Below are 57,671 nucleotides of genomic sequence, written 5' to 3'. Positions count from 1 at the left end.
ATCGTGCGCCGCGCACCGTTGAGGAGGAGGTCCTGGCGGGCGCGTTCGCCGCGGTGCTGGGTTTGGACCGGGTGGGGATCGATGACGACTTCTTCGCGGTGGGCGGGGACAGCATCCAGTCGATCCAGGTCGTCTCGCGGGCCCGTGCGGAGGGGCTGGAGGTCAGTGCGCGGGAGGTGTTCGAGTCCCGGACGGTGGCGCGGCTGGCGGAGGCGGCTGTGGCCAACCGGCTCTCGGGTGCTGTGAGTGTGCTGGAGGAGTTGGAGGGCGGGGGTGTCGGGTGGATGCCTCTGCTGCCGGTCGCGCGGTTGCTGCGCGGGTGGGGGCCGGGCTTCGACCGGTTCCTGCAGGCGATGGTCCTGGACCTGCCCGAAGGCATCAGTGCCGAGCAGCTCACGGCCACCCTCTCGGCGGTGGTCGACCGGCATGACCTGCTGCGGGCGCGGCTGGTCGAGGACGGCGGGGGCGGCCTGGACGTCGCCGCGCCGGGGTCCGTCGATGTCGCCGCGCTTCTCAAGCGAGTGGAATCCGATGGGGTTTGGGAGGGTGAGGCCTGGCATGCGGAGCTGATGGCCGAGCTGGAGACGGCTGCCGCGTCGTTGGAGCCGGGGGCGGGGGTGGTTGCGAAGTTCGTGTGGTTCGACCCGGCCGGGGAAACGCCGGGACGGTTGCTGATCGTGTTGCATCACCTGGTCGTGGACGGGGTGTCCTGGCGCATCCTGATGCCCGACCTCGCGCTGGCCTGGGAGCAGGTCCGCGACGGGCGCACCCCGCAGCTCGCGCCGGTGGCGACCTCGATGCGGCGCTGGGCGCACGCCCTGGCCGAGGAGGCCGCAAGCGATAGGCGCACCGCCGAACTCGCCCTGTGGCAGTCCATCGTGGAGGGCCCCGACCCGGTCCTGGGCATCCGCCGCCTGGACCCGGCCCTGGACACCATCGCCACCCTCACCGAAACCCGCGTCCAACTCCCGCCACAGCTCACCGAGGCGCTGCTCACCACCGTCCCGGCGGCTTTCCACGGCGAGGTCAACGACGGCCTCCTGGCCGGACTCGCCCTGGCGCTGGCCAAGTGGCGCCGCACCCGCGGCACCCACGAGCCCTCCTCCCTGATCCGCCTGGAGGGGCACGGGCGGGAGGAGGCCGCCGCCCCCGGCGCCGACCTCTCCGAAACCGTCGGCTGGTTCACCAGCGTCTTCCCCGTCCGCCTCGACCTCACCGGCACCGACCTGGACGAGGCCATCAGCGGCGGTCCCGCCGCCGCCCGCGTCCTGAAGGCCGTCAAGGAGCAGCTGCGCGCGATCCCGGACAAGGGCATCGGCTACGGCCTGCTGCGCCACCTCAACCCCACCACCGCCGACGTCCTGGCCGCGCACGGCCACGGTCAGGTCGGATTCAACTACCTCGGCCGGTTCTCCGCCCACACCGACATGCCCGCCCACGCACAGAACCTCGGCTTCACCCAAGCCACGGGCATCACCGGACTCGACGCCCTGGACGCCGCGCAGGACCAGGCCATGCCCGCCCCGGCCGAGGTCGACATCAACGCCTCCGTCACCGACACCCCCGAAGGCCCCCGCCTCGGAGCCCTGTTCACCGCCCCCTCCGGCGTGCTCGCGCAGGAGGAGGTCCGTGAGCTGGCCGACCTGTGGCGCACCGCCCTTGAGGGTCTGGCGCGGCACGCCGCCCAGTCCGGCGCCGGTGGTCTGACGCCGTCCGACATTCCCCTGGTCAACGCCACCCAGGCCGACATCGAGGCCTGGGAGGAGCAGTTCCCCGGCCTGTCCGACGTCTGGCCCACCTCCCCCCTCCAATCCGGCCTCCTCTTCCACACGCTGATGGCCGACGGCGCGGAGTCCTCGTTCGACGCCTACCAGGTGCAGTACGCACTCCAGCTCTCCGGGCGCATCGACCCCGCACGAATGCGCGCCGCCGGACAGGCCATGCTCGACCGCCACCCCGCCCTGCGCACGGCCTTCGTCAACGACGCGTCCGGCGACCTAGTCCAGCTCGTCGTCGACGGCGTCGAGCTGCCCTGGCAGGAGGTCGACCTCAGCGGTACGCCCGAGGGCGAACGGGACGCGGCGTTCGAGAAGTTCATGGCGGACGACCTCAAGGCCCACTTCGAGATCACCAAGCCGCCGATGCTGCGGCTCTCCCTGGTCAAGCGCGAGGCCGAGCGGTTCGAGCTGGTCCTGACGGCGCACCACGCGCTGTTCGACGGCTGGTCGCTGCCCCTGCTCATCCAGGACGTGCTCCGCTTCTACGGCACCGGTGGCGACACCTCGGGCCTGCCGCCCGCGCGGACGTACCGTGACTACCTCGCCTGGCTGGCCCAGCAGGACCCCGAGGTGTCCGCCGAAGCCTGGCGCCGCGAGCTGGACGGCGTCGACGAGCCCACCCTCCTGGCCCCCGGCGCGGAGACCGGAAGCCACAGCTCCGGCATCGCCCAGGTCGACGTGCCGCTGACCCCGGCCGAGGCCACCGGGCTGACCCGGCGCGCCGCGGACCTCGGCGTCACCCTGAACACCCTCGTGCAGGGCTCCTGGGGCCTGCTCCTCGGGCAGTTGACGGGGCGTCAGGACGTGGTGCTCTCGTCCACGGTCGCCGGGCGTCCGCCCGCGCTCGCCGGGGTCGACTCGATCGTCGGCATGTTCCTCAACACTCTGCCCGTACGCGTCCAGTGCGCCCCCGGCGACACCCTCGCCGACCTGCTCACCGGCCTCCAGGACCGGCAGGCCGCCCTCCTGGACCACCACCACTACGGCCTCACCGAGATCCACAAGACCACCGGCCTCAAGGCGCTGTTCGACACCCTCGTCGGGTTCGAGTCCTTCCCGCTGGACCGCGGCACGATCAGCGAGGTCAGCGCGGCCGCCGGCATCACCATCACCGGCATCCGCGCGTTCACCGCGAGCCACTACCCGGTGACCGTCTTCGTCTACCCGGACGGGGAGCACCCCCGCCTGAACGTCCAGTACCAGCAGGACGTGTTCGACGAGGACGAGGCGGACACCCTCGCCGCGCGCTTCGGCCGGATCCTCGCCACCGTCGCCGCCGACCCGCACCAGGCCGTCCGCGCCGTCGACGTGCTCGACCCCGCCGAGCGCGAGCGCCTCGTCGTCGGGCTCAACGACACCGCCGAGCCGACGCCCGAGCTGACGATCCCCGGCTTCTTCGAGGAGCAGGCGGCGAAGACCCCGGACGCGGTCGCCGTCGTCTTCGAGGACCGGCAGCTCACGTACGCGGAACTCGACACCCGCGCCAACCGCCTCGCCCGCGAACTGATCAAGCAGGGGGCGGGCCCCGAGACGATCGTCGGCCTCGCCCTGCCGCGCTCCGCGGACCTCGTCGTCGGCATGCTCGGCATCCTCAAGTCCGGCGCCGGATACCTGCCGATCGACCCCAAGTACCCGAGCGCGCGCCTCGGTTCGATCCTCACCGAGGCCGCCCCGCGGTTCGTGCTCACCGACTCGGCGACGACCGGGGTGCTGCCCGCCTCCGACGTCCCGCACGTGCACCTCGACGCGCTGGCGCTCGACGACGCGCCGGGCGGCCCCGTCACCGACGCCGACCGGCACTCGCCGCTCAGCCCCGACGGCATCGCGTACGTGATGTACACATCGGGCTCCACCGGCACGCCCAAGGGCGTCGTCATCACGCATGCCAACGTCGTCAACGGCGTGACGCGGCTCGCGGCGCGGGTCGCCGGGGGCCCCGGCTCCCGGATGCTCGCGGGCACCTCCGTCAACTTCGACGTGTCGGTGTTCGAGACGTTCACGACGCTCTGCTCCGGCGGCACCGTCGAGGTCGTCAGGGACGTCCTCGTCCTCGCCGAGCGCGACAGCTGGTCGGGCAGCGTGATCAGCACCGTGCCGTCCGTCTTCAACGAACTGCTCGAGCAGATCGCCGCCAAGACCAAGGTCGAGACGCTGGTGTTCGCCGGTGAGGCGCTGCCCGCCGCGCTGGTCGGCCGCATCCGCGAGGCCATGCCCGGCGTGAAGGTCGTCAACGCCTACGGCCAGAGCGAGAGCTTCTACGCCACCACCTTCGCCCTCGCCGCCGACGAGCCCTGGACCGGCTCGGCCAGCGCCCCCATCGGCACGCCCCTCGGCAACATGCGCACCTACGTCCTCGGCCCGGGCCTCACCCCCGTACCGGAAGGCGTCGTCGGCGAGCTGTACGTGGCCGGGAACATCGGCCGCGGCTACTACGGCCGCTCCGTCCTCACCGCCGACCGCTTCGTCGCCGACCCCTACGGCCCGGCCGGAGCGCGCATGTACCGCACCGGTGACCTGGCCCGCTGGACCGCCGACGGGCAACTGGAGTACGTCGGCCGCGGTGACGCGCAGGTCAAGGTGCGGGGCTTCCGCATCGAGCCCGGCGAGGTCGAGGCCGCCCTCACCGCCTTCCCCGCCATCGCGCAGGCCGCGGTCGTGGTGCACGACGGCGGCGAGAGCGTCGGCAAGCGGCTCGTGGGCTATGTCGTGCCCACCGAGTCGGACGGCGTCAGGAGCACGGTCGACATGACCGAGCTGCGCGACTTCGTCATGGGCCGCCTGCCCGAATTCATGGTGCCCGCCGCGGTCGTGGTCCTCGACCGCTTCCCGCTGGCCCCGAACGGAAAGCTGGACCGCAGGGCCCTGCCCGAGCCGGAGTTCGCGGGCGCGGCCTACCGCGCGCCGCGCAACGAGAAGGAAGAGACGCTCTGCACGCTCTTCGCCGAGGTCCTCGGCGTGGAGCGGGTCGGCATCGACGACGACTTCTTCGACCTGGGCGGGAACTCCCTGTTGGCCACGCGGCTCACCAGCCGCATTGGCAAGGCACTCGGAGTCAGTGTGCCGATCCGGGCGATCTTCGAATCGCACAGCATCGCCGAACTATCGCGCACGGTGCAGAACGCCACGGCGTCGCGCCGACCCAAGCTGCGCAGGATGAACAGGAGTGGACAGTAAAATGATCCCGTTGTCTTTCGCGCAGCGACGGTTGTGGTTCATCAGCCGCTTCGAGGGCCCCTCGGCGACGTACAACCTTCCCTTCCTGCTCCGCTTCAGCGGAGACCTCGACACCGCCGCCCTGGAGGCGGCCGTACGCGACGTGGTGGAGCGGCACGAGAGCCTGCGCACCCTCATCGTCGAGAACGCCGACGGCGTCCCGGCGCAGGAGGTCCTCGCGCTCGCCGACGCCCGCCTGGAGATGCCGCTCGTCGAGGTGGCCCCCGAGGCTCTGGAGGCCGCCATCGCCAAGGAGGCCGAGTACGTCCTCGACCTCGCCACCGAGATACCCCTGCGCCCGACCCTGCTCAAGTCCGGCGAGCGGGAGCACGTCCTGGTGCTCCTCATCCACCACATCGCCAGCGACGGCGAGTCCATGGGCCCGCTGGCCCGTGACCTCGCCACCGCCTACCGCGCCCGGCTCGCGGGCGCCGCGCCGGACTGGGAGGAACTCCCGGTCCAGTACGTGGACTACACGCTGTGGCAGCGCGAGCTGCTCGGCGACGAGAACGACCCCGAGAGCGTCCTCGCCGCGCAGGTCGAGTACTGGCGCGGCGAGCTGGCCGGTGTCCCGCAGCCGCTGCAACTGCCCGCCGACCGGCCCCGCCCGCCCGTCGCCAGCCACCAGGGCGACGGCGTCAGCCTGCACGTCGACCCCGACCTCGTCGCGAAGGTCGAGCGCCTCGCCCGCGAGCGCGACGTGACCGTGCCGATGGTCATGCAGGCCGCCCTGATGGTCACCCTCCAGCACCTCGGCGCCGGTGAGGACATCGCGCTCGGCTCCACCATCGCGGGCCGCACCGACGACGACCTCACCGAACTCATCGGCTTCTTCGTCAACACCTGGGTGCTGCGCGGCGACCTCTCCGGCGCCCCGACGTTCGAGCGGCTGCTCGCGCAGGTGCAGGACAAGGCGCTCGCGGCGTACGACAACCAGGACGCGCCGTTCGAGCGCCTGGTGGAGATCCTCAATCCCGAGCGCTCCACCGCCTACCACCCGCTCTTCCAGGTCATGTTCACCTGGGAGACCGAGGTCGGCACCGCCCTCGAACTGCCCGGTCTGACCACGCGCCTAGAGATGCTGTCGACCACGACGGCCAAGTTCGACCTGGAGTTCAACTACTTCCACGACCCGGCCGAGCAGTCGATGCTGGTGTACCTGGAGTACGCCACCGAGCTGTTCGACCGGCGCACCGCCGAAGCCATCACCGAGCGCTACGTCCGCGTCGTGCGCCAGCTCGTCGAGAGCCCCGCCGCCCCCGTCACCCGCGTCGACGTCCTCCAGCCCGGCGAACGCGAGCTGGTCCTCGGCCAGTTCAACGACACCGCCGCGGCCGTGCCCGCGCTCACCGTGCCCGGCGCCTTCGAGAAGCAGGCGGCGGCCACCCCGGACGCCGTCGCCGTCGTGCACGAGGACACGGAGCTGACGTACGCGGAGCTGAACGCCCGCGCCAACCGGCTCGCCCGCGACCTCATCGGCCGCGGCGTCGGCCCCGAGAGCGTGGTGGGCCTGTGCCTGCCGCGCTCCGCGGACCTCGTCGTCGGCATGCTCGGCATCCTCAAGGCGGGCGGCGCCTATCTGCCGATCGACCCCAAGTACCCGAGCACCCGCCTCGACTTCATCCTCTCGGACGCCGAGCCGCACCTGATCCTCACCGACGCCGACACCGTCGGCGTGCTGCCCCAGGACCCGGACGGCGCCGCGCCGCGGCTCTTCCTCGGCGACGTCGACCTCGACACCGCCACCGCCGCCGACGCGGAGCTGACCGACGCCGACCGGACCGCGCCGCTCGGCCCGGACCACGTCGCGTACGTGATGTACACCTCCGGCTCCACCGGCACGCCCAAGGGCGTCGCCATCACCCACGGCAACGTCGTCAACGACGTCACCGGGCTCGCGTCCGCCGTGGGCGTCCAGGCCGGTTCGCGGGTGCTCGCGGGCACCTCCATCAACTTCGACGTGTCGGTCTTCGAGACCTTCACGACGCTGACCACCGGCGGCACCCTCGAAGTGGTCCGCGACGTCCTCGTCATCGGCGAGCGCGGCGGCTGGAGCGGCGGCGTCGTCTCCACCGTCCCGTCCGTCTTCGCCGAACTCCTCGACCAGGTCGACGGCAAGATCAACGTCGACGCCGTCGTCTTCGCAGGTGAGGCGCTGCCCGCCGCCCTGGTGCAGCGCGTGCGCGAGGTCATCCCCGGCGTGCGCGTCGTCAACGCCTACGGCCAGAGCGAGACCTTCTACGCCACCACCTTCGCCGTGTCCGACACCGACCAGTGGCACGGCACCAGCAGCGCCCCCATCGGCAGCCCGCTCGGCAACGTCCGCACCTACGTCCTCGGCCCGGGCCTCGAGCCCGCCCCCGTCGGCGTCGCGGGAGAGCTCTACGTCGCGGGCGTCGTCGGCCGCGGCTACCACGGCCGTCCCGACCTCACCGCGGACCGCTTCGTCGCCGACCCCTTCGGCCCGGCCGGGTCCCGCATGTACCGCACCGGCGACCTCGCCCGCTGGAACGCCGACGGCCGCCTGGAGTACGTCGGCCGCGGCGACGCGCAGGTCAAGGTCCGCGGCTTCCGCATCGAGCCCGGCGAGATCGAGGCCGCGCTCACCGCCCACCCGGGCGTCGCCCAGGCCGTCGTGACCGTCCACCAGAGCCGCGGCAGCAAACAGCTCGTCGGCTATGTCGTGCCCGTGGGCTCCGACGACGGCGCGGTGGGCTCCGGCGACGTCGACAGCCTCGGCGAGCTCGACGTCGACCTGACCATGGTCGTCTCCTCGCGCGAGCTGCGTCGCTTCGTCTCCGCGCGCCTGCCCGAGTTCATGGTCCCGTCCGTCTTCCTGATGCTGGACCGCCTGCCGCTTGCCCCGAACGGCAAGCTGGACCGCAAGGCCCTGCCCGAGCCGGAGTTCACCGGGGGCCAGTACCGCGCCCCGCGCACCCCCACCGAGGAGGTCCTCACCGGCGTCTACGCCGAGGTCCTCGGCCTGGACCGGGTCGGCATCGACGACGACTTCTTCGCCGTCGGCGGCGACTCCATCCGCTCCATCCAGGTCGTCTCGCGGGCCCGCGCCCAGGGCGTCGAGGTCAGCCCCCGGCAGATCTTCGAGTGCCGCACCGTGGCCGAGCTGGCCGACGTCGCGGCGGCCGGGGGCCAGGCCACCGTCCTGGAGGAGCTGGAGGGCGGCGGCGTCGGCTGGATGCCGCTGCTCCCCGCCGGGCACTTCCTCAAGGAACTGGGCGGCGGCAGCGACCGCTTCTCCATGTCGATGGTCCTCGACCTGCCCGTCGGCATCGACGAGACGGGCCTCGTCGCCACCCTGGGCGCCGTCGTCGACCACCACGACATCCTGCGCTCGCGCCTGCTCACCGACGGCGACGGCGGCCTCGAGGTCACTGCGCCCGGCACCGTCGACGTCGCCTCGCTCGTCCACCGCGTCCCGTGCGACGGCCAGTGGGACCAGGCGTGGCGCGAGCGCGCGTTCACCGAACTCGACGCCGCCACTGCCCGCCTGGACGCCGCCGCCGGCAGCATGGCGCGGTTCGTGTGGTTCGACGCGGGCGCCGACAGGCCGGGCCGCCTGCACGTCGTCCTGCACCACTTCGCCATCGACGGCGTGTCCTGGCGCGTCCTGCTGCCCGACCTCGCCGCCGCCTGGGAGCAGATCAAGGCGGGCAGGAAGCCCGCGCTCGACCCCGTCTCCACCTCCGTGCGCCGCTGGGCGCACGCCCTCGTGGACGAGGCCGCGACGCCGGAGCGCACCGCCGAGCTGGAGCTGTGGAAGTCCGTCGTCGCCGGGCCCGACCCGGTGCTCGGCAGCCGCCACCTCGACCCGGCCACCGACACCGTCTCCACCGTGGAGCACGTCGTCGTACAGGTGCCCGTGCCCGTCACCGAGCAGCTCCTGACCACGCTGCCCGCGGCCTTCCGCGGCGGCGTCAACGACGGCCTGCTCGCCGCCCTCGCCCTCGCCGTCACCCGCTGGCGGCGCGCCCGCGGCGTGGACGAGCCGACGGTGCTGCTCCGCCTGGAGGGCCACGGCCGCGAGGAGTACGCGGTGCCCGGCGCGGACCTGTCCCGCACCATGGGCTGGTTCACCAGCATGTTCCCGCTGCGCCTCGACATCGGCGGCATCGACGTCGAGGAGGCCTTCGCGGGCGGCGCCGCCGCGGGCGCCGCGGTCAAGGCCGTCAAGGAGCAGGCGCTCGCCATCCCCGACAAGGGCCTCGGCTACGGCCTGCTGCGCTACCTCAACCCGGAGACCGCCGAGATCCTGCGCCGCTACTCCACCGGCCAGATCGCCTTCAACTACCTCGGCCGCTTCTCCACGTCCACGGACATGCCCGACCACCTGCGCGGCCTCGGCTTCAGCCAGGCCGAGGGCACCGCCGACCTCCTCGCCGACCTCGACGCGGACATGCCCGCCCTGTCGGTGTTCGACGTCAACGCCCTGGTCCTGGACTCCGACGAGGGCCCGCAGCTCAACGCCCGCATCGGCTTCCCCGCGGGCGTGCTCCCCGCCGCCGACGTACACGACCTCGCCGACCTGTGGATCCAGGCCCTCGAAGGCCTCGCCCAGCACGTGTCGGCGCCCGGCGCGGGCGGCCTCACGCCGTCCGACGTACCGCTGGTGACGACCACGCAGGCCGACATCGAGCGGTGGGAGCGCCGCTACCCGAGCGTGTCCGACGTGTGGCCGCTCACCGCCGCCCAGTCGGGTCTGCTGTTCCACACGATGCTCTCGGACGCCTCCTTCGACGCGTACCAGATGCAGCTCGTCTTCCACCTGTCCGGCAAGGTCGAGCCCGCCCGCATGCGCGCGGCCGGACAGGCCCTGCTCGACCGGTACGCGAGCCTGCGCACCGCGTTCGTCACGGACACCGAGGGCAACCAGGTGCAGCTCGTCCTCGACGAGGTCCCGCTGCCGTGGCTGGAGTTCGACTACAGCTCCCTCGGCGACGCCGAGCGCGACGCCGCCCTGAAGAAGCTCCTCGCCGACGACCACGCCAAGCACTTCGACCCGGTGAACCCGCCGATGCTGCGGATGACCCTGGTCACCCTCGGCGACGACCGCGCGGAGCTGGTGTTCACCGCCAACCACGTGCTGTTCGACGGCTGGTCCGTGCCGCTGCTCCTGCAGGACCTGCTGCGCCTGTACGGCTCCGACGGCGACGCCTCCGAGCTGGCACGCGTCCGCGGCTACCGGGACTTCCTGGTCTGGCTGAACCAGCAGGACCGCGCCGAGGACACCCGCGTGTGGGCCGAGGAGCTGGCCGGGGTCGACGAGCCCACCCTGCTCGCCCCCAGTGCCCGCCCCGGCGCCGAGCCGGGCGGCATCGGCCAGGTCGACGTGCCGCTGGCCGCCGAGTCGGCCCGTGATCTCGCCCGCCGCGCCGCCGAGCTCGGCATCACCATGAACACCGTCGTGCAGGGCGCCTGGGGCCTGCTCCTCGCGGAGCTGACCGGCCGCAGGGACGTCGTGTTCGGCGCCACCGTGTCCGGCCGTCCGCCGGTCGTGCCGGGCGTGGACTACATGGTCGGCCTGTTCATCAACACCCTTCCGGTGCGGGTGGACTGCGCGCCGCGCGAGTCCCTCGCCGATGTCCTCACCGCCCTGCAGAACCGGCAGGGCTCGCTCCTCGACCACCAGCACTTCGGTCTCAGCGACATCCAGAACGCGGTCGGCCTGACCTCCCTGTTCGACACGATCGTCGTCTTCGACTCCTACCCCGTCGACTCCGTCGGCATCACCGACGCCTACTCGGCGGCGGGCCTGGAGGTCACCGGCATCAGCCCGCTCAGCGGCACCCACTACCCGCTGATCGTCTCCGCCGACGCCGAGCCGCACCTGCGCCTCGGCCTGCAGTACCAGCACCACCTCTTCGAGCGCGCGGACGTCGAGGCCATCGCGGCCCGCTTCCACCGCATCCTGCTCCAGCTCGTCGAGGACCCGCGGATCCCCGCGGGGCACGTCGACGTCCTGGAGGCACAGGAGCGTGAGCACGTCCTGTACGGCCTGAACGCCACGGCCGCCGAGACGCCCGCCCTCACCATCCCCGGCCTGTTCGAGCGGCAGGTCGCGGCGACCCCGGACGCGGTCGCGCTCGTGCACGGCGACACCTCGCTGACGTACGCCGAGCTGAACGCCCGCGCCGACCGCCTCGCGCGGGAGCTGATCGCCCGCGAGGTCGGCCCGGAGACGGTCGTGGGCCTGGCGCTGCCGCGCTCGGCCGACCTGATCACGGCGCTGCTCGCGGTCCTGAAGGCGGGCGGCGCCTATCTGCCGATCGACCCGAAGTACCCGAGCTCCCGCCTGGACCACATCCTGTCCGACGCGGCGCCGAAGCTGCTCCTCACCGACGCCGACACCGTGGGCGTGCTGCCCGGGACGGACATCCCGCGCCTGTTCCTCGGCGACGTGGACCTCGCGGCCACCACCGCCGGGGCCCCGCTGACGGACGCCGACCGCAGGGCCCCGCTCAAGCCGGACAACGTGGCGTACGTGATGTACACGTCCGGCTCGACCGGCACCCCGAAGGGCGTGGCGATCACCCACCACAACGTGGTGAACGGCGTGACCCGCCTCGCCGCCTCGGTGGGCATCGACGCCGGTACCCGCGTCCTCGCGGGCACCTCGGTCAACTTCGACGTGTCGGTCTTCGAGGCCGTCACGACCCTGTCCCGGGGCGGCACCCTGGAGGTCGCACGGGACGTCCTGGTCATCGGCGAGCGCAACGGCTGGACGGGCGGCGTGATCTCCACGGTCCCGTCGGTCTTCGCCGAACTCCTCGACCAGGTCACCGGCGAACTCGCCGTGGAATCCGTGGTGTTCGCGGGCGAGGCGCTGCCCGCCGCGCTCGTGGAGCGGGTGCGCGAGGCCGTCCCGGGCGTCCGGGTGGTCAACGCCTACGGCCAGACGGAGTCGTTCTACGCGACGACGTGGGCGCTGCCCGCGGGCGACGCGTGGGACGGCACCGGCAGCGCCCCGATCGGCGCTCCGCTCGGCAACATGCGCGCCTACGTGCTCGGTGCGGGTCTCGCGCCCGTGCCCGTCGGTGTCGTGGGTGAGCTGTACATCGCGGGCAATGTGGCGCGCGGCTACTTCGGCCGCGCGGACCTGACCGCGGACCGGTTCGTGGCCGACCCCTACGGTCCGGCCGGATCGCGGATGTACCGCACGGGCGACCTGGCCCGCTGGAACGCGGACGGGCAGTTGGAGTACGTCGGCCGCGGTGACGCGCAGGTCAAGGTGCGGGGCTTCCGTATCGAGCCCGGCGAGGTCGAGGCCGCCCTGACCGCCCACCCGCAGGTCGCCCAGGGCGTGGTCGTGGCCCGCGGCACCGGCACCACCGACAAGCGCCTCGTGGCGTACGTCGTCCCTGCCGGGACCGTCGAGGACATCGACATCACCGCGCTGCGCGAGTTCGTGGGCGGGAAGCTGCCCGAGTTCATGGTGCCGTCGGCGTTCGTGGTCCTTGAGCGGCTTCCGCTGGCGCCGAACGGGAAGCTGGACCGCAAGGTGCTGCCCGAGCCGGAGTTCACCGGCGCCGAGTACCGGGCCCCGCGCACTCCGCAGGAAGAGGCCCTGTGCGGCCTGTTCGCGGAGGTCCTCGGCCTGGAGCGGGTCGGCATCGACGACAACTTCTTCACCGTCGGCGGCCACTCGCTGCTCGCCACCCGCCTCGCCAGCCGCATCCGCACCACGCTCGACGTCGAGATCCCGATCCGCGTCGTCTTCGCCTCGCCCACCGTCGCGGAGCTCGTCGAGCACCTGACCGGCGGCGGCAGCGTCCGCGCGCAACTGCGCCGGGCCGAGACCCGCCCCGAGTTCGTGCCGCTGTCGTACGCGCAGCGCCGCCTGTGGTTCATCGACCGCTTCGAGGGCCCCTCGGCGACGTACAACACGCCGTTCCCGCTGCGCCTGACCGGCACCCTGGACACCGCCGCGTTCGAGGCCGCCGTCAACGACGTGGTCACACGGCACGAGAGCCTGCGCACGCTGATCATCGACGACAGCGAGGGCGTGCCCTTCCAGAAGGTGCTGCCCGCCGCCGACGTGCACATCGGCGTGCCCGTCGTCGACGTAGCCCCCGACGCGCTCGACGACGCCATGGCCGAGGCCGCCGGATACAGCTTCGACCTGGCCGGTGAGGTCCCGACGCGGGCCACCGTGTTCCGCTGCGGCGAGGACGAGTTCGTCCTGCTGCTGCTCTTCCACCACATCGTCAGCGACGGCGTGTCCATGGGCCCGCTGTCCCGCGATCTCGCCGCGGCCTACACCGCCCGGCTCGCGGGCGCGGCCCCGGCGTGGCCGGAACTGCCGGTGCAGTACGTGGACTACACGCTGTGGCAGCGCGAGCTGCTCGGCGCCGAGGACGACCCGGACAGCGTGCAGTCCGGGCAGGTCGACTACTGGCGCGAGGAGCTCGCGGGCGTGCCCCAGCCGCTCCGCCTGCCCACCGACCGGCCCCGCCCGCCGGCCGCGAGCCACCGCGGCGCCACGGTCGAGTTCGCCCTCGACCGGGACGTCATGGACGCCGTCGAGGAACTGGCCCGGCGGCGCGGCGCGACCGCGTCGATGGTGCTCCAGTCCGCCCTGACCGTGCTGCTGCACGGCCTCGGCGGCGGCGACGACATCACGATCGGCGCGCCGATCGCGGGCCGCACCGACGAACTCCTCGCGGACCTGGTCGGCTTCTTCGTCAACACCTGGGTCCTGCGCGCCGACCTGTCGGGCAACCCCACCTTCGAGGACCTGCTCGACCAGGCCCGTGACAAGTCCCTGGCCGCCTACGACAACCAGGACGTGCCGTTCGAGCGCCTGGTGGAGGTGCTCAACCCGGAGCGGTCCACGGCGTACTCGCCGCTGTTCCAGGTGATGTTCGCCTGGCAGAACTTCAACCGGGACGACTTCGCCCTGCCCGGCCTCGACGTGCGGTTCGAGCGGATCCGCAACGAGAGCGCCAAGTTCGACCTGTTCTTCAACATGGCCGACATCCCCGGCTACGGCGTCGTCGGCCACCTGGAGTACGCCACCGACCTGTTCGACCACGCGAGCGCCCAGGAGATCACCGACCGGTTCATCCGCGTCGTGGGCCTCCTCGCGGCCGACCCGGCGCAGCGCGTCGGCGCCGTCGAGCTGGTCGAGCCCGCCGAGCGCGACCTGGTCCTGCGCGGATTCAACGACACCGCGCAGCCGACGCCGGACCTCACCGTCCCCGGCCTGTTCGAGAAGCAGGCGGACAAGCACCCGCACGCCGTCGCCGTGATCGACGGCGACACGTCGTGGACGTACCGCGAACTGGACGCGCGGGCCAATCTGTTGGCGCGGGAGCTGATCCGGCGTGAGGTGGGCCCGGAGACGATCGTGGGTCTGGCGCTGCCGCGGTCGGCGGACCTGATCGTGGGTCTGCTGGGTGTGCTGAAGGCCGGTGCGGCGTATTTGCCGATCGACCCGAAGTATCCGAGTGCGCGGCTTGACTACATCCTGTCCGACGCGCGGCCGAGGCTGCTGCTGACCGACGCGGACACCGTCGGCGTCCTGCCCGTCAACGACATCCCACGGCTGTTCGTCGGCGACCTCGACCTGGAGCCGAGGAAGCGCAACGTCAAGGTCCGCGACAAGGACCGCACGGCCGCGCTCAAGCCGGACAACGTGGCGTACGTGATGTACACCTCGGGCTCGACCGGCACCCCGAAGGGCGTGGCGATCACCCACCACAACGTGGTCAACGGCATCACCCGCCTCGCCGCGTCCGTGGGCATCGACTCCTCCACGCGGATGCTCGCCGCGACCTCGGTCAACTTCGACGTGTCGGTGTTCGAGACCTTCACGACCCTGTCCCAGGGCGGCACCGTCGAGGTGGCCCGCGACGTGCTCGTCATCGGCGAGCGCGGCGGCTGGACGGGCGGCGTCGTCTCGACCGTCCCGTCGGTCTTCGCCGAGCTCCTCGAACAGGTCGACGGCGAACTCGAGGTCGACTCGGTGGTGTTCGCCGGTGAGGCGCTGCCCGCGGCCCTCGTGGAGCGGGTGCGCGAGGCCATCCCCGGCGTCCGCGTCGTCAACGCCTACGGCCAGACCGAGTCGTTCTACGCGACGACGTTCGCGCTCCCCGCCGACCAGGAGTGGACCGGTGCGGGCAGCGCCCCGATCGGCGCTCCGCTCGGCAACATGCGCGCCTACGTCCTCGGTTCGGGCCTCGCGCCCGTGCCCGTCGGCGTCGTGGGCGAGCTGTACATCGCGGGCAATGTGGCCCGAGGCTACTTCGGCCGCGCCGACCTGACCGCGGACCGCTTCGTCGCCGACCCGTTCGGCCCCGCGGGCGGCCGCATGTACCGCACCGGTGACCTGGCCCGCTGGACCCCCGAAGGCCAGCTGGAGTACGTCGGCCGTGACGACGCGCAGGTCAAGGTGCGCGGCATCCGCATCGAGCCCGGCGAGGTCGAGGCCGCGCTCGCCGCGCACCCCGGCGTCGCCCAGGCCGTCGTGGTCGTCAAGGACGGCCGCGGCAGCAAGCAGCTCGTCGGCTATGTGGTCCCCGCCGGTGAGCAGGTCGAGGACGTCAACGCCGACCTCGACCTGACCGCCGGTGTCTCGGTGGAGGAACTGCGCAAGTTCGCCTCCGGGCGCCTGCCGGAGTTCATGGTGCCCGCGGTGTTCGTGGTCCTCGACCGCCTGCCGCTGGCTCCGAACGGCAAGCTGGACCGCAAGGCCCTGCCCGAACCGGAGTTCACGGCAGGGGAGTACCGCGCGCCCCGCACCACCGAGGAGAAGGTCCTCGCCGGGGTGTACGCCGAGGTCCTGGGCCTTGGCCGGGTCGGTGTCGACGACGACTTCTTCGCCGTCGGCGGCGACTCCATCCGCTCCATCCAGGTGGTGTCCCGCGCCAAGGCGCAGGGCATCGAGATCACCCCGCGGCAGATCTTCGAGTGCCGCACGGTGGCCGACCTCGCCGTCGCGGCCGTCGAGAACCGCCTCGCGGGCGCCGGCGCGGTCCTGGAGGAGCTGGAGGGCGGCGGCGTCGGCTGGATGCCGCTCCTGCCCGTGGCCCGCTACATGACCACCGAACTCGGCGAGAACACCGACCGGTTCTCCATGTCGACGGTCCTCGACCTGCCGAAGGACATCGACGAGGCGGGCCTCTTCGCGACCCTCACGGCCGTCGTCGACGCCCACGACGTGCTGCGCTCGCGCTTCCTCACCGAGGGCGACGGCGGCCTGGAGGTCACCGCGCCCGGCACCGTCGACGTGGCGTCGCTGGTGCACCGGGTCGAGTGCGACGGCGACTGGTCGACGGAGGCCTGGCAGCGGCTCGCCGCCGCCGAACTCGACGCCGCCACGGGCCGGTTGAACCCGGCTGCCGGGGTGATGGCGCAGTTCGTGTGGTTCGACACCGCGGGTGTGGAGTCGGCCGGGCGGCTCATCGTCGTGCTGCACCACCTGGTGGTGGACGGTGTGTCCTGGCGCATCCTGGTGCCGGACTTCGCCGCGGCCTGGGAGCAGGTCAAGGCGGGCAGGGCGCCGGAGCCGGCGCCCGTGGCGACCTCGCTGCGCCGCTGGGCGCACGCCCTGAAGGACGAGGCACACAACGAGACCCGCACCGCCGAACTCCCCCTGTGGGAAGGCATGCTGGACGGCGACGACCCGGTCCTCGGCTCGCGCCCGCTCGACCCGGCGGTGGACGTCACCGCCACGGTGGAGACCGTGTCCGTCAAGCTGCCGGTGGCGGTGACGGAGTCGCTCCTGACGACCGTCCCGGCCGCGTTCCACGGCGGCGTCAACGACGGTCTGCTCGCCGCGCTCGCCCTGGCGGTGTCGCGCTGGCGGGACGAGCGGGGCGTGACGGAGTCCTCGACGCTGATCCGCCTCGAAGGCCACGGCCGCGAGGAGTATGTGGCTCCGGGCGCGGACGTGTCGCGCACGCTGGGCTGGTTCACGAGCATGTTCCCGGTACGTCTGGACGTGGCGGGGCACGACGTGGCGGAGGCGTTCGCGGGCGGCCGGGCCGCGGGGTCGGTGGTCAAGGCGGTCAAGGAGCAGCTGCTGTCCGTACCGGACAAGGGCATCGGCTTCGGTCTGCTGCGCTACCTCAACCCGGTGACGTCGCTGGCTCTGGAGGGGCGGCCGACGGGGCAGATCGCGTTCAACTACCTGGGCCGGTTCTCCGCCGACGACATGCCCGAGGAACTGCGCGGCCTGGGCTGGAGCATCGCCCCCGACACGGACGCGCTCATCGCCGACCTCAACGCGGAGATGCCCGCCCTCGCGACGGTGGACTTCGCCGCGTACGTCACGGACAGCGCCCAGGGACCGGAGCTCACCGCGAGCGTCGGCTTCCCGACCGGTGTGCTGTCCCGCGCCGAGGTGCAGCGCCTGGCGGACCTGTGGTGCGAGGCCCTGGACGGCCTCACCCGCCACGCCGCCACCCCGGACGCGGGCGGCCTCACGCCGTCCGACGTGCCGCTGGTCACCGTGGAGCAGTCCGACATCGAGGTCTGGGAGAAGAAGTACCCGGGCGTCTCGGACATCTGGCCGCTCACGACGATGCAGTCGGGCCTGCTGTTCCACAGCATGCTCGGCGCCGGCGACACCGACGGCCCGGCCGACGCCCGCGACGCGTACCACATCCAGCTCGTGATGCACCTGTCCGGACAGGTCGACCCGGCCAGGATCCGCACGGCCGGGCAGGCCCTGCTCGACCGGTACGCGAACCTGCGGGCCGCGTTCGTCACCGACGCGCGCGGCGAGCAGGTCCAGTTGATCGTGGACGGCGTCGAACTCCCCTGGAGCGAGGCCGACCTGAGCGCGCTGCCCGAGGGCGAGCGCGAGGAGGCGTTCGAGAAGCTGCTCGCCGAGGACCAGGTCACCCACTTCGACCCGGGCACCGCGCCGCTGCTGCGGATGTGCCTGGTCAAGATGGACGACAACCTCTCCGAGCTGGTCTTCAGCGCCCACCACGTGCTGTACGACGGCTGGTCCTTCCCCATGCTCATCCAGGACCTCCTGCGCCTCTACGGCTCCCACGGCGACCCCGCGGACCTGCCCCGCGTACGCAGCTACCGCGAGTTCCTGGCCTGGCTCTCGCAGCAGGACCGGGGCGAGGCGGCCCGGGCCTGGGCGCAGGAGCTGGACGGCGTCGAGGAGCCGACGATGCTGGCTCCGGGTGCCTCGGAGGAGCAGGGCGGCCTGGACATGGTCGAGGTGCCGCTGCCCACGGAGGACGCCCGCACCCTCTCGCGGCGCGCCTCGGAACTGGGCATCACCCTCAACACCCTGGTGCAGGGCGCCTGGGCCCTTGCCCTCGGCCAGTTGACGGGACGACAGGACGTGACCTTCGGCGCCACCGTCTCCGGACGCCCGCCGTCGGTCACCGGCGTCGACACCATGGTCGGCCTCTTCATCAACACCCTCCCCGTCCGCGTTCAGGCCGACCCCGGCCAGACCCTCGCCCAGCTCCTCACCGGCCTCCAGGACCGCCAGGCCGCCCTCCTCGACCACCACCACTACGGCCTGTCGGACATCCAGCAGGCGACCGGACTCAGCACGCTCTTCGACACCATCGTGGTGTTCGAGTCGTTCCCGGTCGACCACGCGGGCATGAGCGACGCCAACGCCACGGCGGGCATCGCGGTGACGGGCCTGCGCGCGTCCAGCGGTACGCACTACCCGCTGATCGTCGGCGCCGACGCCTCGCCGCATCTGCGCATGGGCCTGCAGTACCAGGACACCATGTACGACAAGGACGTGGTGAAGGGCATCGCGGGCCGCCTCGGCCGGGTGCTCCAGCAGATCGCGGCCGACCCGGAGACGCCCGTCAAGGACGTCGACGTGCTGGAGCCGGGGGAGCGGGAGCGGCTGCTCGGCGCGTACAACGACACGGCCGCCGAGACGCCCGCACTCACCGTGCCCGGCCTCTTCGAGGAGCAGGCCGCGCGGACCCCGGACGCGGTCGCGGTGGACTTCGGCGACACGTCGTGGACGTACCGCGAACTGGACGCGCGCGCCAACCGGCTCGCACGCGAGCTGATTCGGCGGGAGGTGGGCCCGGAGACGATCGTGGGTCTGGCGCTGCCGCGGTCGGCGGACCTGATCGTGGGTCTGCTGGGTGTGCTGAAGGCCGGTGCGGCGTATCTGCCCATCGACCCGAAGTATCCGAGTGCGCGGCTGGACTACATCCTGTCCAACGCGCGGCCGAGGCTGCTGCTCACCGACGCGGACACCGTCGGCGTCCTGCCGGACAACGACGTGCCGCGACTGTTCATCGGCGACCTCGACCTGGAACCGAAGCAGCGCAACACCAAGGTCCGCGACCAGGACCGGGTGACGCCGCTGCGGCCGGACAACGTGGCCTACGTGATGTACACCTCCGGCTCGACCGGCACGCCGAAGGGCGTCATGGTCACGCACGCCAACGTGGTCAACGGCATCACGCGGCTCGTCGAGCGGGTCGGCGGCGCGGGCTCGCGGATGCTCGCGGGCACCTCGGTCAACTTCGACGTGTCGGTCTTCGAGACCTTCACGACCCTGTCGACCGGCGGCACCCTCGAAGTGGTCCGGGACGTCCTGGTCATCGGCGAGCGCAACGGCTGGACGGGCGGCGTGATCTCCACGGTCCCCTCGGTCTTCGCCGAACTCCTCGACCAGGTCACCGGGGAGATCCGCGCCGAGTCCGTGGTCTTCGCCGGTGAGGCGCTGCCCGCCGCGCTCGTGGAGCGGGTGCGCGAGGCCGTCCCGGGCGTCCGGGTGGTCAACGCCTACGGTCAGACGGAGTCGTTCTACGCGACGACGTTCGCGCTGTCCGCCGACCAGGAGTGGACCGGCACCGGCAGCGCGCCGGTCGGCACCCCGCTCGGCAACATGCGGGCGTACATCCTCGGCCCGACCCTCGCCCCCGCACCCGAGGGCGTGGTCGGCGAGCTGTACGTGGCGGGCGCCGTCAGCCGCGGCTACTTCGGCCGCGCCGAGCTGACCGCGGACCGGTTCGTGGCCGACCCCTACGGTCCGGCCGGATCGCGGATGTACCGCACGGGTGACCTGGCCCGCTGGAACGCGGACGGGCAGTTGGAGTACGTCGGCCGCGGTGACGCGCAGGTCAAGGTGCGGGGCTTCCGTATCGAGCCCGGCGAGGTCGAGGCCGCGCTCACGGCGCACCCGGAGGTGGCGCAGGGCGTGGTCGTGGCCCGCGGCACCGGGACGGTCGACAAGCGCCTCGTGGCGTACGTCGTCCCTGCCGGGGAGCGGGACGTCGACACGTTCGACATCACGGCGCTGCGGGAGTTCGTGGCCGGGAAGCTGCCCGAGTTCATGGTGCCGTCGGCGTTCGTGGTCCTTGAGCGGCTTCCGCTGGCGCCGAACGGGAAGCTGGACCGCAAGGCGCTGCCCGAGCCGGAGTTCACGGGGGTCGAGTACCGGGCCCCGCGCACTCCGCAGGAGGAAGTCCTGTGCGGTCTGTTCGCGGAGGTCCTCGGCCTGGAGCGGGTCGGCATCGACGACAACTTCTTCACCGTCGGCGGACACTCGCTGCTCGCCACCCGCCTCGTCAGCAGGATCCGTACGGTCCTCGGGGTCGAGATCCCGATGCGGGTCGTCTTCCAGTACTCCACGGTCGCGGACATGGCCGACTGCCTGACCTCGGGCAGGGAGTCGTTCAGTTTCACCGACCCGTTCGGTGTGGTGCTCCCGATGAAGACCGACGGCGACGGCGGACCCCTGTGGTTCATCCACCCCGGCGTCGGCCTGTCCTGGGTCTATCTCGGCTTCGCCACGCAGCTCGGCGACCGGCCCGTCCACGGCATCCAGGCGCGCGGCTTCGACGGCTCCGAACTGCCCGGCTCCATCGACGAGATGGTCGCGGACTACCTGGAGCAGATCCTCGCCGTCCAGCCGGAGGGCCCCTTCCGACTCGTGGGCCTGTCCATCGGCGGCACCCTGGCGCACGCCCTCGCGGGCGAACTCCAGGCGCGCGGCCACGAGGTGGCGCTGCTCGGCCTGCTCGACTGCGTGCCCGCGGAGTGGTTCGCGCGGAACAACACGTCGCTGGAGATGGCCGAGGTGGAGGACGTGCTCGCCGGGTACATCCCGCACACGGGCCCCGAGGGCGACGCGGACGGGGCCGAGGGCGGCGAGCGGAACTCGCTCGTGAAGAACGCGTCCCTCATCGCCGTCCGGCACACCGACATGATGATGGAGTACACGCAGCCGAAGTACCGCGGCGACGCGGTGTTCTTCAACGCGACGCTGAACCCCGACGAGTCCTACGCCCCGCAGTGGGCGGCGTACATCGAGGGAACGGTGGAGGAGCACGACATCCACTCCACGCACATGGGGATGTATCTGCCACGGCCCGCGGCGGAGATCTGCCGGATCCTCAGCCGTCACCTCGACAGCGAGTAGGGGGCGGGAGCGGGCAGCACGGGACCCCGAAGGGGGCGAGGCCGGAAGGCTTCGCCCCCTTCGGGGTTTCCCACGCCGGGTGCGCACGGCGACGGCCCGTGCAGCGGCGGCGTACACACGGCGAAGCGGTCCTGGGCCGCGCCTTCCGGCGCCGCTCAGGACCGCTTCCGTGAGGTGTGCGGACCGCCCGCTAGTACGCGAGCGGGCCCGACGGGACCACCAGGTCCCGGGTGATGTCCGCGATCGTCCTGCTCCCCGTGAGGGTCATCGCAAGGTCCAGATCGGCGAGCAGACACCGCAGGACGTGCTCCACGCCCGCCTGTCCGTCAAGCGCGAGACCGTACAGGTACGGCCTGCCGAACAGGATCGCGTCCGCGCCGAGCGCGAGCGCCTTCACCACGTCCGTGCCGGTGCGCACCCCGGAGTCCATCAGGACCGGGACATCGGGCCCGAGGGCCGCGCGCACCGCGGGCAGCGCGTCGAGCGCGGCCACACCGCCGTCCAGCTGGCGGCCGCCGTGGTTGGAGACCACGACACCGTCCGCGCCGGACGCGAGCGCCTTGCGGGCGTCGTCCGGGTGCTGGACGCCCTTGATGAGGATGGGCAGCGTCGTCCACGACCGCAGGCGCGCCAGATCGTCCCAGGTGAGCGCCGGATTGCCCGAGATCTTCGCCCAGTGCCCGACGGCCGCCATCGCCCCGCCGCCCTCGGGCAGCTGGGCCTGGAACGCCGGGTCGCTGGTGAAGTTGGCGATGCCCTGCCCGTGCACGAACGGGATGTACGCGGTGTCCATGTCGCAGGGCCGGTAGCCGAAGGTGGGGTTGTCCACCGTGACCACGATCGCCGCGTACCCGGCCGGTTCGATCCGGCGGACCAGGGACTCGGCCACCTCCGGGTCGCTCGGCCAGTACAGCTGGTACCAGCGCGGCTCGCTCCCGGCCGCCTTCGCCACGTCCTCCATGGAGTGCGAGGAGAAGGACGAGAGGACGAACGGCAGGCCGACCTCGGCGGCGGCGCGGACCGAGGCCAGCTCGCCCTCGGGGTGCGCCACCGTCTGCGCGGCCACCGGCGCGAGCAGCACCGGCGCGTCCAGGCGCTGCCCGAACAGGGTCACCGACATGTCCCGCTCGCTGACGCCCTTCCACATCCGCGGAAGCAGCCGCCAGCGCTCGAACGCCTCGCGGTTGACGTGGCCGGTGGTGCCGGTGCCCGCGTCCCCCGCGATGTAGGCGTGCGCGTGCGGTTCGAGGACCGCGCGCGCCGCCTCCTCCAGCGTCGTCAGGTCCGTGGACAGCTTCGGCTTCTGCCCGGAGATCCCGGCCAGATAGATCTGCCGGACCATCTCGGCCCGGGGCGGCCGCGCCTGACCGCTCTGCTCGCTCATGCGCCGCCCGCCTGTCCCGCCGTGCCGGGGGCCGCGGCCCGCGCCAGGTCCTCGCGGATGACGCGGGTGAGCAGCGGGACCACCGCCGGGTCGGGCTCGGTGAGGGCGAAGTGGCCGCCGGGAAACAGCTCCAGGCGGTACTCGCCCGTGGTGTGCCGCTCCCAGTCGGCCATCTGCTCGGCCGTGTTCTTCGGGTCGTCCTCGGCGAGCAGGACCGTCAGCGGCGCCGTGACGGCGGCGCCGTCCTTGGCCTGGTAGCGGCCCAGGACCTCCTGGTCGCCGCGCATCAGCCGGATCATCTCGCCGACCATCTCCGGGTCGTTGAGGATGATGTCGGGCACGCCGCCGAGCCACCGGATGTGGCCGAGGAGCTCCTCGTCGGAGTGCGCCCCGTCGGCGTGCGCCCGCCAGTCCGCCGACGGCGGCCACGCCGCCGACGCGAACAGCCGGGCCAGGCCCGCCCGCTCCTGCAGGAGACGGGCCGACTCGAAGGCCACGAGCGAGCCGAAGCTGTGCCCGAGCAGGAACAGCGGCCGGTCGTCGAAGTCGGCGAGCGCGTCCACGATGCCCGTGGCGAGCGTCGTCACGTCCTCGGCGAACGGCTCGGACCTGCGGTCCTGCCGCCCCGGGTACTGCACGGCGAGCAGCTCGACATCGGCGGGCAGCGCCGCCGACAGCGCGGTGAACGCGATCGCGGGACCCCCGGCGTGCGGGAAGCACACCAGGCGGGCCCTGGCGTCGGGCTTCGCATGGAACGTACGAATCCATTTGTTGCGACTCATGGTGTGGGTCCCGTTCCTCAGGAGCCGAGCTTGGTGAGCAGGGCGTTCAGTCGGTCGGTCACGGTGTCGCGCACCGCGTCACCGAGCTGAGCCCCGGTGACATCGGCGAACACCGACTCCAGCTTGGTGATCTCGTCGAGCAGCGCCTGCGGGTCACCGGCGGCGTCCGCGGGGTCCGCGGCGGCGCTCTCGGCCTCGTCGGCTCCCGCGGCTCCCGCAGCTCCTTCTACGTAACCCTGCTCCGCCTTCAGGTGCTCCACGAGCTCGGCCGGGGTCGGCCAGTCGTAGATGAAGGTGGCGGGCAGCTTCACGCCGGTGGTGGCGCCGAGCCGGTTGCGCAGCTCCACCGCCGTCAGCGAGTCGAAGCCGATCTGGTCGAAGGCGCCGTGCGGGTCGACGACCGCCGCGGAGGCGTGGCCGAGGACGGCCGCGACCTCCTGCAGGACCGTGTCCAGGAGCCGGTCGCCGGTGCCCGCGCTCTGGGCGGGGGCGTCGGCGGTGGCCGCCGCGGCCTTGCGGGCGGCGGCAGGGACCAGGTTCTTCAGGAGCGCCGGGACGGTGCCGCCGTTCGCGAGCTGGTCGCGCAGGCCCTCCAGGTGCCACGCGGCGGCCACGGCCACCGCGGAGTCCCTGCGGACCGCCGCGTCGAGCAGTTCCAGACCCCGCTCCGACGTCAGCGGCGCCACGCCGATACGGCTCATGCGGGTGATGTCGGTCTCGGTCAGGCCCGAGCCCATGCCGCCGACGCCCTCCCACAGGCCCCACGCGATGGACACGCCGGGCTTGCCGATGGAACGCCGGTACTCGACGAGACCGTCGAGGAAGGAGTTGCCCGCGGCGTAACCGCCCTGCGCGGGCGAGCCCATGGTGCCCGCGAGCGAGGAGAACAGCACGAACGCGTCCAGACCCAGGTGCTCGGTCAGCTCGTGCAGGTTCAGCGCCGCGTCCACCTTCGGGCGCAGCGACCGGTCCAGGCTCTCCGGGGTGAGGTCCGCGAGGATGCCGTCGTCCAGGACGCCCGCCGCGTGCAGGACGCTGCCGACGTGCACGCCGTCCGCCGCGAGGGAGTCCAGGGCCGCGGCGAGCGCGTCCCGGTCCGCCGCGTCGCACGCCACCACGCGCACGTCCACGCCCTGCGCGCGCAGCTCGTCGATGTCGCGCTGCGCCTCCTCCTTCGGCGCGCCGCGGCCCATCAGGACCACGCTGCGCGCGCCGTGCTCGGCCACGAGGTGCTTGGCGACGAGGCGGCCGAGCCAGCCCAGGCCGCCGGTGACGAGCGCGGCGCGGGTGGTGTCGTACGGCTCGTCCGGGTCGGACAGGGCGAGGACGACCTTGCCGATGTGCCGGGCCTCGCTCAGGTACCGGAAGGCCTCGGGGGCGCGCCGGATGTCCCACACCGAGATCGGCGGGGCCTTGAGCGCGCCCTGCTGGAACAGCTCAAGGAGTTCGAGGAGCATGCCCTGGATGCGGTCCGGGCCGGGCTCGCGCACGTCGTAGGCGCGGTAGTCGACGCCCTCGTGCCGCGCGGCCACCTCGGCCGGGTCGCGCCGGTCGGTCTTGCCCATCTCCAGGAACCGGCCGCCGCGCGGAAGCAGCCGCAGCGACGCGTCGGCGAACTCGCCCGCGAGGGAGTTCAGGACGACGTCGACGCCCTTGCCGCCGGACACGCCCAGGAAGGACTGCTCGAAGTCGAGCGTCCGGGAGGAGGCGATGTGGTCGTCGGCGACACCCGCGGCGCGCAGCGCGTCCCACTTGCCCTGGCTCGCCGTCGAGTAGACCGTGGCGCCCAGGTGCCTGGCGATCTGGATGGCCGCCGTGCCGACGCCGCCGGCGCCCGCGTGGATGAGGACCGACTCGCCCTCGCCGAGCCGGGCGAGGTCCACCAGGCCGTAGTACGCGGTCAGATACGTCACCGGGACGGCGGCGGCCTGCCGGAACGACCAGCCGTCGGGGATCCGGCACACCAGGCGGTGGTCGGTCACCGTGTTCGGGCCGACGCCGTTGATGAGGCCCATCACCCGGTCGCCGGGCTTGAGGCCGCTGACGCCGGGGCCGACCTCGACGACGACGCCCGCGCCCTCGCCGCCACCGCCGTTGTCGGACGCGTTGGCGTCGACGGAGGCGTGGATGACGCCGAGCGCGAGCAGCGCCTCACGGAAGTTCAGGCCCGCGGCGCGCAGCCGCAGTCGGATCTGGCCCTCCTTGAGCGGCTCGGCGATCTCCGGCCACGGCTCGAAGGACAGGTTCGCGAACGACGACTTGGCGACGTAGTCCAGGTACCAGTTCGGCTCGTTCAGGGGCGGGCGCAGCGTGGTGCCCGCGGCCGTGGTGCTCAGGGCCGGGCGGTAGCCGGTGCCGCCGCGCAGCGCGAGCTGCGGCTCGTCGGCGGCGACGGCGACCGCACCCGCGAGCGCCGCCCGCGAACCGGCCGTGCCGTCCTCGTCCAGGAGCGCGAAGCGGCCCGGGTGCTCGGCGACCGCCGAACGCAGCAGACCCCACACCGCGCGCTGGCCGAGCCGTCCGGTGGGCTGCTCGGCGTCCACGGCGACCGCGCCGCGCGTGACCGCGACCAGGCGCGTCGTCGACAGACGGTCGTCGGCGAGGAGGAGCTGGGCGGTCGTCAGGACGTGCCGCAGGGCGTCGCGGACGGCCGCCGGGTCCGGCGTCTCGTCGGCGGCGCCCGCCGCGACGGGAAGCAGGATGACCTCGGGGGCCTCCTCGCCCTCGTCCAGGGCGTTGGACAGGGCCGCCTGGTCGGCGAAGCGGCGCGGGACGACGCCGTGCGCCGCCTCGTCCGCGAAGTCGCCGATGACCGCCCACAGGTCCGTGTCACCGGACGCGGGCAGCTCCGAAAGGGCCTCCCACGACGGCACGTACAGGCCGTCGCGGTCGCTCGCGGACGCCATCGCGGCCGGGCGCAGCGCCAGCGAGCCGATCGACGCGACCGGGTTGCCTGCGGCGTCGGCGACGTCCACGGAGATCGCGTTCTGGCCCGCGGGGGCGAGCCGCACGCGCAGCGCGGCGTCGGCGGAGCCGAGGGTGCGGGCGTTGTTCCAGGCGTAGGGCAGCAGCGTCTTGCCGCCCGAGGTGTCGGTCAGGCCACCGGCCGCCGACGGGTGCAGGGCCGCGTCGAGCAGCGCCGGGTGCAGGCCGTAGCCGCCCGTGCCGGGCTGCTTGTCGTCCTCCAGCGCCACCTCGGCGAACACCTCGTCGCCGCGCTTGTACATCGCCTTGACGCCGCGGAAGACCGGGCCGTACGACAGGCCCTTCGCGGTGAGGTCGGCGTACAGGTCGTCCAGGGCGACCGGCAGCTCCTCGGCGTCCCGCGGCGGCCACACCGTGAGGTCGGCGGGGGCCGCCTCGTCGGTGGCCTTCGCGACGGAGCCACTGGCGTTGCGCAGCCAGCCGCCCAGGTCGGCCTCGCCCTCGCGGCGCGAGTGGATCGTCACCTCACGGCTGCCGTTGGCGTCCGGGGCCGCGAGGAACACCCGCAGCTGCACCTCGGTGTCCTCGGCGACGATCAGCGGCGCCTCCAGGAGCAGCTCCTCCACGACGTCGTAGCCCGCCTCGCGGGCGGAGCGCGCGGCCAGGTCGAGCAGGGCGGTGCCCGGCACCAGGACCTGGTCGCCGACCTTGTGGTCGGCCAGCCACGCGTGCGTGGCCAGGGAAAGACGGCCGGTGAGCAGCAGGCCGTCGAGCTCGGGGAGTTCGGCGACGGCCGTCAGCATCGGGTGGTCGAGCGCGACCAGACCGGCCGAGCGCACGTCACCGGAGACGACGCGCTTGTCGAGCCAGTACGGGCGGTGCTGGAAGGCGTACGTCGGCAGCTCGACGCGGTGCGCGCCGTGGCCCGCGAACACCGCGGCCCAGTCGACGTCGCCGCCGCTCGTGTGGGTGCGGCCGAGCGCGGCGAGCAGCGTCTCGGTCTCCGCGTGCCGACGGCGCAGCGAGGGGATCAGCTCGTGCGCGGAGCGCGCGGTGCGCTGCTCGGCGAGGCAGTCCGCGGCCATCGCGGTGAGGTCGCCGGACGGGCCCATCTCCAGGAACCGCACGCAGCCGTCGGCGGCGAGGCTGTGCACACCGTCCTGGAAGCGGACGGTGCTCAGCATGTGCCGCACCCAGTAGTCGGGGTCGGCCAGCTCGTCGGGCTCCACCGGCTGCCCGGTGAGGTCCGAGACGACCGTCAGCTCCGGGAAGCGGAACTCCAGGCGGGCGGCGAGCGCGCGGAACTCGGCGAGCGCGGGCTCCATCAGCGGGGAGTGGAAGGCGTGGCTGACCTTCAGCCAGGTCGCCTTGCCACCGGCCTCCTCGAACGGCTTGACGGCGGCGGCCAGCGCCTCCTTGTCGCCGGACAGCACGGTCGCGGCGGGGCCGTTGACGGCGGCGAGGGACACCTTGCCCTCGAACCCGGCGAGGAGCCCCGCCGCCTCCTCCTCGGAGGTGCGCAGCGCCACCATGGCGCCGCCCGCGGGCAGCTGCTGCATGATGCGGCCGCGGGTGACGGCCAGCTGGGCGGCGTCCTCCAGGGACAGCACCCCGGCCGCGTGCACGGCCGCGAACGCGCCGACCGAGTGGCCGAGCACGGCGTCCGGGCGGATGCCCCACGACTCGAAGAGCCGGAACAGCGCCACCTCGACGGCGAACAGCGCGGGCTGTGTGTACTCGGTGCGGTTCAGGAGCTCGGCCTCGGGCGTGCCCTCGGCGGCGAAGACCACCTCGGACAGCGGCTTGGCCAGGTGCGGGTCGACCACGGCGCACACGGCGTCGAAGGCCGCGGCGTACGCGGGGAACGTCGCGTACAGCTCCTTGCCCATGCCCGGGCGCTGCGAGCCCTGCCCGGCGAAGAGGAACGCGGTGCGGCCCTCGGCCGCTTTGCCGCGCACGACCTCGGCGCCCGCCGTGTCGTCGGCGAGGGCACGCAACTGGGTGAGCAGGGACGCGCGGTCGGCGGCCGTCAGGACGGCGCGGTACGGCAGGTGGGCGCGCGTGGTGGCCAGCGAGAGGCCGAGCGGCGCGAGGCCGTCGGCGGTCACGGAGGGCTCGGCCGTCAGGTGCTGGTGCAGCCGGTCGGCCTGGGCGCGCAGGGCGGCCTCGGTGGTGGCCGACAGGACGTGGGGGACGGCGGGCAGCGGCTTGGCGGCGGGCTCCTCGGCGGGCCGCTCGGCGGGCTCGGGGGCCTGCTCCAGGATGACGTGCGCGTTGGTGCCGCCGATGCCGAAGGAGGACACGGCGGCACGGCGCGGCCGGTCGACCTGGGGCCACGGCTTGGCCTCGGTCAGCAGCTCCAGGGTGCCGGTGGACCAGTCGACGTTCGGGCTGGGCTCGTCCACGTGCAGCGTCTTGGGCATCACGCCGTGCTGCAGCGCCATCGTCAGCTTGATGAGGCCACCGACACCGGCGGCCGCCTGCGCGTGCCCGATGTTGGACTTCAGGGAGCCGAGGTACAGCGGGTTGTCCGCGGTGCGGGCCGCGCCGTACGTGGCGAGCAGCGCGCCCGCCTCCAGCGGGTCGCCGAGCGGCGTGCCCGTGCCGTGCGCCTCCAGGAGGTCGACGTCGGCGCCGCTCAGGCCGGTCCCGGCGAGCGCCTGCTTGATCAGGGCTTCCTGGGCCGGGCCGTTGGGCGCGGTCAGGCCGTTGCTCGCGCCGTCCTGGTTGACGGCCGAGCCGCGCACCACCGCGAGGACGGGGTGGCCGAGGCGGCGCGCGTCGGACAGCCGCTCGACGAGCAGCAGGCCCGCGCCCTCCGCCCAGGCGGTGCCGTCGGCGGACGCCGCGAAGGACTTGCAGCGGCCGTCCTTCGACAGGCCGCGCTGACGGCTGAACTCCACGAAGGAGTTGGGGGTCGCCATCAGCGTCGCGCCGCCCGCGAGGGCCAGCGAGCACTCGCCGCGGCGCAGCGAGCTGACGGCCAGGTGCAGCGCCACCAGGGACGACGAGCACGCCGTGTCCACGGTGATCGCCGGGCCCTGCAGGCCGAAGGTGTACGACACGCGGCCGGAGGCGACGCTGCCGGTGCTGCCGATGGTCAGGTACGCCTCGTACTCCTCCGGGGCGGGGGACAGGCGCGCCGCGTAGTCGTCGTACATGGTGCCGACGAACACGCCGGTGCGGCTGCCGCGCAGCGTCGCCGGGTCGATGCCCGCGCGCTCGAAGGCCTCCCAGGCGGTCTCCAGGAGGAGCCGCTGCTGGGGGTCGATCGCGTGCGCCTCACGCGGGGAGATGCCGAAGAACTCGGGGTCGAACTGGGCGGCGTCGTAGAGGAATCCGCCCTGCTCGACGTAGGAGGTGCCGGCGTGGTCGGGGTCCGGGTCGAACAGGTTGGACAGGTCCCAGCCGCGGTCGGTGGGGAAGGCCCCGACCGCGTCGACCTCGTCGGTGACCAGCTGCCACAGGTCCTGCGGCGAGCTGACGCCGCCGGGGAAGCGGCAGCCCATGCCGACGATCGCTATCGGTTCCTCGTCGCGCTCCTTGGCGCGGGCGTTCGCGGCCTTCAGCCGCTCGTTCTCCTTCAGCGCGGCCCGCAACGCGTCGACGACTTGCTGGGGTGATGTGGACGCCATCGTGTCTCTCTCCATAGTTCCCTGCTGGGGCTGTGTCAGGACTCGCTGTCGCCTAGAGCCAGGCGGATCAAGTCGTCGGTGTTCATGTCGTCCAGGAGGCTTTCGCTCTCGGACAAGTCGGTGCCGATCAAGGCGTTCTGCGGGTCGTGCGGACCGGCTTCGCCGCTTGCCGCGGACTCCTCGACGGGCTCGGGAGCGAGCGCGCCGAGCAGCCACTGCGCGAGGGAACCGGGGGTCGGGTGGTCGAAGACCAGGGTCGGCGGCAGCTTGATGCCGGTCGCGGCGATCAGCCGGTTGCGGAGCTCCACCGCGGTCAGCGAGGTGAAGCCGAGGTCCTGGAAGCGCCGGCCCGCCGAGACCTGCCCCGGCTCCTGGCCGAGGACCGCGGCGACCTCGGCGCGGATGAGCTGCAGCACGATGTGCCGGTGCTCGCGCTCGGGCGCCCGCCCCAGCTTCTCGCGCAGCTCCGCCGCCGTGTCCTTCGGGGGCGCCACGGCCGCCGCGCGGTGCGGGGCCAGGCCCTTGAGGAGCGCGGGGGCGGTCGCCTTGTCCAGGGCGCGCGGGTCGAGCACGAAGGCCGCGAGGACCGGAGCGCCGTCGCCGAGCGCCGCGTCGAACAGGGCGAGCCCGTCCTCGGCGGACAGCGTCCCGATGCCGGAGCGCTGCAGCCGCAGCAGGTCGGCCTCGCCGAGGCCGCCCGTCATCGTGGACTCGTCCGCCCACAGGCCCCACGCCACGGACAGCGCGGGCCGCCCCTCGGCGCGGCGCCGCTGCGCGAGGCCGTCCAGATAGGCGTTGGCCGCCGCGTAGTTGGCCTGGCCCGGGGTGCCGAGCGTGCCCGCGAACGACGAGAACAGCACGAACGCCGTCAGGTCCAGATCGCGCGTCAGCTCGTCAAGGAGCGCGGCGCCCACGGCCTTGGGCCGCAGGACCGTGTCCAGGCGCTCGGGGGTGAGGGAGCCGACGACGGCGTCGTCGAGGACACCGGCCGCGTGCACCACACCGGTCAGCGGGTGCTCCGCCGGGACCGCGCCGAGCACCCCCGCGAGCGCGGCCCGGTCGGCCGTGTCGCAGGCCGCGACCCGCACCTCGGCGCCGGTGGCCCGCAGGGAGGCCACGAACTCCTCGGCGTCCGGGGTGCTCATGCCGCGGCGGCCGGTCAGCAGCAGTCGGCGTACGCCGTGCTCCGTGACGAGGTGCCGGGCGAGCAGGCGGCCCAGGGTGCCGAGGCCCCCGGTGATCAGGACATGGCTCGTGGCGTCGAAGACCGGGGTGGCGGCCTGGTCCAGTCCGGCCCGCTCATCGGGGGTGCGCGGCTCGTGCTTGTGCAGCAGCGGCACCGTCATCCGCCCGGCGCGCAGCGCCAGTTGGGGGTCGTCGCCCGCCGCGGCCTGGACCACGCCGGGCGCGGACTCGGGGCGCCCGTCGGTGTCGATGAGGGTGAAGCGGCCCGGGTTCTCCGTCTGCGCCGAGCGCAGCAGGCCCCACACCGGGGCCCCGGTCAGGTCGACGCTCTCGTCGGCGCCGACCGCGACCGCCCGCTCCGTCACCACGGCGAGCCGGGATCCGGTCAGACGGGTGTCGGCGAGCCAGTCCTTGGCCAGGGCGAGGGCCGCGCGGGTGGCGGCGGCAGGCCCCTCGGTGGGTCCACCGGGTTCGGTGGACCCACCGGCCGTGGCGGGCCCGGTGGTGGCGGGCTCGCTGATGGGGGATCCGCTGGGTGCGGCGGATCCGCCAAGTCCGGTGGCGACGACGACGGTCGGCACCGCTGCCCCGTCGTCGAGCGCCCGGCGCAGTCCGGCCAGGTCGGGGTAGGCGTCCACCGACACCCCCGCGGCCCGGACCACGCCCGTCAGGTGGGAGCGGTCGTGACCCACGACCGCCCAGGTGCCCTCCGGGGTCGCCCCCGGCGTCTGCGGCTCGGCCCAGTCCAGGGCGAACAGCGCCGCCCCGTCGGCCGATGCGGCCGAAGCGGCCGAAGCGAGCGTCTCCGCCGGAAGCTCGCGCACCGCGAGGGTCTCGGCGTCGAGAACCGGCGTACCGGTTTCGTCGGCGATGTGCACGGAGCAGGAGTCCCTTTCGTGTTGCCGGATACGGACGCGCAGCGCGGTCGCGCCGGGCGTGTAGAGGGTCAGGCCGCTCCAGGCGAACGGCACCACGAGCCGGGTGCCCTCGCCGCTCGTGCCGCTGACCAGGGTCTGCAGCGCGGAGTCGAGCGCGGCCGGGTGCAGTTGGAAGCCGCGGCCGTGCGTGTGCGCCTCCGCGGGCAGCTCCACCTCGGCGTAGACGTCGGCGCCCCGGCGCCAGACGGCGCGCAGCCCCTGGAAGGAGGGCCCGTACTCGTACCCGATCTTGGCGAGTTGGGAGTAGAGGCCGTCGATGGGCACCGGCACCGCGTTCAGCGGCGGCCACAGGGCCAGGGCGGCGGAACCCTCCGGGTCGGCGGTGGGCTCGGCGACCTCCAGGACACCGGCCGCGTACCGCTTCCAGTCGTCCTTCGCCGCGGCCTCGGGCCGGGAGTAGAGGGTGAAGGCGCGCGAGCCGTCCGCGTCGGCCGGGCCCACCATCAGCTGCAGGCCCACCGGCTCGGACAGCAGCAGCGGCCGCTCCAGGGCGATGTCGCTGACGCGCTCGGCGCCGGACTTGCGCCCCGCGTACAGGGCGAGCTCGGCGACGGCCGCGCCCGGGAGCAGCGGCTGGCCCATCAACGTGTGGTCGGCCAGCCAGTGGTGCACCTCCGGGTCGATCTCGCCGGTGAACAACCAGCCCTGGTCACCGGCCAGTTCGACGGCCTGGCTCAGCAGCGGGTGCCCGGTGGAGTTCTGCGCGGGCGCGCTGCTCGCGGCGGTCAGCCAGTAGCTCTCGCGCTGGTACGCGTACGTGGGCAGCGCCACCGTACGGCCGCCGCGCAGCAGGTCGCCCCACTCCACGGCGACGCCCTGCGCGTGCGCCTCGCCGAGCGCCAGCGCGAACCGGGCGAGGCCGCCGTCGCCGCGGTGCAGCGTGCCGACGGCCGCCGCGTCCCGGACGCCCGCGCGGCGCGCGGTCTCCACGACCGCCGACGTCAGGACGGGGTGCCCGCCGGCCTCGACGAACGTCCGGTAGCCGAGGCCCACCAGGCTGCTGACCGCGCGGTGGAACTCCACCGGCGAGCGCAGCCCGCGCGCCCAGTACCCGGCGTCGAGGCGCGCGGTGTCCACGGCCTCGCTGTCCACCGTCGAGTAGAACGGCACCTGCGAGGAGCGCGGGGTGATCCCGTCGAGCAGGCCGGGCAGTTCGGCCGCCGCCGCGTCCGCGGCCGCCGTGTGCGCGGCGTGCCCGGCGTCGACGCGGCGGGCCGTGATCCGCTCCGTCGCGCAGGCCGCGAGCAGCATCTCCAGGGCCGCGGGCTCGCCCGCGACGACCGTGGACGAGGGGCTGTCGACGGCCGCGACGGCGATCCGGCCCGCGGAGCCGGTGAGGCGGGCCTCGGCCGCGGCGCGCGGCAGGCCCACGGCGACCGCGCCGCCACGGCCCGCGAGGTGCTCGGCGATCAGCTTCGAGCGGACCGCGACGACCCGGGCGGCGTCCGTCAGGGACAGGCCGCCGGTGACGGCGACGGCCGCCAGCTCGCCGTGGCCGTGGCCGACGACCGCGGCGGGCTCGACGCCGTGCGCCCGCCACAGCTCCGCGAGGGACACCATCACGGCCCACGACAGGGGCTGCGTGATGTCGACGCGGTCCGGGCTGCCCGCCAGTTCGGTGGCGAAGTCCCAGTCGACGAACGGGGCGAGCGCGTCGCCGCACTCCCGCATCCGGTCCGCGAAGACCGGCTCGGACTCCATCAGCTCACGGGCCGCGCCCGCCCAGTGCGCGTCCTCGCCGGGGAAGACGAAGACCGCGTCACCGGCCTGCCGGGCCTTGCCCACGACCGTCAGCGGCGACTGCTCGCCCCGGGAGACGGACTCAAGACCGGCCAGGAGCTCGTCCCTGCCGCCCGCGACCACCACGGCCCGGTGCTCCAGGGCCGCACGGCCGCGCACCAGCGAAGCGGCCACGTCGACCGGCGCGAGGCCGGGCCGCCCGGCGACGTGCGCCCGCAGCCGCTCGGCCTGCGCGCGCAGCGCGGCCGGGCTCTTCGCCGACACCGTCCACGGCACCACGGCGGGCGCCGGGACCGGCGCGCCTTCTGCCGCGGCGGCCTCGGTGTCCGGGACCGGCTGCTCCAGGATGACGTGCGCGTTCGTACCGCTGACGCCGAACGAGGAGACGCTGGCGCGGCGGGCGCGGCCGGTCTCGGGCCACGGCCGCTCCTCGGTGAGCAGCGACACCGCGCCCGAGGTCCAGTCGACGTGGGTCGTCGGCCGGTCGACGTGCAGGGTGCGGGGCAGCACTCCGTGCCGCATCGCCATGATCATCTTGATGACGCCGCCGACCCCCGAAGCCGCCTGCGCGTGCCCGATGTTGGACTTCAGCGAGCCCAGGTACAGCGGCTTGTCGGCGTCGCGGCCCTGGCCGTAGGTGGCGAGCACGGCCCGCGCCTCGATCGGGTCGCCCAGCTTGGTGCCGGTGCCGTGCGCCTCGACGGCGTCCACGTCGGCGGCGGCCAGGCCCGCGAAGGCCAGCGCGTCCCTGATGACCCGCTCCTGCGAGGGGCCGTGCGGGGCGGTGATGCCGTTGCTCGCGCCGTCCTGGTTGACCGCCGAGCCGCGCACGACCGCGAGGACCTCGTGGCCGTTGCGGCGCGCGTCGGAGAGCCGCTCCAGGAGCAGCACGCCCACGCCCTCGCTCCAGCCGAGCCCGTCCGCGGACTCCGAGAACGACTTGCAGCGCCCGTCCACGGACAGGCCGCGCTGGCGGCTGAACTCCTGGAACGTGCTGGGCGACGACATGATCGCGACACCGCCCGCGAGCGCCAGGTCGCACTCGCCGCCGCGCAGCGCCTGCGCGGCCAGGTGCAGCGACACCAGCGACGACGAGCAGGCCGTGTCGACGGTGACCGCCGGGCCCTGCAGACCGAAGGTGTACGACACGCGGCCGGAGGCCACGCTCGGCGAGTTGCCGATGAAGCGGTTCGCCTCCACGTCGTCCGGCGCGGTGTGCAGGCGCGAGGTGTAGTCGCTGTACATCACGCCGCTGAACACGCCGGTGCGGGTGCCGTGCAGGGACGTCGGGGCGATGCCCGCGCTCTCCACGGCCTCCCAGCTGGTCTCCAGGAGCAGCCGCTGCTGCGGGTCGAGCCGGACGCTCTCACGGGTGCTCAGGCCGAAGAACTCGGCGTCGAACTGGTCGGCGTCGTACAGGAACCCGCCGTGGCGCGTGTAGGACTTGCCGTGCCGGTCCGGGTCGGGGTCGTACAGGTCCTCCACGTCCCAGCCGCGGTTCTCCGGGAACGGGCCGATCGCGTCGGTGCCGGACGCCACCAGGTTCCACAGGTCCTCGGGGGAGCGGGTGTCGCCCGGGTAGCGGCAGGCCATGCCGACGATGACGACGGGGTCGTCCTGCGCGGCCGAGGCGCGCGCCGGGACCGCCTGCGCGGCCTCCTCGGGCCGCTCGTCACCGGCGGCCTCGGCGACCTGCGCGAGGAGGTGGTCGACGAGCGCGCCCGGCGAGGGGTGGTCGAAGACCAGCGTGGTCGAGAGCGCCACACCGGATGCGGCACCGAGCCGCCCGCGCAGTTCCAGGGCCGTCAGCGAGTCCATGCCGAGGTCCTTGAACGCCACGGCGTCGGCGACGGCCGCGGGGCCCGCGAGCCCGAGCACGGCCGCCACGGTCGAGCGGACCAGGTCCGTGACCGCGCGCCGCCGCTCGCTCTCGGGCAGCGCCGCCGTCGTACGCGCCCACGTGGACGCGTCCGCACCGGCCGCCGCGGCCTTGGCCACCGTGCGGCGGCGCGCGGTGCGCACCAGGCCGCGCAGGAGCGCGGGCGCGGACGGGGAGGCGTCCGCGTCGCGCAGCGTCGCCAGGTCCAGCTCGGCCGCGAGGAACACCGGGTCGGTGGTCGTGAGGGCCGCGTCGAAGATCTCCGCGCCGCGCGCGGCCGTGATCGGGGCGAGCCCGCTGCGCCGCCAGCGCGCCAGGTCGCCCTCGGACAGCGTCCCCGCCATGCCGTCGGTGCCCCACAGGCCCCAGGCCAGCGAGGTGGCGGGCAGGCCCCGGTCGCGGCGGTGCCGGGCCAGGGCGTCCAGGAAGACGTTGGCCGCCGCGTAGTTGGCCTGGCCCGCGTTGCCGATGAGGCCCGCGATCGAGGAGAACAGCACGAAGGCCGCGAGCGGCGCGTCGGCGGTCAGCTCGTGCAGGTTCCAGGCGGCGTCCGCCTTCGGCCGCAGCACCGCGTCCAGGTCGGCGTCCGTGAGGTTCTGCAGGGTGGCGTCGGCCAGTACGCCCGCCGTGTGGACGACGGCGGTCAGCGGGGCTTCCCCGGGTACGCCGGAGAGCAGCTCCGCGAGCGCGGCGCGGTCGGCCACGTCGCAGGCCGCGACGGTGACCTCGGCGCCCAGGCCCTCCAGGAACGCGGTGAGTTCACCGACGCCCTCGGCGGCCGGGCCGCGGCGGCTGGTCAGGAGCAGGCGCCGGACGCCGTGCCGGGTGACGAGGTGCTCGGCGAAGATCCGGCCGAGGGCGCCGGTGCCGCCGGTGATGAGGACGGTGCCCTCGGGGTCGAGGGCGGTGCCTGCGGGGGCGGGGGCCGTCCGGTCCGGGGTGCTGTCGGTCGGGGTGGCAGGAGCGGCCGAGGCGGCAGGAGTGGCCGGGGTGTGCTCCAGGGCAGGCTCGTGCAACTCGCCTGCTCGGAGCGCGAGTTCGCCTCCTTCGGCTACGACGGCCAGGGCGGCGGCGACGGCCTGCGCGGGCAGCGTGGTGCGGGGGTGGGCCGGGGCGTCGTCCTGGGTGTCGGCGTGGGCCTGGGCGTGGGCCTGGGTGTCGGTGTGAGCGTCGGCGTCGGCCTGGGCGTCCGCGTGGGCCTCGACCGCGGCTTCGCCGCCGTCGATGGCGGCAGCGGTGCCCGCCACGTCCAACAGGGCGAACCGCCCCGGGTGTTCGCTGCGTGCCGTCCGCACGAGCCCCCACGCGGCCGCGCCGGGCAGGTCCCGCACCGCCTCGTCGGCGCGCGCGGCCACCGCGCCCTGGGTGAGCAGAAGCAGTCGGCTCGGGGCCAGGCGCTCGTCGGTCAGGCAGCGCCGGACGGTGTCCAGGGCGTCGGCGGCCGCGGTGTGCGCGGCGTCGGCGACGGCTCCGGAGGTGCCTTCGGCGCCGGGCTCCGGGCGGGTCAGGACGACCACGTCCGGGGCGCCCGCGCCGAGCACGGAGGTGAGGGCGGCGGCGTCCGCGTAGCCCTCGGCGGCCACCCCGGCGGCGGTCAGCGCCGCCGTGAGGCCGAGCGGGTCGGCGCCGAGCACGGCCCAACGGCCCGCCGCGGCGACGGCGTCGGCCGCCACGGCGGCGGGAGCCTGCCGCACCGGCTTCCAGCCGAAGCGGTAGAGCCCGTCGTGGTGCGTGCCCGCCCGCTGCGCGAGCCGGTCGGCGGGCAGTGCCCGCAGGACCACCGAGCCGACGGTGAGCACCGGCTCGCCGCCGGGCGTGACGGCGGTCAGGGCGGCGCCGTCACGCCCCGCCGGGGTCAGCCGCACCCGCAGCGCCGTGGCGCCCGAGGCGTGCAGCGTGACGCCGTCGAAGGAGAAGGGAAGCCGCAGTTCGTCGCTCAGGCCGCCCTCGGGCCCGGCGAGCAGCAGCGCGTGCAGGGCCGCGTCCAGGAGCGCCGGGTGCACGCCGTACCCGGCGGCCTCGGCGTGCAGGTCGGCGGGCAGCGCCACCTCCGCGTACCGGTCCTCGCCCGCCTGCCAGGCGCCGACGAGGCCCTGGAAGGCCGGGCCGTAGGTGTAGCCGAGATCGTTCAGGCGGTCGTACACCCCGTCGACGTCGATCGGCGTCGCGTCCTGCGGCGGCCAGACCTCGCCGACGGTGGACGGCGCGTCGCCGTCCACCGAGAGGACGCCCGACGCGTGCCGCGTCCAGCCGCCCTCGTCCCACGGCTCGCCCTGGCCCGCGCTCTCCTGGCGGGAGTAGACGGCCACCGGACGCCGACCGGCGCCGTCGGTCGCGCCGACGGTCACCTGGACGCGGACCGCCCCGTCCGCGGGCACGATCAGCGGCTCCTCCAGGACGACCTCGTGCAGCCGGTCGCAGCCCAGGCGGTCGCCCGCGGCCACGGCGAGCTCGACCATCGCGGTGCCCGGGAGCAGCGCGGCACCGGCGACGACGTGGTCGGCGAGCCACGGGTGGCCGCGCAGCGAGAGCCGTCCGGTCAGGAGCAGGCCGTCGCCCTCGGCGAGGCTCGTCATGCCGCCGAGCAGCGGGTGGTCGGCGGGGGAGATGCCGAGGCCGGTGGCGTCGGCCGTGGCGGCGGGCGCGTCGAGCCAGTAGCGCTCGCGCTGGAAGGCGTACGTGGGCAGGTCGGTGCGCAGGGCGCCGGGGAAGAGGCGCGCGGTGTCGGGCGCGGCGCCGCGCAGCGCGGCGTGGCCGAGCGCGGCGGCGACGGTCAGGGACTCGGCCCTGCCCTTGCGCAGGACCGCGACGGGCGCCGCCGCCTCCGCCTGCTCCTCGCCCAGGCAGGTGCGCACCATGGCGGCGAGCACGGCGTCCGGGCCGAGTTCCACGTACGCGGTGACGCCCGCGTCGCGCAGGACGCGCACGCCGTCCTGGAAGCGGACGGTGCCGCGCAGGTGGCTCGTCCAGTAGTCGGGCGAGGCCAGCTCCTCGGGGGTGGCGAGGGCGCCGGTGAGGTTGGAGACGACGGGGATGCGCGGGGCGGCGTACGTCAGACCGGCGGCGACCGCGCGGAACTCGTCGAGGACGCCGTCCATGTGGTGCGAGTGGAAGGCGTGGCTGACCTTCAGGCGCGAGGTGCGGCGGCCCTGCTCCTTGAAGGCGGCGGCCAGTTCGAGCGCGGCGTCCTCGTCGCCGGTCACGACGGCGGCGAGCGGGCCGTTGACCGCGGCGACGTCCAGGCGCCCCGCGTACGCGGGCAGGGCCTCGCGGACCTCCTCCTCGGTGGCCTCGACGGCGACCATCGCGCCCCCGCCCGGCGCGGCCTGCATCAGCCGGCCGCGGGCCGCGACCAGGGCGCAGGCGTCCGCGAGACCGAGCACGCCCGAGACGTGGGCGGCGGCCAGCTCGCCGACGGAGTGGCCGATGAGGTAGTCGGGGGAGAGGCCGCTGTGCTCCATGAGGCGGAACAGCGCGACCTCGACGGTGAACAGCGCCGCCTGCGTGTACAGCGTCTGGCCGAGCAGCGCGGCCTCGTCGCTGCCCTCGGCGGCGAACATCACGTCCTTCACCGCGTGCGGCAGATGCGGGTCGAGGTGCGCGCACACCGTGTCGAGGGCGACGGCGAACGCCGGGCAGTTCTCGTACAGCTCCCGCCCCATGCCGAGGCGCTGGCTGCCCTGCCCGGTGAACAGGAACGCCGTCCCGCCCTTGGCGGAGCGGCCGGTGACCGCCTTCGTGGGGACGGCGGGCGGGCCCGCGAGGACCTCGGCGGCCGACTCGCCCGCGGCGAGCGCGGCCAGGCCGCGGACGAAGCCGTCGCGGTCCTCGGCGACGACGGCCGCCGTGTGCGCGAACAGGGTGCGCGCGGACATCAACGACAGGCCGATGTCGGCGAGTTCACGCTCGGGGTGCTCGGTGACGAAGTCCCGCAGCCGGGCCGCCTGGTCGCGCAGCGCGTCCTCGGTACGGCCGGACAGCAGCCACGGCGTGGCCGGGACCGGCGCGGGTTCGACGGCGCGGGGCGTGGGCTCGACGGCGGGCGCCTGCTCCACGATGACGTGGGCGTTGGTGCCGCTGATGCCGAACGAGGAGACGCCCGCGCGGCGGGCGCGGCCGGTCTCGGGCCAGGGGCGCGCCTCGGTCAGGAGCGTCACGGCACCGGCGGTCCAGTCGACGTGGCTGCTGGGCGTGTCGACGTGCAGCGTGCGCGGCAGGACGCCGTGGCGCATCGCCATCACCATCTTGATCAGACCGCCGACGCCCGCCGCGGCCTGCGCGTGGCCGACGTTGGACTTCAGCGAGCCCAGGTACAGCGGCTCCACGGCGCCTTCGCGCTGCCCGTACGTGGCGAGCAGCGCCTGGGCCTCGATCGGGTCGCCCAGCTTGGTGCCGGTGCCGTGCGCCTCGACGGCGTCCACGTCGGCGACGGTCAGGTCCGCCCCGGCGAGGGCGTCGAGGATGACCCGCTCCTGGGAGGGGCCGTTGGGGGCGGCGATGCCGTTGCTCGCGCCGTCCTGGTTGAGCGCGGAGCCGCGCACGACGGCGAGGACCTCGTGGCCGCCCCGGCGCGCGTCGGAGAGCCGCTCCAGCATCAGCATGCCCGCGCCCTCGGCCCAGCCGGTGCCGTCGGCGGAGTCGGCGAACGCCTTGCAGCGCCCGTCGGGGGACAGGCCGCGCTGGCGGCTGAACTCCATGAACAGGCCGGGGCTCGACATCACCGTGACGCCGCCCGCGAACGCGAGGTCGCACTCGCCGTCGCGCAGCGCCTGCGCGGCCATGTGCACGGCCACGAGCGAGGAGGAGCACGCGGTGTCGACGGTGACGGCGGGGCCCTGGAGGCCGAAGGTGTACGAGGCGCGGCCGGAGACCACGCTGGTGAAGTTGCCGGTGATCAGATAGCCGCTCGCGGTCTCGTCGGCGGCGTCGAGGCGGGGGCCGTAGTCCTGCTTGATGGCGCCGACGTACACACCGGTGCCGCTGCCGCGCAGCACGGAGGGGTCAATTCCGCTTCGCTCGACGGTCTCCCACACCGTCTCCAGGATCAGCCGCTGCTGCGGGTCGAGGCCGAGGGCCTCACGCGGGCTGATGCCGAAGAACTCCGCGTCGAACAGGTCCGCGTCGTGCAGGAAGCCGCCCTCGCGGGCGTAGGAGCGGCCCGCGCGGTCCGGGTCGTCGTCGAAGAGGGCGTCCAGCGGCCAGCCGCGGTTCTCGGGGAACGGCGAGATGGCGTCGCGGCCGTCGAGGACGAGCTGCCACAGGTCCTCGGGCGATGTCACGTCGCCGGGGAAGCGGCAGGCCATGGAGACGATCACGATCGGGTCGTCCGCGGCGCCGCCCCGAGCGGCCGCCCTGCGCCCGCTCGCCTTCGGCGCGGTCTTCGTGCCGAGGATCTCCTCGGCGATGCGCTCGGCGAGGTTCCGCGGCGTCGGGTGGTTGAAGAGCAGCGTGGCCGGGAGCTTCAGACCGGTCGCCTCGACCAGGCGGTTGCGCATCTCCACGGCCGTCACCGACTCGAAGCCGAGGTCGATGAACGCGCCCTCGGGGTCGACGTCGGCGCCGCTGTCGTGGCCGAGCACCAGGGCCGCCTCGGCGCGCACCAGGTCGAGCGCCCGCTCCAGGGTCTCCTCCGGGCCCAGCCCGCGCAGCCCCGACTCGTCGTCGAAGTCGGCTGCGTCGGCCGTGTCCGGGGCACCGGGGGTGTCGTACTCCGCCCGCGCCGGTGCCGTCGCCGGTACGAGGCCGGTGCGCGGCTCGTCCCCGGCGGGGGCCTGCGACGTGGCGGGCACGGCGTCGGCCGCGGGAGCCGTGGCGCCGATCGCGTCGGCGGCAGGGGCGGCGCCCGCGAGGCCCTCCAGCCAGTAGCCGCGCCGCTGGAACGCGTACGTCGGCAGCTCCACGACCAAGGCGTCCGCGGGGAACGCCGGACGCCAGTCCACGTCCACGCCACTGGCGTTGAGCTGCGCGAGCGAGGTGAGGAACCGGCGCTGTCCGTCCTCGCCGCGGCGCAGCGTGCCGACGATCGCCGCGTCCGAGCCGACGTCCTCCGTGATCTGCTGGAGCGCCATGCCGAGCACCGGGTGCGGGGTGATCTCGACGAACGCGTCGGTCTCGGGGGCGAGTTCGCGGACGGTGCGCTCGAAGTCCACGGTGCCGGTGAGGTTGCTCATCCAGTACGTGCCGTCGAGCACCGGCCCGGCCACGCGCTCGCCTGTGATGGTCGAGTACATCGGCAGCGTCGGCGTGCGCGGCTGGATCGGCTCCAGGAGGCCGAGGATCTCCTCGCGCAGGACCTCCATCCACGCGCAGTGCGGCGCCAGGTCGATCTGGATGCGCCGGGCCTGTACGCCCTCGGCGACCAGCTCGGCCTGCAGGGCCTCGATGGCCTCGACGTCACCGGACAGCGTGAACAGGCGCGGCCCGTTGATGGTGGAGACGAACAGGCGGTCCCGCCACGCGGACAGGCGCGGCGTGACCTCGGCGACCGGCAGCGGCACCGAGAGCATCGTGCCCTGGCCGACGACGGCCAGCATCGCCCTGCTCCACAGCGCCACCACCCGCGCGCCGTCCTCCAGGGACAGGGCGCCGGAGACCACGGCGGCGCTGATCTCGCCGTTGCTGTGCCCGACGACGGCGTCCGGCTCGACGCCGAACGACTGCCACAGGGCGGCGAGGGACACCATGACCGCGAACAGGGCGGGCTGGGCCACGTCCTCGCGCTCCAGCGAGGCCGCGCCGGGCGCGTCGCGGAGCACGGCCTCCAGGTCCCAGTCGATGTGCGGCGCGAGCGCGGCGGCGCACTCGTCGATACGGGCCCGGAACACGTCCGAGGCGTCGAGCAGGTCGCCCGCCATGCCGGTCCACTGCGGGCCCTGGCCGGGGAAGACGAACACGACGCGCTCGCGCGGCTTGGCGGTGCCGCTGATCCGGGTGGCCGAGCGGCGGCCCTCGGCGAGCGCGGCCAGCTCGGCGGTCAGCTCCTCGCGGCCGGAGCCGAGGACGACGGCGCGGTGCTTGAAGGCGGTACGCGTGGTGGCGAGCGAGAGCCCGATGTCCGCGGCGCTTCCGGCACCGCCCTCCAGGTGGGCGAGGAGCCGCTCGGCCTGGGCGCGCACGGCGGCGGGGGTGCGGCCGGAGACGAGCCAGGGCAGGGTGTCGCCGCGCAGGGACGGGGAGCCCGCGGCCTCCTCGGCGTCCTCGGGACCTTCCGTGCCCTCGGGCGCCGAGGCCACCACCACATGGCAGTTGGTCCCGCCGACGCTGAACGACGAGACACCGGCGAGCCGTTCGCCCCCGCCCGGCCAGTCGCCCACGGTGTCCTGCACCCGCAGGTTCAGCTCGGCCAGGGGGATGCGGGGGTTGGGCGAGGCGTAGTGGAGGCTCGGCGGGAGCTGGCCGTGGGTGAGGGAGAGGACGACCTTCAGGAGCCCGGCCATACCGGCCGCGGCGCCCAGGTGCCCGATGTTGGTCTTCACGGAGCCGACGAGCAGCGGCTCCCCGGCGGGCCGGGCCGCGCCGAGCACGGCGCCGAGCGCGGCGGCCTCGACGGGGTCGCCCACGGGGGTGCCGGTGCCGTGCAGTTCGACGTAGCCGACCGCGGCGGGCGCGGTCCCGGCCCGCTCGTGGGCGCGGCGCAGCAGGTCGCGCTGGGCGTCCTCGTGCGGCACGGTCAGGCCCGCGCCGCCGCCGTCGTTGTTCACGGCGCTGCCGCGCAGCACCGCGTGCACGCGGTCGCCGTCGGCGAGGGCACGCCGCAGCGTCTTCAGGACGACGACGGCGCCGCCCTCGCCGCGTACGTAGCCGTTGGCGCGGGCGTCGAAGGTGTAGCACCGGCCGTCGGGGGACAGGCCGCCGAACTTCTGGGCCAGGGCCGTCTTCTCGGGCGCCAGGTGCAGCTCGACGCCGCCCGCGAGGGCGACCTCGGACTCGCCGTTGCGCAGCGACTGGCAGGCCATGTGCACGGCGACCAGGGAGGAGGCCTGGCCCGCGTCGACGGTCAGGCTCGGGCCGCGCAGGCCGAGCACGTACGAGACGCGGTTGGCGATGAGGCTGCGGTCGAGGCCGGTGAAGGAGTGGTGCGTGACGTGCGAGCCGTCGGCGGCGCGGTGCACAAGGTCGGCGTAGTCGCCGGTGGTCGCGCCGAGGAAGATGCCGGTGTCGCCGCCCTGGAGGTCGGCGGGGACGACGCCGGCCTGCTCAAGGGCCTCCCAGCCCAGTTCGAGCACGAGCCGCTGCTGCGGGTCCATCATCGCCGCCTCGCGCGGCGGGATGTGGAAGAAGCCCGGGTCGAAGCGGTCGATCCCGTCGAGGAAGGCACCCTTGCCGGCCGGGCCGTGCTCGATGCCGAGGCCGAGCTCCGCGCGCTCCGCGGGCATGTCGGTGACGGCGTCCTGCCCGGTCACGAGCAGCCGCCAGTACGCCTCGGGATCGTGGGCGCCGGGGAAGCGGCAGGACATCCCGACGACGGCTATGGGTTCCCCGGCAAGCCCTGCATCGCTGCGGGTGTTGTCAACAGACATGCCATTCCTCACTGAAGGTCAAGCGGTGTTCTAGGGAGAGCCGCCACCAGGGGGCGGGCGGCGCGCGAGGGGCGGAGGGGGCCGACTACCAGGCGACGAGCAGCCGGGAGAGACCGCGGGTGCCCATGCCGTCCTTCCAGACCACCGGCTCGGGGACGTCGGCGAAGCGCAGCCCGGGGAACCGCTCGACCAGTCGGCGGAAGACGATCTGCAGCTGGATCCGGCCGAGCGGGGCGCCGAGGCAGCGGTGCAGGCCGTGGCCGAACGTGAGGTGGACCGAGTCGCGGCCCTCGGGCTCAAGGAGGTCGGGCTCGGGGTAGACCTTGGCGTCGCGGTTGCCGTTCAGGAGCGACACCATCAGGGCGTCGCCCGCCTGCACCTGGACGCTGCCCAGCTGCACGGGCTCCGTCGCCACGCGCGAGAAGCTCAAGGGCGTGGTGGGGGTGAGGCGCATCAGCTCCTCGACCGCCGCGTCCACGCGCTCGGGGTGCTCGACCAGGTCGCGGTAGCCGGCCGGGTCGGAGAGCAGCACGTGCGCGGACAGGGCGATCTGGCCGACCGTCGTCTCGTAGCCCGCCATCAGCAGGGTCAGGCCGAGGGTGATCAGCTCGCCCGGGGTCAGCTCGCCCCGGTCCTGCGCCTGGATCAGCGAGGAGAGCAGGTCGTCCTCGGGCGCGCGGCGCTTGGTGGCGAGCAGGTCGGCCATGTAGCCGCTGAGTTCGAGGCGCTTGCGGCCCTTGTCCTGCGGGGAGCTGGCCGAGATGTCGAAGAGCACCTCGACCCAGTCGCGGAACTTCGCGCTGTCCGCCAGCGGGATGCCGAGGAGCTGGCACAGCACGTCGAGCGGCAGCGGGTTGGCGAGGCCCTCCATGAGGTCGGCGCCGGGGCCGACCTCTTCGAGGGCGTCCAGATAGCGGTCCGTCACCTCGGTGATGCCCGGGGCCATCGCGGCCATCTTGCGGGCGGTGAACGCGCCGATGACGGTCTTGCGCAGGCGGGCGTGCTCGGCGCCGTCCATGCTCATCATCGACTCGGCCACGGGCTGCGCGTCGTTGAACGTCGGCGCGCCCGGCGCCACGGCGGCGGTCCTGCTGAACCGCTTGTCCGCGAGGACGAGACGGCTGAGCGCGTAGTCGCGCACGAGCCACATCTTGTCGCCGGTCGGCGTGATCATCTGCGTGACGTCGTCGGCGCCCGGCTCCCCCGGCTCGAAGAAGTCCGGCAGCGGGCCCAGCTGGTGATAGGGGCACTGCGTCATGGGTGTCTTTCCTCCCCCTGGTTGGCGGCTGTCAGGCAGCCGGAATTCGGCGCTCCGTTTATCGCGGTGTCACGGTGTCGTGGTGTCACGGCCGTCGGTAGAACGCTCCGCGCGCTGTCCCGGACGCACGGAGGCCCGCCGCGGGGGCGGGACGGTGACGCGTACTCAACGGCTTTGCGGTCCCCCGCCGCGGACGGCCGGTGGGCCGAGCGGTCGCGGGTGACACGGCACGGGGGCGGTGGTGGGTCGCCCCGGTGTGCGGCCGGTACCGAAGAAACCGGAAGAGCCGGAAGACGGGACAGGACGCGGTCGCGCGGTCACGGACACGGCCATATCCCCCCTTCACCTCGAATTCACTGTGCACAAGCCTGGATCGGCCCCGGGAATCCTTCTCCATTCCGTACCTGGAAAGGAGGGCTGCTGCCGCGCCCGCTCCTGGATTTCCGGCTTTCTGGCCGAGCTCGAACATACCCTCCGGCCGGGAAACGGTGAACCGGAAACTGGAGACTACGGGGGTAGTTGACGACAGGTCGCGGGACCGCTGCCGCCAGTGTGCTCACGGCTGTCCTGTCAACGGGACGGACTGGGCTGTCGGCCCTCGGGTACGGGGCCTTCGGGCCTCGCGCGAAGGGGTCCCGACGGGCCGAACTTGACACGCGCGACCCGCTCGTACTCGCTCTTCGGCGAATCGCGAATTCCGTATGAGCGGCCGTCGGGAAATCTTTGACGCATTCATAACGGACCGCACTTCGGGTGTTCTTCGTTACGTACTCAGGTACGTCGCCGAAGAACATCTGGAGTTCGCCGGGAAGTCGGCTTCCGGGGGCTCCGCGCATGGTGGCACGGGTGGGAACCGGTGCGGCGGTGAACTCCGTCATATTCATTTAACAGTTCGCGGCGCGGTGGGGGGGGCGAGTGGTCCTGCGGGGCCGGGGGAGACGGCGGGACGCTGGGAGGCGCTGGGAGGCGCCGGGAGACGGAGGGGGCCGCCGCCGCGAGCGCGGCAGCGACCCCCTTCAGTGGTGCGGTTCCTCCGTGGTCCGGTTCTTCCGTCAGGCCGCGGCGAGGGCCTCGATGAGCGTGGCCCGCGCCCGGGCCACCCGGGAGCGGACCGTGCCGACGGGGCAGCCGATGGCGGCGGCCGCCTCCGCGTAGGGCTGCTGGAGGAGCTGGGTGAGGACGAACGCCTCGCGCCGCTCGGCCGGTATGCCGTCGAGCAGTTCGGCGAGCGCGATGCCGTCGTCGAACCCGGGAAGCCCGCGCGGCTGCGCCTGCTCGGCGGCGGCCTGCCAGTCGTCGCGGTCCGAGAGCCGCGGCCGGGCGGCCGCGTGCCGCAGGCTGTCGACGACGGTGCGCCGCGCGATCGAAAGCAGCCAGGTGCGCGCCGAGGAGCGGCCCTCGAACCGGTGCAGACTGCCGAGCGCCCGCAGGAACGTGTCCTGCGCGAGGTCGTCGGCGGCCTGCGGGTCGGCGCTCAGGTGCGCGACATAGCGCAGGACGTCCCGGTGCAGGGCGCGTACGAAACGCTCGACGGCCTCGGGGTCGCCGTCCCGCGCGGCGAGGGCGAGCCGCGTGACGGGTTCGTCGGCGGCGTCGGTGCGGCGGGTGCGGGTACGGGTGGGGGCGGCTGGGCCGGGACAGGGGGAGGGCGCGGGTGCGGGCGCGGATTTCCGTGCCGCCGGTGCCGGTGCGGATTCCCGTGCGGCCAGTGCCGGTGCTGATGTGCGGGCCGGTGCCGGTGCCGGTGTCGTGGTGTGGGCAGGGGGTGCCGTCAGGGCAGGGGTCATCGCCTGAAGTCCTTTAGGAGTCCGGGATTTCGGGATCCGGCCGCGCGCGGGGCGGGGCCGGTGAGGTGTCGTACGACCCGGCGCCGTGAAGGCGGCGCGGGCCGGTGCCCGACCTGCTGGGCGTGTGCGCCACGACGTGCCGCGGTGCGGTGTGACGTGGCGGGACGCGCGCGGACGGTACGCGGCCCGTCGGCGGGTACGGCGGCACGGGCGCGGAGCCGTGGGGCGCCGAGCCTGATGTGCGGGAAGAAGTCGTACCGTGCCGGGCGGATGCCGTGCGAGCGCCGTGCGGTGCCGTGGCGGGTCGGGGGAAACCAGCTGTCAGACGACAGCGATCCCGAGGGGCGGACCCCTGGACGTGATGGCGTGGACGAGCAGCAGCCGCCGCGCGCGCCGGGCGCCGAAGTCGCGGCGCGGGCGCAGTCGCGGCCGGTGCGGGGGTTGCGGCAGGCGCAGGGCGAGCCGCAGCGGGGCGACGATCCAGCCCGCGACGGCGCGGCCGACGCGGAACGCGGCGCGCTCGCCGTACGCGAGCCACAGTCCGCACAGGAGCGCGGCCAGGAGGTGGGCGGCGAGCATGCCGGACGGGGACATGCCGCCCATGTCGTGCCCGGAGTGCATGCCTGACATCCCCGGCATGCCCGTCATGTCAGCCATGTCGGCCATGCCGGAACCCGAGCCCGAGCCCGATCCCGAGATGCCGCCCGACGGGTCGTGCGTGCCGGACATGCCGTGCCCCATGGAGGCGTGGGCGCCGGACGCCCCGGCGTTCCCCGCGTCGACGGTCTCCTGCATGCCCATGGAGTGCCGGGCGTGCCCCGGCGGCGGCCCGTGCAGCCGGTTGGCGAGGCCCGCGTCGGTGACGGCGCGTACCGCGTCCGCCTCCGGCAGCATCCCCGTACCGCCCGTCCCGCACAGCAGATGACGCGCCCACTGCTGGGCGACGGACGCGCCGCCGCCCGCCGGGGACTGGGCCATGGCCTGCGCCAGCGAGAACCAGGTGTGCAGCGCGGCCTGGGCCACGACGGACGCGGAGGTGACGGCGAGGACGCCGCGCTCGCGCCCGGCGACGAGCCAGGCGCCCGCGAACGTCACGCCGCCCGCGCCGGGCAGCGCCCACCAGGGCAGCGGCGCCGACGACATCAGGGCGTGGCCCGTGGCCGCGAGCAGCACACAGGAGGCCGCGAACACCGCAGCCCGTACCGCGCGACAGCTTCGGCCCCCAGTCATGGCGGCCTCATCCTTGCATCCGCCTCGCGGCGGCAACGGGCGGGTCCGGAATGTTCCGTCGGGAGACGTGGGGAGGCCGGGCGGCGCCTGGGTTCCGGCCGGGGTGTGGCCGGGGTCACGAAGATGCCCGGGAACCCCGGAGGGAACGGATCCGACTCCTGCGGAGGCGCGTCGGGTCACGACGCGAACTCGGTGGATTTGTCCGGCTGTACGAGACTTCCTGGGGGCGGCTGAGTGGGGACGGAGCGGGCGGGGAGCGGGCCGGAGCACGCGGGGCGCGGCGCGGAGCCGGGGCTGCACCCCGCGCCACAGCCGAAGGCCCCCGACCCCCACCACCCGGTGCGACCCCCTTCCCCGCCCCCAACAACGCGCCCCCTCCCCACCGCCCTCCTCACCTGCGCGATGGCCTTCTCCATGCTCCAGCTCTTCCTGCTGGGAGCGCTCGGCCCGCGCCTGGTGGACGAGTTGGACATCTCGCCCACGGTCCTTGGCCTGACCACGACGATCGGCTTCGGAACCGCGGCCGTACTCTCGCCCGCGGGCGGCCGGATCGTGGACCGCGTGGGCCCGCGCAGGGCACTGGCGGCGCTGCTCCTGCTTTCGGCGCTGGCGCTGGCGCTGATCGGCGCGGCGCCCGGGGCGGCTTTCCTGCTGGCGGCGGTGGCCCTCGGCGGGCTGCCGCAGGCGCTCGCGAACCCGGCGACGAACAAGGCGATCCTGGCGGCGGTGGAACCGGCGCGCCGGGGCGCGGTGACCGGCATGAAGCAGTCGGGCGTCCAACTGGGCGCGTTCGCGGCGGGCCTGCCGCTCGCGGCGCTGGCCGGGTGGCTCGGCTGGCGGGGCGCGGTGTGGACGGCGGCGGGGGCGGCGGTGGTGACGGCGGTGTGGGCGCTGCGGACGCTGCCGCCGGACGCGCCCGCCCGGACCGGCGGGCCACCGGCCTCCCTGGTGCCGCGCGGCACCATCGCCTGGCTGGCGGGCTTCTCGCTCCTGCTCGGCTGCGGCATCGCGTCCGTCAACACATACCTGGCGCTGTACGGGGCGCACCGCCTCGACCTGGGCCCGGGAGCGGCCGGGGCGCTGGTGGCGGTGCTCGGGGTGTCCGGGGTCGTGGGCCGTGTGGCCTGGTCCAAGGCGGCGACGCCCGGCCGTGCGGAGTGGCTGCCGGGCCTGCTCGCGGCGGGGGCGGTCGGCGCGGCGCTGCTCCTGGCCGGGGCGGCGGCGCTGGGCGCGCTGGTGTGGCCGGGCGCGGTGGCGGTGGGGGTGTTCGCGGTGTCGGCCAACGCGGTGTCGATGGTCCTGGTCATGCAGCGCGCGGCACCGGGCCGCGCGGGCCAGGACTCCGCCCTGGTCTCGGCGGGCTTCTTCGCGGGCTTCGCCCTCGGCCCACCCCTCTTCGGCCTCCTGGCCTCCGCCGACCACTACGGCTGGGGCTGGACCCTGGTGACGACGGAGTTCGCGGCGGCGGGCGCGGTGGCACTGACGTGGGCGGTACGGGAACGGGGGCGCGGGGTCGGTGGCGCTGGTCGGAGTGCGGGTGAGCGGGAGGGACTGGCTGTCGTGCGGGGCGAGCAGGGTGGGATCCGGGTGACGGGGGATCGGGATGCGTGAAGGGCCTGGCGGGACCACGGGCGGGTGGGCCGGGGGTGCCCTTGAGGCCGTCCTCGGCCGGGTCGCCGTGACCCTCGCCGAGGTCGGCCCCCGCTTCCCGCTGTCCGCCGACCCCGGCACCGGTACGTGGACGACGACCCGCCGGGGCTCCTGGACGGGCGGCTTCTGGGCCGGACTGCTCTGGCTGCGGGCGCGGTACACGGGCGCCCCGGCCGACCGCACCGCCGCCGAGGACTGCACGGCGCGCCTCGCCGACTGGGCCGACGCCGACACCGCGACGCGCGGCCTGATCCTCTGGTACGGCACCGCTCTCGCCACCGACTCGGAGCCAGCCGACGCCCTCCGCGCCCGCGCCGCCCACGCCTGCCTCACCGCCTTCGATCCCGAACTCGGCCTGGTCCCCTGGGGCTCGGCCTTCGGCGGCCCCCGCCTCCTCGCCCGCGCGGACGGCGCACCGGGGCTGGGCCCCCTCCTGGCCTCGGCGGGGCCACGGGGCAGGGAGGCGGCGGCCGCACACCTGCACCGGCACCTGGAGCTGTGCGTCGGGGACGAGGGGCATCTCACCCCCGCCTGGCGTCACGACCCCGCCACCGGCTGGCGCCCCCTCGCCGAACCGGCCCCCGGCTGGAGCCGCGGGCGAGCCTGGCTCCTGCTCGCCGTGGCGGACGCCCTGACGCGGCCCGGCGGCGCCATGGCGCGCCCAGGCCACCTGCGTGCGACGGCCGCGTGGCTGGGGGCACCGGTGCCCGAGCCCACCGCGGACGAGGCGGGGTCGGCCTCACCCCCGCCGGGCCCCCTCGTCCCACCCGCCGACGAGTCCCGCCCCGACGGCCCGCCCGACACCTCCGCCGCCGCCATCACCGCCGTCGCCCTCCTCAAGCTCGCGACCCTGCCCGGCCATGAGGCCTGCGCCCGCCGAGCGGAGGCCGTCCTGCACCGCCTGGCCACCGCGCACCTGAGCGGCACAGACACCAGCGGCACGACCGGCACCAACTCCAGCGCCGACTCTGGCACTGGCACTGGCACTGGCGCCAACCCCGACCCCGGCACCAACCCCGGCCCCGGAAAAGCCCTCGCCACCCCCGCCCCCAGCGCCTCCATCGCTCCCCTCCCCCCACCCGGCATGCTCCTCCACGGCTGCCACGACGCAGCCACCGGCACCGCCGTCCAACACGAGCTGATCTGGGGCGACTTCTTCCTGGCCCTCGGCCTCGCCGCGCTGACGGGTCTGGTGGATCCGCGCGAGGCGTGAGGCCCCGGCCGGGGGCCGCGCAGTCCGCAAAGGCCCCCGGCCACGGGCAACCGCTACGCGTACCCGCGCAACACCCGCCGAGCCACCGACGTGATGTGCAACTCGTCCGGCCCGTCGAGGATCCGCGCCGCGCGCCCCGTGCGCAGGAGCGCGGGCAGCGCCGTGTCGGGCCCGAGCCCGGCCGCGCCGTGCACCTGGACGGCCGCGTCCACGACCTGCTGCAGCGTGCGCGCCGCCGCGACCTTGGCGAGCCCCACCTCGACGTGCGCGTCCTCCTCGGCGACGAGCCGTGCCACCGCCTCGTGCACCAGCGGCCGCGCCGTGCGCAGCGCGAGCAGCGACTCGAAGACATGGCGCTGGACGAGCTGGTGGGAGGAGAGCGGCCCACGGGACCCCGTACGGGCGACGGCACGCGCGGCCATCAGGTCGAAGGCCCGCTGCGCCTGCCCGAGCCAGCGCAGACAGCGCAGCGTACGGCCGAGTTGGAGCCGCTGCCCGGCGACGGCGAGCGCGGCGCCGCGCGCCCCGACGAGATGGTCGCCCGGCACCCGTACGCCGTCGAACTCGATCTCCCACTGGCCGCCCGCCCCGAGCACGGGCAGTTCGCGTACGACACGGAAGCCGGGCGACGCCGTGGGCACGAGGAACAGCGAAAGGCCGTCGCGGTCCGGCGGCGCGCCGTCCGTGCGGGCCAGCACGGTGACGAGGTCCGCGCCCGCCGCCCCGGAGGTGAACCACTTGCGGCCGGTCAGGCGCCAACTCCCGTCCGGCCGGAGGGTGGCGCGGGTGCCGGTGAGGAAGGGGTCGGTGCCGGGCACGTCGGGCTCGGTCATCGCGTAACAGGTGCGGAGTTCGCCCGAGACGAGCCGGGTGAGATACGTCTCGCGGACCCGCGCGGTGCCGTGGCGACGCAGCATCGCCACATCGAGGAGCGGCGCGGAGCCGAGCGCGGCGGGCCCGTGGTCGCTGGCGCCCTCGGCCTCGGCGAACGTCGCGTACCGGGCCAGGCCGAGCCCCTGCCCGCCCAGCTCGGCGGGCAGGGGCAGCGCCCACAGCCCGGCCCGCCGGGCCCGCTCCCGCAGGGACCGCAGCGCGGCGTCGGCCGGTGGTCCGCCCGCGTCCAGGGTGTCCTCGTACGGGATGACGTGTTCGCGTACGAAGGCGGCGACGCGCTCGGACAAGGACGCGACGCCGTCGCCCGGGGGCACGGCACCCACCCCGTCCCCGGACGAGTCCCCGCACCCCTCGCCCTGCCGGTCCACCACATCCACCACGTCCTCTGCTCCCACCGCTCCCACCGCTTCCTTTGGTTCACCGGGAACCCGCGGGCCCGGGCACCCGACTGTCTTCCAAGGAACTGGTCGGGTGCCGACGGCCTCGGGTTCCCGCGTTCGGAACGACCCCGGCGGGGGCTGCCCCCGCACCGGGAGAGGAGACACGACTGACATGACGTCACCACCCCTCACCACAGTGCGGACCGCCGCCCTGCCCCTGGAGTCGCTGCGCTGCGACATCACAGGGCCGCCGGAGCTGACGCGGGTCGTGACCGAGCATCTGCGCCTGCTCGGCGCCGGGACGGCCGAGGCGGCGGAAGCGACCGGGACGGGCGGGGCGGGCGGGACGGCGGAAGCGTCGACCGGGACGGCCGGGACCGCGGAGGCCACCGAGACCGCAGCGCCCGCCGGGGCCGCCGGGGCCGGGGTCACCGCAACCGCAGAGCCCCGCACGCACGCCCATGTCGCCCTCACCGGAGGCGGGTTCGGCCCGGTCACGGCGGAGGTGCACTGGGCGGAGGAACGGACGACCGCGTCGCGCGACGCGGTGGGCACGCCGACGCAGGCCGCGGCGGGGTCCGTACCGCCCCCCACCCCCGACGAGGCCACCGTCCAGGCCGCCACCGGCATCATGTCCGTGCACGGGCGCCGGGACGGCGGCCCCCGCGGGCTCGGCGCCGACTACGCGGCCACCGCCGCGGGCGTCCTCGCCGTCCAAGGAATGCTGGCCCAGCTCCTCGCCCAGGCCAGGGGCGCAGATGCCCGCGCGGCCGGGCGGGTCACGACCAGTGCGGCACGGGCGGGGCTGCTCGCCGTGTCGCAGTACCTCGCCGCCACCGGCGCCGACGAGGACGAGGCGGCCCGAATCGCCCCGGGCGGACCCCCGTTCACCTCCGCCGACGGCGTCCACTTCGAGCTGGAGACCCTCGACCCCGGCGCCTGGGCCGCGTTCTGGCGGGCCCTGGACGCGCCGGGCGAGGCGATACGCGGCGGCTGGCGGCCCTTCCAGTTCCGGTACGCCACCGCCTGCGCGCCCTTCCCGGAGGCCCTGCACGCCACGGCCCGCTCCCACGGGTGGGCGCGCGTCAGGCAGGCCGCGGCCACCTCCGGCGCCGAGGTCTGCGCCCTGCGCACCCTCGCGGAGCGGGCGGCCGAGCACGACGGTGCCGCGCCCTGGTCCCTGGCGAGGCTCGGCCCGGCCGCCGCCGCGCCGGAGCGGCAGGGCCGCCAACTCCCGACCCCTGAGAGTCCGTTGGCGGGCATCACCGTCCTGGAGGCGGGCCGCCGCATCCAGGCTCCCCTGGCCGCCCACCTGCTCCGTCTCCTCGGCGCCGACGTCGTCCGCATCGAGCCCCCGGGCGGCGACCCCCTGCGCGGCATGCCGCCCGCCTGCGGCGGCGTCTCCGCCCGCTGGCTCGCCCTCAACCGCGGCAAGCGCGCCGTCGAGGCCGACATCAAGTCCCCCTCCGGGCGCCGCCGCCTGCGCGGACTCGTCGCCGACGCCGATGTGTTCCTGCACAACTGGGCCCCCGGCAAGGCCGCCCAGCTCGGCCTGGACGCCGCCGACCTCACCGCCGTCAACCCGGGCCTCGTGTACGCGTACACGAGCGGCTGGGGCGACCGGCTCGACGACGCCCCCATGGGCACCGACTTCATGGTCCAGGCCCGCACGGCCGTCGGTGCGGCGGTGCGCCCGGCCGACGAGCCGCCCGCGCCCTCCCTGATGACCCTCCTCGACGTGCTCGGCGGCCTCCTCGGCGCGGAAGCCGTCCTCGCCGGGCTGCTCCTGCGCGAACGCAACGGCGGCCGCGGCGTACGCGTCGACTCCTCCCTGCTCGGCGCCGCCGACACCCTCACCGCTCCCGCCCTGCGCCGCGCGGCCCAGGGCGCCGACCCCCGCCCGCCCGCCGGTTTCCGGCGCCCCCTGCGCACGGCCGACGGCTGGCTCGCCCCGACCGACGCCTGCGCGGCGGCCGCGTCGGCGTACGACCTGAGCGCCCTGCCCACGCCCGAGGCCCTGGACCTGCTCCGCTCCCACGGTCTGACCGCGACCCCGGTCACCACCGACCTCGCGGCCCTGCACACCGGCGCGCGCCGCACGGACGCCATCGGGCGTGACGCGCACGGGGCGCCCGTCGTCCCGGACCCGTGGGCCTTCTCCTGACGCCCGCCGTGCCCCGCGCCCGCCGCACCGGCCCGCGCGCGACACCCCGAAAGCCTCCACCCCTCGCCTTCCAGGAGCCCGCATGCCCCGCCCCCTGAACGACCTCCTGCCCGCCTCCCTCCGCCGCGCCTGGGCGGTCGACGGCACCTGCCCCGACCTCGACCTGTACAGCCTGTTCCGGGCCCGGCAGATCAGCGATCTGCACCGCACGGCCGTCATCGACGCCAAGGGCAAGCTCTGTTACACCGCCCTGGACCGCAAGGTCCGATGTCTGGCCGTCGGGCTCAGAGAGCTCGGCGTCGCACCGGGAGACGTCGTCGGCGTACAACTCCCCAACGCCCGCGCGGCGGTCATCGCCGACCTCGCCCTCGCGGCGATCGGCGCGGTCGCCCTGCCCTTCCCCGTGGGCCGCGGCGCGGCGGAGGCCACGAGCCTGCTGCGGCGCGCCGAAGCGGTGGCCGTCATCGCCGCCGCGGAGCACCGCGGCGCCCACCCGGCGGCGGCCCTCCTCGCCTCGGCGCCCGGGACCCAGGACCGGCCCGGGGCCACCGAGCGACCCGAGGCCCCCGGCCGACCGGGGACCCCCGACCTGCCCACCGCCCCTGACGAGACTGCCGCCCCCGACAACGCCGCCCCCACCTCCCTGCGCCACGTCATAGCCGTAGGCCCCGGCCCCATCCCCGAAGGCGCCGTCCCCTTCGCCCAGTTGCTGCGCGCCGACCCGGCCGCGTTCGTGGCCGCGCGCCCCGACCCGGACGGACCCGCCCGCATCCTGGTGTCCTCCGGCTCCGAGGCCGAGCCGAAGATGGTCGCGTACTCCCACAACGCCCTCGCCGGGGGCCGCGGCAACTTCTTCGCCTCGCTGATGCCGGACCCGGCGGAACCGCCGCGCTGTCTCTTCCTGGTGCCGCTGGCCTCCGCGTTCGGCTCCAACGGCACGGCCGTCGCCCTCGCCCGGCACGGCGGCACCCTCGTCCTGCTCGACCACTTCACGCCCGAGGCCGCCATCGCCGCCGTACGCGAACACGAACCCACCCACGTCCTGGGCGTCCCGACGATGGCCCGCATGATCCTCGACCGCCTGGAGCAGGAGCGGGAACAGGACCAGGAAGGGGCCGGGAAACTGCCCGCGCCCACAGCCCTCGTCCTCGGCGGCTCCTCCCTTGACGCCACGACGGCCGCCGAGGCCCGCCACGCCTTCGGCTGCCCCGTCGTGAACCTCTACGGCTCCGCGGACGGCGTCAACTGCCATACGGGACTGGGCGATCGGGAGGGGCCGCGGCAGAGCCCGGCCGGAGACGGGGACGTACCCGGGACCGGCCACGGGGACCGCCACGGCATCGTCGCGGGCCGCCCCGACCCCCGCGTCGCCGACATCCGCGTGGCCGACCCCACCACCCACGAACCCCTGCCGGACGGCGCCGTCGGCGAGATCGTCGCGCGCGGCCCGATGACCCCCCTGTGCTACGTCGGCGCCCCCGAACTCGACGCCCGCTACCGCACCCCCGACGGCTGGGTCCGCACCGGAGACCTCGGCCTCCTCGACGCCGACGGCGTCCTGCACGTCGTCGGCCGCCTCAAGGACGTGGTGATCCGCGGCGGCGCCAACATCAGCCCCGCGGAGGTCGAACGGGAGCTGAGCGCGCATCCGCTGGTACGTGACGTGGTGTGCGTCGGCGTCCCCGACCCGGTGATGGGAGAGCGGCTCGCGGCCTGCGTGGTCCCGGCGTCCCGCGCGACCGGGCCCGCGCCGACCCTCGACGACCTCGGCCACCACCTCACCGCGCGCGGCCTCGACCGCGCCAAGCACCCCGAACGACTGCTGCTCGTGGAGGAGCTGCCGCTGACCCCGGCGGGCAAGCCGGACCGCGCGGCGCTGCGGGAGCGGGCCGCGGGCGCGTGAGGCCGGAGGCGGCCGGTTGCTGAAAGGGGCGGGGGGGGGGGGGGGGGGGGGGGGGGGGGGGGGGGGAAAAACACCCCCCCCCCCCCTCCCCCCCCCCCCCCCCCCCCCCTCCTCCCTCCCCCCCCCCCCCCCCCCCCCCCCCCCCCCCCCCCCCCCCCCCCCCCCCCGCCTCAGTGAGTCCGACGCGCCCGACTCCCCACCACGAGGCCGAGCCCCGTCAGCTCTTGGCCCCAGCCGCCTTCATCGCCTTCTTCAACTCCGCGGCCGCGTCCCGGTATACGGGCAGCAGGTCAAGGTCCTTGCCCGGGTAGTTGACGATCTTCACCTGTGCGGCGCCGGAGTCGGGGAGGACCTTCCCGGTGGACATGTGCGCGTTGTCGAGGACGAACGCGGGCTTCTTCGCGGAGAGCCGGGCGAGCTGTCCGGCGGTCACGGCCTCGGGCCCGTACGTGCCGACGGTCCGCGCGCCCGCCATGCGGGCCGACCAGGTGGTGAACACCTGGCTGACGACGGCCGGGCTGTTGCCGCCGGGCCAGGAGGCCTTGAGGTCCTTGGCGAGCGCGGCGTACTCGCGGTCGAAGGTCTTGTTCCAGTCGGCCGCGGCGGCCTTGGTGCCGAAGAGCCCGCCGAGGCGGGTCACCTCGCCGCGCACCTTGGTGGCGTCGTTGTCGAGGTCGACCTTCACCAACTCGGCATCGGAGCCCGCCGCGTCTTTGATCTTCCCGGCGTACGGCTCGAAGGGCGCGTACAGCACGAAGTCGGCCTTCGCGACGGCGGCGAGGTCCGACGGCTTCGGGTCGTAGTCCGGGGCGTGCTGGGTGGAC

General features: G+C 74.4%; 15 protein-coding genes (2 of these 15 running past the window's edge). 6 read left to right on the top strand and 9 right to left on the bottom strand.

The window, feature by feature from the left end; genetic code table 11:
• On the top strand, positions 1–4,952 hold the 3' portion of the coding sequence (locus ACZ6AA_RS28650; protein ID WP_471460731.1) for an amino acid adenylation domain-containing protein. Its footprint begins 1,579 nt before the window's first position; the window shows 4,952 of its 6,531 coding nt (coding positions 1,580–6,531); the start codon falls outside the window, past its left edge; the stop codon is at positions 4,950–4,952.
• 1 nt (position 4,953) lies between these two features.
• Entirely contained in the window at positions 4,954–21,381 is a 16,428-nt protein-coding gene (locus ACZ6AA_RS28645; RefSeq protein WP_471460730.1) for an amino acid adenylation domain-containing protein, read from the top strand.
• 190 nt (positions 21,382–21,571) lie between these two features.
• Here ACZ6AA_RS28645 and ACZ6AA_RS28640 read toward each other — a convergent pair whose 3' ends face one another.
• The 7 genes from ACZ6AA_RS28640 to ACZ6AA_RS28610 all read right to left on the bottom strand — a co-directional run bounded on the left by ACZ6AA_RS28640 (position 21,572) and on the right by ACZ6AA_RS28610 (position 48,643).
• Complete coding sequence (locus ACZ6AA_RS28640) at positions 21,572–22,765, bottom strand: alpha-hydroxy-acid oxidizing protein (protein ID WP_468483857.1); 1,194 nt, start codon at positions 22,763–22,765, stop codon at positions 21,572–21,574.
• Complete coding sequence (locus tag ACZ6AA_RS28635) at positions 22,762–23,547, bottom strand: thioesterase II family protein (RefSeq protein ID WP_468456113.1); 786 nt, start codon at positions 23,545–23,547, stop codon at positions 22,762–22,764. Before ACZ6AA_RS28635 ends, ACZ6AA_RS28640 begins: the two co-directional genes overlap by 4 nt.
• Positions 23,548–23,564: 17 nt before the next feature.
• Positions 23,565–30,071, bottom strand: a complete 6,507-nt coding sequence (locus ACZ6AA_RS28630; RefSeq protein WP_471460802.1) for a type I polyketide synthase — start codon at positions 30,069–30,071, stop codon at positions 23,565–23,567.
• A gap of 71 nt (positions 30,072–30,142) precedes the next feature.
• Positions 30,143–44,368 carry a type I polyketide synthase gene (locus ACZ6AA_RS28625; RefSeq protein WP_471460729.1) on the bottom strand — a complete coding sequence of 4,742 codons (14,226 nt, stop codon included), beginning with the start codon at positions 44,366–44,368 and terminating at the stop codon, positions 30,143–30,145.
• An 85-nt stretch (positions 44,369–44,453) separates the two neighbouring features.
• The gene (locus ACZ6AA_RS28620; protein WP_468483859.1) at positions 44,454–45,626 is read right to left on the bottom strand and encodes a cytochrome P450; all 1,173 of its coding nucleotides are present in this window, start codon (positions 45,624–45,626) and stop codon (positions 44,454–44,456) included.
• Between the two features lie 1,052 nt (positions 45,627–46,678).
• Entirely contained in the window at positions 46,679–47,413 is a 735-nt protein-coding gene (locus tag ACZ6AA_RS28615) for a sigma-70 family RNA polymerase sigma factor (RefSeq protein ID WP_471460728.1), read from the bottom strand.
• Positions 47,414–47,734: 321 nt separating this feature from the next.
• Positions 47,735–48,643 carry a hypothetical protein gene (locus tag ACZ6AA_RS28610; RefSeq protein WP_471460727.1) on the bottom strand — a complete coding sequence of 303 codons (909 nt, stop codon included), beginning with the start codon at positions 48,641–48,643 and terminating at the stop codon, positions 47,735–47,737.
• Positions 48,644–49,045: 402 nt separating this feature from the next.
• Here ACZ6AA_RS28610 and ACZ6AA_RS28605 point away from each other — a divergent pair, with 402 nt between their 5' ends.
• Both ACZ6AA_RS28605 and ACZ6AA_RS28600 read left to right on the top strand, forming a co-directional pair.
• Positions 49,046–50,254 carry an MFS transporter gene (locus ACZ6AA_RS28605; RefSeq protein WP_471460726.1) on the top strand — a complete coding sequence of 403 codons (1,209 nt, stop codon included), beginning with the start codon at positions 49,046–49,048 and terminating at the stop codon, positions 50,252–50,254.
• Positions 50,247–51,506 (top strand): sugar ABC transporter permease, encoded by a 1,260-nt coding sequence (locus ACZ6AA_RS28600; RefSeq protein ID WP_471460725.1) that lies wholly within the window; start codon positions 50,247–50,249, stop codon positions 51,504–51,506. Before ACZ6AA_RS28605 ends, ACZ6AA_RS28600 begins: the two co-directional genes overlap by 8 nt.
• Before the next feature lie 53 nt (positions 51,507–51,559).
• Here the strand turns inward: ACZ6AA_RS28600 and ACZ6AA_RS28595 are convergent, their stop codons facing one another.
• Positions 51,560–52,723 (bottom strand): acyl-CoA dehydrogenase family protein, encoded by a 1,164-nt coding sequence (locus ACZ6AA_RS28595; protein WP_468456371.1) that lies wholly within the window; start codon positions 52,721–52,723, stop codon positions 51,560–51,562.
• A 229-nt stretch (positions 52,724–52,952) separates the two neighbouring features.
• Here ACZ6AA_RS28595 and ACZ6AA_RS28590 point away from each other — a divergent pair, with 229 nt between their 5' ends.
• Together ACZ6AA_RS28590 and ACZ6AA_RS28585 are read left to right on the top strand one after the other, a co-directional pair.
• Positions 52,953–54,944 (top strand): CoA transferase, encoded by a 1,992-nt coding sequence (locus ACZ6AA_RS28590; RefSeq protein ID WP_471460724.1) that lies wholly within the window; start codon positions 52,953–52,955, stop codon positions 54,942–54,944.
• A gap of 82 nt (positions 54,945–55,026) precedes the next feature.
• Positions 55,027–56,847, top strand: a complete 1,821-nt coding sequence (locus ACZ6AA_RS28585) for a class I adenylate-forming enzyme family protein (RefSeq protein WP_471460723.1) — start codon at positions 55,027–55,029, stop codon at positions 56,845–56,847.
• Positions 56,848–57,064: 217 nt separating this feature from the next.
• Here the strand turns inward: ACZ6AA_RS28585 and ACZ6AA_RS28580 are convergent, their stop codons facing one another.
• Positions 57,065–57,671, bottom strand: the 3' portion of a protein-coding gene (locus ACZ6AA_RS28580) for a metal ABC transporter solute-binding protein, Zn/Mn family (protein WP_468481149.1). 218 nt of this gene lie beyond the right edge of the window; the window shows 607 of its 825 coding nt (coding positions 219–825); the start codon falls outside the window, past its right edge — the gene reads right to left on this strand; the stop codon is at positions 57,065–57,067.

This window comes from Streptomyces sp. NPDC040610, assembly GCF_055594065.1.
The sequence above is the reverse complement of the archived record's forward strand: the minus strand, read 5'-3'. Positions and strand labels throughout refer to the sequence as shown.

Coding starts and splice junctions, on each gene's coding strand:
- ACZ6AA_RS28645 (WP_471460730.1), top strand. CDS start 4,954: ATGATCCCGTTGTCTTTCGCGCAGCGACGGTTGTGGTTCATCAGCCGC.
- ACZ6AA_RS28640 (WP_468483857.1), bottom strand. CDS start 22,765: ATGAGCGAGCAGAGCGGTCAGGCGCGGCCGCCCCGGGCCGAGATGGTC.
- ACZ6AA_RS28635 (WP_468456113.1), bottom strand. CDS start 23,547: ATGAGTCGCAACAAATGGATTCGTACGTTCCATGCGAAGCCCGACGCC.
- ACZ6AA_RS28625 (WP_471460729.1), bottom strand. CDS start 44,368: ATGTCTGTTGACAACACCCGCAGCGATGCAGGGCTTGCCGGGGAACCC.
- ACZ6AA_RS28620 (WP_468483859.1), bottom strand. CDS start 45,626: ATGACGCAGTGCCCCTATCACCAGCTGGGCCCGCTGCCGGACTTCTTC.
- ACZ6AA_RS28615 (WP_471460728.1), bottom strand. CDS start 47,413: ATGACCCCTGCCCTGACGGCACCCCCTGCCCACACCACGACACCGGCA.
- ACZ6AA_RS28610 (WP_471460727.1), bottom strand. CDS start 48,643: ATGACTGGGGGCCGAAGCTGTCGCGCGGTACGGGCTGCGGTGTTCGCG.
- ACZ6AA_RS28605 (WP_471460726.1), top strand. CDS start 49,046: ATGGCCTTCTCCATGCTCCAGCTCTTCCTGCTGGGAGCGCTCGGCCCG.
- ACZ6AA_RS28600 (WP_471460725.1), top strand. CDS start 50,247: ATGCGTGAAGGGCCTGGCGGGACCACGGGCGGGTGGGCCGGGGGTGCC.
- ACZ6AA_RS28590 (WP_471460724.1), top strand. CDS start 52,953: ATGACGTCACCACCCCTCACCACAGTGCGGACCGCCGCCCTGCCCCTG.
- ACZ6AA_RS28585 (WP_471460723.1), top strand. CDS start 55,027: ATGCCCCGCCCCCTGAACGACCTCCTGCCCGCCTCCCTCCGCCGCGCC.